This window comes from Roseomonas alba, from assembly GCF_019430885.1.
GTDB classification, from domain to species: domain Bacteria; phylum Pseudomonadota; class Alphaproteobacteria; order Acetobacterales; family Acetobacteraceae; genus Neoroseomonas; species Neoroseomonas alba.
Genome location: NZ_JAHYBZ010000002.1, coordinates 1 through 56866, shown reverse-complemented (window position 1 = coordinate 56866; position 56866 = coordinate 1). Strand labels below are relative to the sequence as shown.

Annotated in this window: 49 protein-coding genes (1 of these 49 cut by a window edge); 17 read left to right on the top strand and 32 right to left on the bottom strand. The window is 70.2% G+C overall.

Annotated elements, in window-relative coordinates; all coding sequences use genetic code 11:
- On the top strand, window positions 1-267 hold the 3' portion of the coding sequence (locus KPL78_RS04685) for a hypothetical protein (protein WP_219761765.1). The gene continues 252 nt to the left of window position 1, outside the view; 267 of the gene's 519 nt are visible here — the last part of the coding sequence; its start codon lies beyond the left edge, outside the window; the stop codon is at window positions 265-267.
- A gap of 326 nt (window positions 268-593) precedes the next feature.
- Here the strand turns inward: KPL78_RS04685 and smpB are convergent, their stop codons facing one another.
- Both smpB and dapA read right to left on the bottom strand, forming a co-directional pair.
- Window positions 594-1085, bottom strand: a complete 492-nt coding sequence (gene smpB / locus KPL78_RS04680) for an SsrA-binding protein SmpB (protein WP_219761764.1) — start codon at window positions 1083-1085, stop codon at window positions 594-596.
- A gap of 164 nt (window positions 1086-1249) precedes the next feature.
- Window positions 1250-2128 carry a 4-hydroxy-tetrahydrodipicolinate synthase gene (gene dapA, locus KPL78_RS04675; RefSeq protein WP_219761763.1) on the bottom strand — a complete coding sequence of 293 codons (879 nt, stop codon included), beginning with the start codon at window positions 2126-2128 and terminating at the stop codon, window positions 1250-1252.
- 111 nt (window positions 2129-2239) lie between these two features.
- Here dapA and KPL78_RS04670 point away from each other — a divergent pair, with 111 nt between their 5' ends.
- The 7 genes from KPL78_RS04670 (at window position 2240) to KPL78_RS04640 (ending at window position 9188) form a co-directional block, all read left to right on the top strand.
- Window positions 2240-4210 carry a lytic transglycosylase domain-containing protein gene (locus KPL78_RS04670; RefSeq protein ID WP_219761762.1) on the top strand — a complete coding sequence of 657 codons (1971 nt, stop codon included), beginning with the start codon at window positions 2240-2242 and terminating at the stop codon, window positions 4208-4210.
- Window positions 4207-5058: an alpha/beta fold hydrolase gene (locus KPL78_RS04665; protein ID WP_219761761.1), complete on the top strand. Its 852-nt coding sequence runs from the start codon at window positions 4207-4209 to the stop codon at window positions 5056-5058. Before KPL78_RS04670 ends, KPL78_RS04665 begins: the two co-directional genes overlap by 4 nt.
- Window positions 5055-5507, top strand: coding sequence for a phosphatidylglycerophosphatase A family protein (locus KPL78_RS04660; protein ID WP_219761760.1), 453 nt, complete (start codon window positions 5055-5057; stop codon window positions 5505-5507). Before KPL78_RS04665 ends, KPL78_RS04660 begins: the two co-directional genes overlap by 4 nt.
- Before the next feature lie 2 nt (window positions 5508-5509).
- On the top strand, window positions 5510-5992 hold the full coding sequence (locus KPL78_RS04655) for a CinA family protein (RefSeq protein WP_219762512.1): 483 nt from the start codon (window positions 5510-5512) through the stop codon (window positions 5990-5992).
- Between the two features lie 93 nt (window positions 5993-6085).
- Window positions 6086-7066 (top strand): Bug family tripartite tricarboxylate transporter substrate binding protein, encoded by a 981-nt coding sequence (locus KPL78_RS04650; RefSeq protein ID WP_219761759.1) that lies wholly within the window; start codon window positions 6086-6088, stop codon window positions 7064-7066.
- 186 nt (window positions 7067-7252) lie between these two features.
- Window positions 7253-7846 carry a YcbK family protein gene (locus KPL78_RS04645; protein WP_219761758.1) on the top strand — a complete coding sequence of 198 codons (594 nt, stop codon included), beginning with the start codon at window positions 7253-7255 and terminating at the stop codon, window positions 7844-7846.
- A gap of 199 nt (window positions 7847-8045) precedes the next feature.
- Window positions 8046-9188 carry a DUF2252 family protein gene (locus KPL78_RS04640; protein ID WP_219761757.1) on the top strand — a complete coding sequence of 381 codons (1143 nt, stop codon included), beginning with the start codon at window positions 8046-8048 and terminating at the stop codon, window positions 9186-9188.
- Between the two features lie 341 nt (window positions 9189-9529).
- Here the strand turns inward: KPL78_RS04640 and KPL78_RS04635 are convergent, their stop codons facing one another.
- Window positions 9530-10597 (bottom strand): threonine aldolase family protein, encoded by a 1068-nt coding sequence (locus KPL78_RS04635; protein ID WP_219761756.1) that lies wholly within the window; start codon window positions 10595-10597, stop codon window positions 9530-9532.
- Window positions 10598-10675: 78 nt separating this feature from the next.
- Here KPL78_RS04635 and KPL78_RS04630 point away from each other — a divergent pair, with 78 nt between their 5' ends.
- Window positions 10676-11221, top strand: coding sequence for an amino acid synthesis family protein (locus KPL78_RS04630; RefSeq protein ID WP_219761755.1), 546 nt, complete (start codon window positions 10676-10678; stop codon window positions 11219-11221).
- Between the two features lie 217 nt (window positions 11222-11438).
- On the opposite strand, the gene KPL78_RS04625 is transcribed toward KPL78_RS04630, so the two are convergent.
- The 10 genes from KPL78_RS04625 to KPL78_RS04580 all read right to left on the bottom strand — a co-directional run bounded on the left by KPL78_RS04625 (window position 11439) and on the right by KPL78_RS04580 (window position 20471).
- Window positions 11439-12083, bottom strand: a complete 645-nt coding sequence (locus KPL78_RS04625; protein ID WP_219761754.1) for a glutathione S-transferase family protein — start codon at window positions 12081-12083, stop codon at window positions 11439-11441.
- A gap of 379 nt (window positions 12084-12462) precedes the next feature.
- The gene (locus KPL78_RS04620; protein WP_219761753.1) at window positions 12463-12942 is read right to left on the bottom strand and encodes a type II toxin-antitoxin system RatA family toxin; all 480 of its coding nucleotides are present in this window, start codon (window positions 12940-12942) and stop codon (window positions 12463-12465) included.
- Between the two features lie 2 nt (window positions 12943-12944).
- Window positions 12945-13922 (bottom strand): lipoyl synthase, encoded by a 978-nt coding sequence (gene lipA / locus KPL78_RS04615; protein WP_219761752.1) that lies wholly within the window; start codon window positions 13920-13922, stop codon window positions 12945-12947.
- A gap of 45 nt (window positions 13923-13967) precedes the next feature.
- Window positions 13968-14291 carry a nuclear transport factor 2 family protein gene (locus KPL78_RS04610; RefSeq protein WP_219761751.1) on the bottom strand — a complete coding sequence of 108 codons (324 nt, stop codon included), beginning with the start codon at window positions 14289-14291 and terminating at the stop codon, window positions 13968-13970.
- Between the two features lie 25 nt (window positions 14292-14316).
- Window positions 14317-15711: a dihydrolipoyl dehydrogenase gene (gene lpdA, locus KPL78_RS04605; RefSeq protein WP_219761750.1), complete on the bottom strand. Its 1395-nt coding sequence runs from the start codon at window positions 15709-15711 to the stop codon at window positions 14317-14319.
- Window positions 15711-16199, bottom strand: coding sequence for a GNAT family N-acetyltransferase (locus KPL78_RS04600; protein WP_219761749.1), 489 nt, complete (start codon window positions 16197-16199; stop codon window positions 15711-15713). The genes lpdA and KPL78_RS04600 overlap by 1 nt, the downstream gene beginning before the upstream one ends.
- Complete coding sequence (locus KPL78_RS04595; protein WP_219761748.1) at window positions 16196-17494, bottom strand: pyruvate dehydrogenase complex dihydrolipoamide acetyltransferase; 1299 nt, start codon at window positions 17492-17494, stop codon at window positions 16196-16198. Before KPL78_RS04595 ends, KPL78_RS04600 begins: the two co-directional genes overlap by 4 nt.
- A gap of 18 nt (window positions 17495-17512) precedes the next feature.
- On the bottom strand, window positions 17513-18856 hold the full coding sequence (locus KPL78_RS04590; RefSeq protein WP_219761747.1) for a pyruvate dehydrogenase complex E1 component subunit beta: 1344 nt from the start codon (window positions 18854-18856) through the stop codon (window positions 17513-17515).
- Window position 18857: 1 nt separating this feature from the next.
- Entirely contained in the window at window positions 18858-19823 is a 966-nt protein-coding gene (gene pdhA / locus KPL78_RS04585) for a pyruvate dehydrogenase (acetyl-transferring) E1 component subunit alpha (protein WP_219761746.1), read from the bottom strand.
- Window positions 19824-20150: 327 nt separating this feature from the next.
- Window positions 20151-20471: an FtsB family cell division protein gene (locus KPL78_RS04580; RefSeq protein ID WP_219761745.1), complete on the bottom strand. Its 321-nt coding sequence runs from the start codon at window positions 20469-20471 to the stop codon at window positions 20151-20153.
- 183 nt (window positions 20472-20654) lie between these two features.
- Between KPL78_RS04580 and KPL78_RS04575 the strand changes: the two genes are divergently transcribed.
- Both KPL78_RS04575 and KPL78_RS04570 read left to right on the top strand, forming a co-directional pair.
- Window positions 20655-21050 carry a (R)-mandelonitrile lyase gene (locus tag KPL78_RS04575; RefSeq protein ID WP_219761744.1) on the top strand — a complete coding sequence of 132 codons (396 nt, stop codon included), beginning with the start codon at window positions 20655-20657 and terminating at the stop codon, window positions 21048-21050.
- A gap of 36 nt (window positions 21051-21086) precedes the next feature.
- On the top strand, window positions 21087-21635 hold the full coding sequence (locus tag KPL78_RS04570; protein ID WP_219761743.1) for an NADPH-dependent FMN reductase: 549 nt from the start codon (window positions 21087-21089) through the stop codon (window positions 21633-21635).
- A 59-nt stretch (window positions 21636-21694) separates the two neighbouring features.
- Here KPL78_RS04570 and eno read toward each other — a convergent pair whose 3' ends face one another.
- Window positions 21695-22972, bottom strand: coding sequence for a phosphopyruvate hydratase (eno, locus tag KPL78_RS04565; RefSeq protein WP_219761742.1), 1278 nt, complete (start codon window positions 22970-22972; stop codon window positions 21695-21697).
- Between the two features lie 94 nt (window positions 22973-23066).
- Window positions 23067-23948: a hypothetical protein gene (locus KPL78_RS04560; RefSeq protein WP_219761741.1), complete on the bottom strand. Its 882-nt coding sequence runs from the start codon at window positions 23946-23948 to the stop codon at window positions 23067-23069.
- 105 nt (window positions 23949-24053) lie between these two features.
- Here KPL78_RS04560 and KPL78_RS04555 point away from each other — a divergent pair, with 105 nt between their 5' ends.
- Window positions 24054-24500 (top strand): MaoC/PaaZ C-terminal domain-containing protein, encoded by a 447-nt coding sequence (locus KPL78_RS04555; RefSeq protein WP_219761740.1) that lies wholly within the window; start codon window positions 24054-24056, stop codon window positions 24498-24500.
- Window positions 24501-24922: 422 nt separating this feature from the next.
- On the opposite strand, the gene fusA is transcribed toward KPL78_RS04555, so the two are convergent.
- Window positions 24923-27004, bottom strand: a complete 2082-nt coding sequence (gene fusA / locus KPL78_RS04550) for an elongation factor G (RefSeq protein WP_219761739.1) — start codon at window positions 27002-27004, stop codon at window positions 24923-24925.
- 220 nt (window positions 27005-27224) lie between these two features.
- Between fusA and KPL78_RS04545 the strand changes: the two genes are divergently transcribed.
- The 3 genes from KPL78_RS04545 to KPL78_RS04535 all read left to right on the top strand — a co-directional run bounded on the left by KPL78_RS04545 (window position 27225) and on the right by KPL78_RS04535 (window position 30456).
- A complete protein-coding gene (locus KPL78_RS04545) occupies window positions 27225-28523 on the top strand; it encodes a DUF1800 domain-containing protein (protein ID WP_219761738.1) in 1299 nt (432 codons plus the stop codon).
- Window positions 28520-29716, top strand: a complete 1197-nt coding sequence (locus KPL78_RS04540; protein ID WP_219761737.1) for a DUF1501 domain-containing protein — start codon at window positions 28520-28522, stop codon at window positions 29714-29716. The genes KPL78_RS04545 and KPL78_RS04540 overlap by 4 nt, the downstream gene beginning before the upstream one ends.
- A 65-nt stretch (window positions 29717-29781) precedes the next feature.
- A complete protein-coding gene (locus tag KPL78_RS04535) occupies window positions 29782-30456 on the top strand; it encodes a hypothetical protein (protein WP_219761736.1) in 675 nt (224 codons plus the stop codon).
- Window positions 30457-30472: 16 nt separating this feature from the next.
- Here KPL78_RS04535 and uraH read toward each other — a convergent pair whose 3' ends face one another.
- The 5 genes from uraH to KPL78_RS04510 all read right to left on the bottom strand — a co-directional run bounded on the left by uraH (window position 30473) and on the right by KPL78_RS04510 (window position 34492).
- Window positions 30473-30835 carry a hydroxyisourate hydrolase gene (uraH, locus tag KPL78_RS04530; protein WP_219761735.1) on the bottom strand — a complete coding sequence of 121 codons (363 nt, stop codon included), beginning with the start codon at window positions 30833-30835 and terminating at the stop codon, window positions 30473-30475.
- Window positions 30836-30843: 8 nt separating this feature from the next.
- Window positions 30844-31836, bottom strand: coding sequence for a hypothetical protein (locus KPL78_RS04525; RefSeq protein WP_219761734.1), 993 nt, complete (start codon window positions 31834-31836; stop codon window positions 30844-30846).
- Window positions 31833-32492: a hypothetical protein gene (locus KPL78_RS04520; RefSeq protein WP_219761733.1), complete on the bottom strand. Its 660-nt coding sequence runs from the start codon at window positions 32490-32492 to the stop codon at window positions 31833-31835. Before KPL78_RS04520 ends, KPL78_RS04525 begins: the two co-directional genes overlap by 4 nt.
- On the bottom strand, window positions 32489-33199 hold the full coding sequence (locus KPL78_RS04515) for a putative periplasmic lipoprotein (RefSeq protein ID WP_219761732.1): 711 nt from the start codon (window positions 33197-33199) through the stop codon (window positions 32489-32491). The genes KPL78_RS04520 and KPL78_RS04515 overlap by 4 nt, the downstream gene beginning before the upstream one ends.
- A 108-nt stretch (window positions 33200-33307) precedes the next feature.
- On the bottom strand, window positions 33308-34492 hold the full coding sequence (locus KPL78_RS04510; RefSeq protein WP_219761731.1) for a urate hydroxylase PuuD: 1185 nt from the start codon (window positions 34490-34492) through the stop codon (window positions 33308-33310).
- Window positions 34493-34629: 137 nt separating this feature from the next.
- Between KPL78_RS04510 and serA the strand changes: the two genes are divergently transcribed.
- Window positions 34630-35880, top strand: a complete 1251-nt coding sequence (serA, locus tag KPL78_RS04505; protein ID WP_219761730.1) for a phosphoglycerate dehydrogenase — start codon at window positions 34630-34632, stop codon at window positions 35878-35880.
- 34 nt (window positions 35881-35914) lie between these two features.
- Here serA and KPL78_RS04500 read toward each other — a convergent pair whose 3' ends face one another.
- Together KPL78_RS04500 and KPL78_RS04495 are read right to left on the bottom strand one after the other, a co-directional pair.
- On the bottom strand, window positions 35915-38839 hold the full coding sequence (locus KPL78_RS04500; protein WP_219761729.1) for a TRAP transporter fused permease subunit: 2925 nt from the start codon (window positions 38837-38839) through the stop codon (window positions 35915-35917).
- A 36-nt stretch (window positions 38840-38875) separates the two neighbouring features.
- Window positions 38876-39877 (bottom strand): TAXI family TRAP transporter solute-binding subunit, encoded by a 1002-nt coding sequence (locus KPL78_RS04495; RefSeq protein ID WP_219761728.1) that lies wholly within the window; start codon window positions 39875-39877, stop codon window positions 38876-38878.
- A gap of 178 nt (window positions 39878-40055) precedes the next feature.
- On the opposite strand from KPL78_RS04495, the gene KPL78_RS04490 reads away from it, so the two are divergent.
- Window positions 40056-41633: an ABC transporter substrate-binding protein gene (locus tag KPL78_RS04490; protein ID WP_219761727.1), complete on the top strand. Its 1578-nt coding sequence runs from the start codon at window positions 40056-40058 to the stop codon at window positions 41631-41633.
- A 34-nt stretch (window positions 41634-41667) separates the two neighbouring features.
- Here KPL78_RS04490 and KPL78_RS04485 read toward each other — a convergent pair whose 3' ends face one another.
- The 9 genes from KPL78_RS04485 to KPL78_RS04445 all read right to left on the bottom strand — a co-directional run bounded on the left by KPL78_RS04485 (window position 41668) and on the right by KPL78_RS04445 (window position 56753).
- Window positions 41668-43476 carry a formylglycine-generating enzyme family protein gene (locus KPL78_RS04485; protein ID WP_219761726.1) on the bottom strand — a complete coding sequence of 603 codons (1809 nt, stop codon included), beginning with the start codon at window positions 43474-43476 and terminating at the stop codon, window positions 41668-41670.
- Window positions 43473-44660 carry an FtsX-like permease family protein gene (locus tag KPL78_RS04480; RefSeq protein WP_219761725.1) on the bottom strand — a complete coding sequence of 396 codons (1188 nt, stop codon included), beginning with the start codon at window positions 44658-44660 and terminating at the stop codon, window positions 43473-43475. Before KPL78_RS04480 ends, KPL78_RS04485 begins: the two co-directional genes overlap by 4 nt.
- Window positions 44661-44662: 2 nt before the next feature.
- The gene (locus KPL78_RS04475; protein WP_369412632.1) at window positions 44663-45391 is read right to left on the bottom strand and encodes an ABC transporter ATP-binding protein; all 729 of its coding nucleotides are present in this window, start codon (window positions 45389-45391) and stop codon (window positions 44663-44665) included.
- Entirely contained in the window at window positions 45388-47283 is a 1896-nt protein-coding gene (locus tag KPL78_RS04470) for a vWA domain-containing protein (protein ID WP_255568642.1), read from the bottom strand. The genes KPL78_RS04475 and KPL78_RS04470 overlap by 4 nt, the downstream gene beginning before the upstream one ends.
- Window positions 47280-48398, bottom strand: coding sequence for a hypothetical protein (locus tag KPL78_RS04465; protein WP_219761724.1), 1119 nt, complete (start codon window positions 48396-48398; stop codon window positions 47280-47282). Before KPL78_RS04465 ends, KPL78_RS04470 begins: the two co-directional genes overlap by 4 nt.
- On the bottom strand, window positions 48395-50992 hold the full coding sequence (locus tag KPL78_RS04460; protein ID WP_219761723.1) for a virulence factor SrfC family protein: 2598 nt from the start codon (window positions 50990-50992) through the stop codon (window positions 48395-48397). Before KPL78_RS04460 ends, KPL78_RS04465 begins: the two co-directional genes overlap by 4 nt.
- Complete coding sequence (locus tag KPL78_RS04455; protein WP_219761722.1) at window positions 50989-53952, bottom strand: virulence factor SrfB; 2964 nt, start codon at window positions 53950-53952, stop codon at window positions 50989-50991. The genes KPL78_RS04460 and KPL78_RS04455 overlap by 4 nt, the downstream gene beginning before the upstream one ends.
- 79 nt (window positions 53953-54031) lie before the next feature.
- The gene (locus tag KPL78_RS04450; protein ID WP_219761721.1) at window positions 54032-55213 is read right to left on the bottom strand and encodes a hypothetical protein; all 1182 of its coding nucleotides are present in this window, start codon (window positions 55211-55213) and stop codon (window positions 54032-54034) included.
- A 247-nt stretch (window positions 55214-55460) separates the two neighbouring features.
- Window positions 55461-56753, bottom strand: a complete 1293-nt coding sequence (locus KPL78_RS04445; RefSeq protein WP_219761720.1) for a DUF2135 domain-containing protein — start codon at window positions 56751-56753, stop codon at window positions 55461-55463.
- Window positions 56754-56866 lie beyond the last annotated feature (113 nt).

Genomic DNA, 56866 nt, shown 5'->3' with positions numbered 1-56866 from the left:
GGCGCCGTCGCGCTGTCGGATTGCGACATCTGGTGGCTGCCGGCGCGGCTGGCCCCCGCGATGCAGGCAAAGCTCGACGCGACCGACCACCCCTTCGGCCTGGTGGTCGCGCGGCTGCATCCGACCCGGCGCATGCTGTCGGAAACGGTGCTGCCACCCGGCGGGCCGCATGCCCTCGAACATCGCGCGCTGCTGCTGACGGGGGATGTGGCGCCGCGGCCCTTCGCGCTGGTGCGGGAGTCCTATCGCCGGGTTCTGGTGGACTGATACCAGCGGGGCTCTTTTCCCAGTCTGTGGAACCGAGAGGGGCTTTACCCCTCTCGGGCTCTCCCCACCAAAGGCCACAGGGCCTTTGGAAACCGATACCTGGCGCTGGCGCCACTGTCAGAATGAGGGCCGAAATTCGCCCCCGAGCACCGAACGCGCCGGGAGGGGCACGGACCGCCTGCACCGCACAGAACCAAGTGGCGGTTTCCAAAGGCCCTGTGGCCTTTGGCGGGGTGGTTTGGAGGGGCAGAGCCCCTCCAATCTTCTGCCCGGCCATGAAACAGGGCCGAGGCCGGGCTTCCAACCGCGACGTCCTGGACCGGCGCCTATTCCTGCCCCTTGTTACGCATCATCCGTGCCTTGTCGCGCTGCCAGTCGCGCTCGGCGATGGCAGCGCGCTTGTCGTGCTGCTTCTTGCCCTCGGCGAGGCCGAGCAGCACCTTCGCCCGCCCGCGATCGCTGAAATGGATGTCGAGGGGGACGAGCGTCGCCCCTTCCCGCGTGATCGCACCCGTCAGCGTCTGCACCTGGCGGCGGTGCAGCAGCAGCTTGCGGGGGCGGCGCGGCTCGAACTTCGCCATGAAGCTGCCGGCCTGCCATTCGGGGATGTAGCAGTTGAACAGCCACATCTCCCCGTCGCGCTCGCCGGCCCAGGCTTCGGACAGGGTCGCGCGGCCGGCGCGGAGGGATTTCACCTCCGGCCCCACCAGCGCAAGGCCGGCCTCGATCGTCTCGCCGATCTTGTAGTCGTAGCGGGCCTTGCGGTTCTGCGCGGCAATGCCGTGCGAGATCAGCCCCGCCTTCTTTTTCTCAGCCATGATGAGTCTTTTTTCATGCCCTCAAACGGCGGGCGGCCGGCATCCGCCGGCCTTGCCTTCGCGCCCTGCGCTGTCGCGCGTGGGGCAGGTGTTGGTCTGAGCGCGGTCGCGCTGTGCGCTCCCGGCCCAAGGCGGTGCCTTGGGCCGATCATAGCACGACGACGTCAGTTCAGCAGCCCGACCGAGACCATCGCCTCGCGGACCTTCGCCTTGCTGGCCTCGCCCAGCGGGGCCATCGGCAGGCGGCAATGCTCCGAGCTCTTCGCCAGCAGGCTCGCCGCATACTTCACGGGGCCCGGCGAGGTCTCGCAGAACATCGCGTCATGCAGCGGCGTCAGGCGGTCCTGGATCGCCATTGCCTCGCCGACCTTCCCGTCGCGCCAGGCCTTGTGCATCTCGGCGCAGAGCCGCGGCGCGACATTGGCGGTCACGCTGATGCAGCCATGCCCGCCCGCCGCGTTGAAGGCGAGCGCGGTGTGGTCCTCGCCCGAGAGCTGGATGAAATCCGCCCCGCAGGTCCGCTTCTGGTGCAGCGGGCGGGTCAGGTTGGCCGTCGCATCCTTCACGCCGACGATGTTCGGGTGCTTCGCGAGCCGCCCCATCGTCTCCGGCGTCATGTCGATCACGCTGCGCGGGGGGATGTTGTAGATGAACAGCGGGATGTCCACCGCATCGGCAATCGCCGTGAAGTGGAGGAACATCCCCTCCTGCGTCGGCTTGTTGTAGTAGGGCGTGACCACGAGGATCCCGTCCGCGCCGGCCTTCTTCGCATGCTGGGCGAAGTCGATCGCCTCGGCGGTGGAATTGCTGCCCGCCCCGGCCATGACCGGCACGCGGCCCTTCGCGGCCTCGACGCACATCTCCACGACGCGCTTGTGCTCGGCATGGGACAGGGTCGGGCTCTCGCCGGTCGTACCGACGGGGATCAGCCCCTCGGTGCCCTCGGCGATCTGCCATTCGACCAGGTCCTGGAAGGCTTTCTCGTCCACGGATCCGTCGGCACGCATCGGCGTGATCAGCGCGACCATCGAACCCCTGAACATAACGGCGCCCTCCTTTGTGTTTCTGGCCGTGAAGCGCGCAACCTAGGCGTCACACCAGCCCGGGACAAGGCCGCGGGACAAGCGGCGGTCCAATCGGGTAGAGAGTCAGCCATGCGCCGCCTGCTCCTCCTCGCCGCCCTCGCCCTGCCGCTCCCCGCCGCCGCGCAGTCCTGGGCGCCGGAAGGCGCCCGCGTCGCCGGCCGCCAGGCCCTTGCCGCGGCCTCGGCGGGCCGCTGGGGCGAGGCCGACACCTATGCCGCCGCTGCCGATCCGCTCGCCGCCAAGCTCGCCCTGTGGATACGGCTGACCAACCGTGCGGCGCCGGCCACGGCGGGCGAACTCGTCGCCTTCATCGCCGAGAATCCGGACTGGCCGTATCCCGACACGCTGAATCGGCGGGCCGAGGCGGCACTGGCGGTCGAAGCCGACGATGCGCTCGTGCTGCGGCATTTCGGACGTAATCCGCCGCGCTCGCTGCAAGGCGCCTTCCGCTACGCCGATGCGCTGGACCGAGCCGGTCAGGCGCCCCGGGCGACCGCGGTCATGCGCGAAGCCTGGGTCGAGACCCCCGGGGACGTCATCACTGAGGAAGCCGTGCTCCTCCGCTTCGGTAGCCGCCTGTCCGAGGAGGACCATTGGCGCCGCTTCGACCGCCTTGCCTTCGCGCGTGACTTGGCCGGCGCCTCGCGCGCCGCGGCGCGGCTGACCGGTGCGCGCGCCTCCGCCGCCGCGACGCGGCTGGCCCTGGCGCGCGACGACGACACGGTGCTGGGCACGCGCCCGACCGATATCGGCTGGGCCTATGAACAGGCTCGGCTGCTGCGCCGCCGCGACCGCGACAATGAGGCCGCCGCCGTCTGGATCGCCGCCGAGCCTCTGCAATCGGGCCTCGCCGGCGATACCGCCCGCGCGGTCTGGGTGGAACGCCAGGTGCTGACCCGCAAGCTGCTGCGCCTCGGCCAGGACCGCGAGGCCTATCGGATCGCTGCCGCCCATGGCCAGGCCGAACCCGGCGAGCCGCGCGGCGAGGGCGAGTTCCTTGCCGGCTTCATCGCCCTGCGGCGACTGAACGACCCCGCCACGGCGCAACGCCACTTCGCGATGGTCGGGCAGGACAGCCGATCGGTCATCACGCGGGCGCGCTCCGCCTATTGGCAGGGCCGTGCCCTGGCCGCGCGGGGCGACACGGCTGCAGCGCGCACGCAATACGCCCTCGGCGCCGAACTGCCGGTTGCCTTCTATGGCCAGCTCTCCGCCCTGGCGCTGGGCGAGGATCCGACGGCGCTGTCGGCCCGCATCACCCGCGCGCAGGTCCCGGCCGTCACCCAGCCCCGCGCCGCGGATTTCGCCGGCCGCGAGCTGGCGCGCGCGGTGCTGACGCTCGCCGATCTCGGCGACACGCGGCGGGCGCGCATCTTCCTGCTGCGCATCGAGGACCTCGCCGCCGACGGCACCGACCGGATGCTGACCGCGCGGCTGGCCAATCATATCGGTCGGCCGGACCATGCGGTCTGGGTGGCGCGCCGCGCCGGCGCCGATGGCGACATGCTGCTGCCCGAGGGCTGGCCCCGCCCCTTCCAGCCGCCCGTCACCAGCCCCGAACCCGCCTTCATCAACGCCATCACCAGGCAGGAATCCAATTTCGACACCGAGGCCGTGTCGGGCGCCAATGCGCGCGGGCTGATGCAGTTGCTGCCCTCGACCGCGGCGCTGGTTGCGCGGCGGCTCGGCGTGCCCTACCAGGTCGGGCAGCTCACCGGCGATCCGCAGGCGAACATGCGGCTCGGCGCGGGGTATCTGGACCAGATGCTGACCCGCTTCGGGGGCGCGCTGCCGCTCGCAGCGGCGGCCTACAATGCCGGGCCGGGGCGCGTGGACCAGTGGCTCGGCACCTATGGGGACCCGCGCGGCGGCGATGTCGACATGATCGACTGGATGGAACAGATCCCCTTCAGCGAGACCCGCAATTACGTTCAGCGCGTGATCGAGAACGTCATGGTCTATCGCGCCTCCGATCCCTCGGCGGCGGGCCTTGCCCATCCCCTCGCCCCCTGGCTGCAGCAGCTCCAGGCCGCACGGTGAGCGGCCGCCGGATCGAGCTCTCCGCGCGCGACGGGCTGCGCCTGGCCGCGACCGAATGGCCGGGTGCGGCCGATCGCACGCCGCTGCTGTGCCTGTCGGGCATCTGCCGCACGGCGCTCGACTACGCGGCGATCGGCGCGCGGCATGGCGGGACTCGGCGGGTCGTGGCGCTGGACTATGCGGGCCATGGCGAGAGCGCCCGCGCCGCCGATCCGCGCCGCTACGCGCCCGAAAAGCTGATCGCCGATGTGATCGACGCCATGGCGGCGCTCGGGCTGCATCGCGTGGCAGTGGTCGGCACCTCCTTCGGTGGGCTGGTCGCCTTCGCCCTCGGGGTGATGCGGCCGGCGAGCCTCGCCGCCGTGGTGCTGAACGACATCGGCCCCGAGATCGAGCGCGACGGCCGCGAGGCGGTGGTCGAGCTGGTCGGCACCGACCCCTGCTGCGCGACGCTGGAGGACGCCACGGCTTGGCTGCGCCGCCGCCATCCGCCCATGGAATTGCTGGACGAGGAAGGCTGGCGCGCCCTCGCCTGGCGCACCTATGCCGAGGGCGAGGACCGGCTGTGGCACCCGCGCTGGGACATTCGCGTCGGACAGCAGGCGGTGGGACCGGATGCCGGGCCGCCGCCGGATCTCTGGCCCTATTTCGGAGCGCTGGCGAAGCTGCCGCTGATGCTGGTCTGGGGGCAGCAGAGCCATCTGCTCTCGGTCGATACCGTCGCGCTGATGCGCAAGGCGCGGCCCGACATGCGCCTGGTCACCCTGCCCGGTACCGGCCATGCGCCGACGCTCGAGGAGCCGGCGGCTGTCGCCGGGCTCGACCGCTTCCTCGCGGCCCTTCCGTGACGCCGGCGCTGGCGGTCGCGACCGTCTGCGGCGTCGGGCGACTCAGGCCGGCGCCGGGGACCTGGGGGTCGCTGGTGGTGCTGCCGCTCGCGCTGCTCGGGCCGGGCTGGGCGTTGGTGCTCGGCCTGCTCGTCTGGGGCGTCGGCTGGGTCGCGGTGCGGGAAGTCCTGGCCGATCGCCCCACGGACGATCCCGGCTGGATCGTGGTGGACGAGGCCGCCGGCATGCTGCTGACGCTGGCCGGCCTGCCGGCGGGGGCGGGCTGGGTCGGCGTCGGCCTCGCCTTCCTGCTGTTCCGCGCCTTCGACATCCTCAAGCCCTGGCCGGTGTCCTGGGCCGACGGGCTGCACGGCGCGACCGGCGTCATGCTGGACGACATCCTGGCCGGCGCGATCGCCGCCGCCCTGCTGCTGATCTTGGGCGCCCTCGCGCCGGGAGTGCTGTTGTGACCCTGCTGCCTGACGCGACGATCGAGGAGGCGCGCGCGCTGCTCGCCGCGCTGGAAGCCCGGGGCGAGACCCTCGCGACGGCCGAATCCTGCACCGGCGGGCTGATCGCCGCGGCGCTGACCGCCATCGCCGGGTCCTCGAGCGTGGTGATGGCGGGCTTCGTCACCTATTCCAACGAAGCGAAGATGCGGATGGTGGGGGTGCAGGAGGCGACGCTCGCCGCCCATGGCGCCGTCAGCGACCCAGTCGCGCGGCAGATGGCCGAAGGCGCGTTGCGCGAGGCCCAGGTGGACATCGCCCTGTCCTGCACCGGCATCGCCGGGCCGGGCGGCGCGACGCCGGGCAAGCCGGTCGGCCTGGTCTTCATCGGTTGCGCGCGGCGCGGCGTGGAGACGCTGGTGGAGCGCCACATCTTCCCCGGCGACCGCACAGCCGTGCGCGCCGCGACGGTCGCCGCCGCGCTGCGCCTGGCAATGCCGGAATAGTCCGCGACGATTTGACAGCGCGCCGTCGCTGCGGCTCCCTGGGCACATTACCGCCGTGTCATGCGGCGCAATAAGCCTATGAGGAAGCCTTCCATGAATCGTCGCAAGGTGCTCAGCGCACTCAGCGCCGCACCCCTGTTCCCCGTCCTGCCCGCTCTTGCGCAAAGCGCGGCGCCATGGCGCCCCGACCGCCCGGTGCGCTTCGTCGTCGGCTTCGCCGCAGGCGGCAGCACCGATACCTCGGGGCGGCTCGTCGCCAATGCCATCAGCGGGCCGCTCGGCCAGCCTGTGGTGGTGGAGAATCGCGTCGGCGGTGCCGGGAACATCGGGTCCGAATTCGTCGCCCGCAGTGCGCCGGACGGGCTGACCTATGTCGTCGCCTCGGTCGGTACCCACGCGACCAACCAGTTCCTCTACAAATCCCTGCCCTTCAATGTGACGAACGACTTCACGCCCGTTTCGCTGGTGCTGGTGAGCGCCGCGGTGGCGGTGGTGAACCCCGCCCTGCCGGTGCGCAGCATCGCCGACCTCGTCGCCCATGCGAAGGCCAATCCCGGCAAGCTCAACATCGGCACCAGCGGCGTCGGTGGCACCCAGCACTTCGCCGCAGCGCTGTTCGAGCAGAAGGCCGGGGTCACCTTCACCCACATCCCCTATCGCGGCGGCGCGCCGGCCATGGCGGACCTGGTCGCCGGCCGGCTCGACCTGATCTTCTCGCCTCTGGCCGAGACCATGTCCTTCATCGAGAGCGGCCAGGTGCGGCCGCTCGGCGTGACGCGGACCCAGCGCATGCCCGCCCTGCCCGACGTCCCGCCCATCGCCGACACCGTGCCGGGCTACGAGTTCAATTCCTGGATCGGTATCTTCGGCCCTGCCCGGCTGCCGCCGCACATCGTGTCGGCCATGTCCGACGTCATCGCCGCCGGCGTCCGCATCCCGGAGGTGAACCAGCGCATGACGAGCCTCGGCTACCTGCCTGTGGGCGGCGGACCGGAGCAGATGGCGGACATGCAGCGGCGTGACCTCGCGACCATGGAGGCGCTGGTGCGGCTGACAGGGGCGAGCGCGGATTGACGCGGCGCGGGGGGATCAGAGAGCGGCGCCGCCCCTCTCCGGTCTCGCCGTCGTGCATGCGGCCCGGCGCCGTCCGATAGACAAGCGCGCCCACGCCGCGGCGCGAATGCCACACTCCCCTCTCCATTCGCGTGCGAATCGCGGGCGCGGTTGCTCGCGCTCGCACGGTGAGAGCAGAGTAAAAAAATGCTTCACGCCCCCTTCCGTGCGACGCCGCGCCGTCGCGCATTGCTCGCGGGCCTCGGCGCCGCTGCGATGGGCGGCAGCAACTCCGCGCGCGCCGATTATCTCGGCTTCGGCGAGGTTCCAGCCGAGCCCGCGCCTCTGCCGCCCCGCGAGCGCTACCTCTGGATGGTGAACAATGCGCGGGAGGAAGTGGTCGTCGCCTATCGCTCCGGGCAGGACTACAGCATCGATGCGCTGGCCCGGCTGCAGCACGCCTTCCGCGACCTGCGCGAGGACGCGCCAGGGCCGATCCCCGGCCTGCTGCTCGACATGCTGTCGCTGATCCAGGAACGGCTGGGCTACACGCGACCGCTCCGCGTGATCTCGGGCTACCGCACGCCGCAGACCAACGCGACGCTGCCCTTCGCCGCCCCGAACAGCCTGCATATGCGCGGCATGGCGGCCGACATCGTGGTGCCGGGCATGGCGCAGGCCGATGTGCACGCCCATGCGGCGGCGCTGTCGAACCATCTCGGCTTCATGGGCATCGGCTGGTACGGGTCCTTCACCCATGTCGATATCGGACCTAAGGCGTCCTGGACGCGCATCCTGTAGCGGCAGGCAGATCGTAACGATTTCGAACCTACTTGGGCGTCGCAACGCGCGGCGCTAGGGCATTTCCGGCGAACCTCCGTTCACCCGCAATGCTCTAGGTATTTATCGTTGCGGGCATCTTCACCTGTCCAGATCAGTTCATCCGGACAGGATCTGCTCTAGGGTGGCGCCCTCATCGTGAACGCCGGGCCGCGCCGCCATGGATGACATCCGCGCCTCCACCCACGCCAATGAGCAATGGCTCCGCGCCACCCTGGGCGCCGAGGTGGTGGAGGCGGACCTTGCCGCCCGCCGCGCCAAGCTGGCCGACACGCCCTTCACCTATCTCCGCGCCGCCTATTGGCGCTGGGTCGAGTTGCTGCCCGAGAGCTGGACGCCGAAGCGGCCGGGCGCAGCGGTCCTCGCCGTGGGCGACATCCATCTCGAGAATTTCGGCACCTGGCGCGATGGTGAGGGCCGCCTCGTCTGGGGCGTGAACGATTTCGACGAGGCCGCGGTGATGCCCTGGCCGCTCGATCTGTTGCGGCTCGCGACCAGCGCGCACATGGCCCATGACGATCCCGAGGCCGGCGACGCCGCCATCGATGCGGCCGCAAGCGCGATCATGGGCGGCTACGGCAAGGGGTTGGAGCGCCCACGGCCAATCATCCTCGACCACGACTTCGCTTGGCTTCGCCAGACCGTGCTGGTCGCGCGCAGCGCTGAGGATCAGGCGGCGCAGGAGAAGGCGCGGAAGACGTTCTGGAAGAAAATGGCCTCGCCGAAGGAGCCGCCCGCGACGGCGCCGCCGGCCCGCTTGCTGAACGCCTTGCGCGCGGCCCTGCCCCTCGGTGCCACGGAAGCCGGGCTCTGGCCGCGCCGTGCCGGGGCGGGCAGCCTCGGCCGGCCGCGCTGGGTGATGCGCGCGGAATGGCAGGGCGGGCCGATCCTGCGCGAGGCGAAGGCCATGTTGCCCTCGGCCTGGGTGCGGCTGCACGGGGATGGTCCCATTGCCTGCCGCGCCGCCGAGGCGGCGACCGGCGCGTATCGCGCACCCGATCCCTGCCAGAGCTTCCTCGACGGCATCGCGGTGCGCCGGCTGTCGCCCAACAACCAGAAATTCGAGGCCGGGAAGCATCCCGAAATCCTGTTCGATCCGCGAATGCTGAAGGCGATGGGCCGAGATCTCGCCGCGGTTCACGCCGCGACGATGGGTGCCGCCCGGGCGATCACCGGTGAGATCGCCGCCGGCGCGCCGCTCGATGCCGAGGGAAAGCGCCTCGCCAAGGCGGCGCGGCAACTCGCGCAGCGGCTGCGGCAGGATCAGGCGGAGGTGCCGCGGTCCTGGCGTGGCGAGGCCTAGGGTTGCGACCGAAAGATCGGAGCGGCTCTGCCCCATGCGCGCGAAGACGACGGTAATGGCGGAACGGGGAAGGGCTCTGCCCTCCCCCGAACCCCCACCCGCCAAAGGCCACAAGGCCTTTGGAAACCCTGATCTGGCGCCCTGCGCAATGGTCCGGCCATCCCGAAACGCGCGCTCCGTGCTCAGCGCCAGGAGGTATCAGCGGGAGCAATGCGGTGCGCTCGCCTCGACATCTCGAGACTGGCTTCCCGCCCGCCGCCAAGTATCGGTTTCCAAAGGCCCTGTGGCCTTTGGTGGGGTGGGTCCGGGAGGGGCAAAGCCTCTCCCGGTTCCCCAGCGCCTTACGCCGCCGCCAGCGCCGTGCGGATTTCGCCCACCGCTTCCTCGATCATCGGCGCCGTCACGTCGAGATGCGTACAGGCCCGCACCCGCCCGCCCAGACCGGACACGGCGATGCCGCGCATCTGCAGCTTCTCCTGCAGCTTCGCGACATCCATCCCTGTGCCCTTGATGTCGAAGAAGACGAGGTTGGTGTCCGGCTCCTCGACCTCCACGCCCGGGATCTGGCGCAGGCCACGGGCGAGCGCCTTGGCGTTGGCATGGTCCTCGGCGAGGCGGTCGATATTGTGGTCCAGCGCGTAGAGACATGCCGCCGCGCAGATGCCGGCCTGGCGCATCGACCCGCCGAGCCGCTGCTTCCAGCGCCAGGCACGGCCGATGAATTCCTCGGACCCACACAGCACGGCGCCGAGCGGCGCGCCGAGGCCCTTGGTGAAGTCGAGCCACACCGAATCATAGCCCGCCACCATGTCCTTCGGCGCGATGCCCGCCCCGACGCAGGCATTCATCAGCCGCGCGCCATCCATATGGGTGGACCAGCCCTGCTCATGCGCCACATCGGCGACCTCGTTGAGCTGCGCCAGCGGCCATATCGCGCCGCCGCCGATGTTGGCGGTCTGCTCGACCTCCAGCAGGCGCTGCGGCGGGGCGTAGCGGGTCTTGGGGCGGATCACGCCGCGCACGTCGTCGGCAGTGAACATGCCGCGCGGGGTCTTGAGGCCCAGGATCTGCACGCCGGTCAGCGCGGCATGGGTGCCGCCCTCGCTGTGCAGGATGTGGCTGCTCTCATGCGCGACGACCTCGTCGCCCTTCGTGCAATGCGTCAGGATCGCGATGACGTTGCACATGGTGCCGGACGGCAGGTAGACGGCGGCCTCCTTGCCCATCAGCGCGGCCATGCGGTCGCACAGTTCATGCACCGTCGGGTCGTCGCCATGCTGCTCGTCGCCGACCTCGGCACGCATCATCGCTTCCTTCATCGCCGGCGTCGGACGCGTCTGCGTGTCGGAATAGAGGTTGATGCGCACGGGGGGCGCGCCGGCAGGCGGGCGGTTCGGAGCATGGACCATGGAGGGAACCTGTCTGGTGAGTGGTTGCCCGAGCATGCCTCCGGCGCCACGATCCGGCCAGAGGTGGAGACCGATTGAATGGTGCAGATCCGCAAGCTCGCGCTTCTCAGCGAGCAATCCTTTTCCGAGGCCGGGCACAGGGCCGAACATCCGGTGACGCGCGCCGTCGCGCTGATCGCGATCGTCAATCCCTTCGCCCGCTATTTCGTCCGTGAACTCGAGGACCTGGTGGATGCCGGCGCCGCCCTGGCCGAACGGGTCGGCCCCGAATTGCTGAAGCTGCTGCGCGGGCCGCCGGTCGCCTATGGCAAGGGGGCCATCGTGGGGTCGGCGGGGGAACTCGAGCACGGCCATGCGGTGCTGCATCCGCGCCTCGGCAAGCCGCTGCGCGCGGCGATCGGCGGCGGGGCGGCGCTGATGCCCTCCGCGGTGAAGCTCGGGCCGCCGGGGGCGAGCCTCGACCTGCCGCTGGGGCACAAGGACGATGCGTGGTCGCGGCCGCATTTCGATACGATCACCGTCAGCCTGGGGGATGCGCCCCGGCCGGATGAGATCCTGGTGGCCATCGCGCTGTCGGATGGTGGAAGACTGCTGCAACGGATCGGGGAAGGTCCGCCGCGGTGATGCGCGCCGGCGGAGAGGGGCTTTGCCCCTCTCCGAACCTCACCCCACCAAAGGCCACAGGGCCTTTGGAAACCTTGAGTAGCGCTGGTGCGCCGAGGGATAGGGTCGGCTGTTTCGGGCATGCTGCCTGTCGATGGTGGGGTCCTGTCCCGGACAGGCTTGGATTGCGGCCGCCAGGCCCGGCTGAGGCTTCACTGGTCGCGACGGGGCTAGCCGCTCACCGCCCGTAGTGCCGCGTCCAGACCGGCGCAATGCGCGGGCGCGCCGCGACGGCCCGGCCAAGCGCCGCCAGCTTGGGGCAGGCCTCGGGCAACCAGCCGCGGCCATCCGCCCAGCGCGGCAGCACCGTCAGATAGGCGTCCGCGATGGTGAAGCGCGCGCCGAGCAGATAGGGCGCGGCCGGCTCCCCGGTCAGCCCCGCCTCCGCTTCGATCAGCCGCCACAAATCGCGATACATCTCCTGAGCCCGGGCACGGATGGCCTCGGCGTGGGCTGGATCAGCGCTGAAGCGGGCCGGATAGTCCCAGCGCGTGACATGCGGGTAGCCCTCAGCCCCGGCCAGGACCATCCAGCGCAAGACCCGGGCGCGCTCCGAGGACCCGGGCGGCGGCAGCAGATCGGCCTCCGGGTGCCGGTCGGCCAGGGTCGGCAGGATGGCGAGGGTTTCGGTCAGCACCGTGCCATCCGGAAGAATCAGCGTCGGGATACGGCCCATCGGGTTGATGCGGCGGTACTCGGCCGCAAGTTGCGCGTCCGTCGCCAGCGGCACGTCGCGCAATTCGACCGGCGCGCCGATCTCGGCGAGTGCCATCTCGACGATCACGGAACCGGAGCCGGTGTCGCCATACAGGACGTAGGTCATATCCGCAGCCTGCCGCATCCGCGCGCGGCGCGGCCAACGCAAAGCCGTGATGGACGGCATCAACGCGGCTGAAGGGTGTTGCTGCCGCTTCTGCTTCCGGGGCTATGGAACTGAGAGGTGCCTCGCCCCTCTCAGCCTCTCCCCACGAAAAGCCTTTGGAAACCTCGACTTGGCGCTCGACCGAGCTGGATTTCACAGCATCCGCACGCGCAATGCGCCCGGCGCCATTTCCGGCACCACAGCCATCGGGCCCATTCACCATCTTCGGCGGCCCGCCGCGCCCGGTACCAGCTCAAGGTGTCCAGAGGCTTTTCGGCCTTTGGCGGGGTGAGGGTTGGAGAGGGGCAGCGCCCCTCTCCAAATCCCAGCGCCGGCAATCTCATCCCATCGCAGACGGCGCCGGCCGGCCCGGCGGCACCGGCACCGTGCTGCGGCCATAGAGCACCATGGCGCGGCGCTCGAAGGCGCGGACCATCAGGCGCACCGCCTCGTTGAACACCACGCCGATCGCCATTTGCAGGAGGCGGGAGCGGAACTCGAAATCGACGAAGAAATCGACCTCGGTGCCCTGCGGGACCGGGTGAAAGCGCCAGTGGTTGTTCAGGTAGCGGAAGGGGCCGTTCTCGTAGGTGACGTGGATATGGCCCGGTCGGTCGAGGCCGACGCGCGAGCGGAAGGTCTCGCGGAACATCTTGAAGCCGATGGTCAGGTCCGCGAGCAGGACCTCATCCGTCTGCGACAGCACCCGCGCACCGACGCACCAGGGCAGGAATTCCGGGTAGCGGCGGACATCCGCGACCAGGTCGAACATCTGCTCCGGCGAATAGCGCAGGATCTTCTTTTCGGCGTGGGTCGGCATGGTCAGCCGCGCGCCGCCAGACGCTCCTCGCGCGCCGCCCGCAGCGCGGCGAAGTCACGATCGGCGTGATAGGACGACCGCGTCAGCGGCGTCGCCGATACCAGCAGGAAGCCCTTGCCGCGCGCGGTCTTGGCGTAGTCGTCGAATTCGTCGGGCGTGACGAAACGGTCCACCGCCGCATGCTTCACCGTCGGCTGGAGATACTGGCCGATGGTGAGGAAATCGACATCGGCGCTGCGCAGATCGTCCATCACCTGCAGCACCTCGATGCGCTTCTCGCCGAGGCCGACCATCATGCCGGACTTGGTGAAGATGGACGGGTCGAGCTGCTTCACGCGATCGAGCAGACGCAGCGAGTGGAAGTAGCGCGCGCCGGGCCGGATGGTCGGGTAGAGCGCCGGCACGGTCTCCAGATTGTGGTTGAACACGTCGGGGCGTGCCGCGACGACGACTTCCAGCGCACCGTCCTTGCGCAGGAAGTCGGGCGTCAGGATCTCGATGGTCGTCTCCGGCGCTGCGGCGCGGATGGCGTGGATGGTCCGGGCGAAATGCTCGGCGCCGCCATCCTTCAGATCATCGCGGTCTACACTGGTGATGACGACGTGACGCAGGCCGAGGGTCGCGACCGCCTCCCCCACCCGGCGAGGCTCGTCGGCGTCCAGGGCGTTCGGCAGCCCGGTGGTGATGTTGCAGAAGGCGCAGGCCCGCGTGCAGATCTCGCCCATGATCATCATGGTCGCGTGACGCTGGGACCAGCATTCCCCGATATTCGGGCAGGCGGCTTCCTCGCACACGGTCACGAGCTTCTGGTCGCGCATCAGGTTGCGCGTCTCGTGATAGATCGGGTGCGTCGGCGCCTTCACCCGAATCCAGGCCGGCTTGCGCTGGATGGGGTTGTCCGGGCGATGGGCCTTCTCCGGGTGCCGTTCGGCGCCCGTGCGGGGCTTGCGGTGGTCGATTTCGATGCGGGTGGTGGTCATGGCGGTCCGCTCCGATATAGGCCCCCCGGCTTCATCCTGCGAGGCTCAAGCCGCGATGCCCGTGCATTGGGCGGCCTGGCCCTGCCAAGCGCCGTCCCGCGGCGCCCCGACCGGGCTGTAGCGGAAGGCGCCGGCGAAGGCATTTCCGGCGTACCGGCCGGCGATGTCTGCCCGCACGCCAATGCAGGCATCGCCGCCCGGCAGGGGCAGGATCTGCCGCTCCGTCAGGTCGATCCGGTCCAGGGCCAACTGGCCGGAGGCATGCAGGGCCAGGTCAGCGCCCTTGCCGTGCACCGCGCCGGCCTGGTCCACGAAGACCGGGACATCCGCGACCAGCGCCTCGAGCCGCGCCACGTCGGGGGCCAGCATGGCCTCCCGCAGCGCGGCCTCGGCGTCAGATATGGAGGACCTTGCCGTAGGCATCGAGGACGGATTCATGCATCGCCTCGGACAGGGTCGGGTGCGGGAAGACGGTGGCCATGAGCTCGGCTTCGGTCGTCTCCAGGGTGCGGGCGATGCCGTAGCCCTGGATCATTTCCGTCACTTCGGGGCCAACCATGTGGGCGCCGAGCATGGCACCCGTCTTGGCGTCGAAGACCGTCTTGATGAAGCCCTCGGGCTCGCCCAGGGCGATCGCCTTGCCGTTGCCGATGAAGGGGAAGCGGCCGACCTTGAGCTCGTAGCCCTTGGCCTTGGCCGCGGCCTCCGTCAGGCCCACCGACGCCACCTGCGGGCGGCAGTAGGTGCAGCCCGGGATGTTGGTCACGTCCATCTCATGCGGGTGCAGCCCGGCGATGGCCTCGACCACGATGACGCCCTCATGCATCGCCTTGTGGGCGAGCCAAGGCGGGCCGGCCAGGTCGCCGATGGCATAGACGCCCGGTTCGCCGGTGCGGCCATAGCCGTCGATGGTCACGTGGGTGCGGTCGACCTGCACCTTGGTGCCTTCGAGGCCGATATTCTCGACATTGCCGACGATGCCGACCGCGCTGATCAGACGGTCGGCCTTGATTTCGGTGACCTTGCCACCGGCCTCGACGATGGCGGCGACGCCGTCGCCTTCCTTGCGCACGCCCTGCACCTTGGCGCCGGTGATGACCTTCATCCCCTGCTTGGTGAAGGCCTTCTGCACGAAGGCGGAGACCTCGGCATCCTCGACCGGGAGGATGCGGTCCATCACCTCGATGAGCGTCACCTCGGCGCCCATGTTCAGGTAGAAGGACGCGAATTCGGACCCGATCGCACCGGAGCCGATGACGATCAGCTTCTTCGGCATGATGTCGGGCACCAGCGCCTCGCGATAGGACCAGATCAGCTTGCCGTCCGGCTCCATCCCCGGCAGCACGCGGGCGCGGGCGCCAGTCGCGAGGATGATGTGCTTCGCGGCGAGCTCCGCGACCGGCTTGCCATCCTTGGTCACCGCCACCTTGCCCGGGCCGGCGAGCGCGCCATGCCCGTCATAGACGGTGATCTTGTGCTTCTTCATCAGCCCCTTCACGCCGGAAGAGAGCTGGTTCGCCACGTTACGCGACCGCTTGATCACCTTGGCGAAGTCGAAGCGGATGTTGTCCGCCGCGAAGCCATAGTGATCGAGGCTGTGCAGCAGGTGGTTGATCTCGGAGGCGCGGAGCAGCGCCTTGGTCGGGATGCAGCCCCAGTTGAGGCAGATGCCGCCGAGATTCTCGCGCTCCACCAGCGCGACCTTCATCTTGAGCTGCGCCGCGCGGATCGCCGCGACATAGCCACCTGGGCCGCCGCCGATCAGCACCAGATCGAATTGTTCGGCCATCACGTCGCCTCCACTGCCAGGGATTTCAGCGCATCGCCCGACAGGCGGCGCGTGATCCATTCCTTGAGAGCCTGCGCGCCCATCGCGTCATAGGTCGCGATGGCAGGCGCGTTCCAATCGAGCACGTTCCAGGCGAGCCGCCCGCCGCCCTCGGCCAGCGTGTCCTGCGCGAGGCGCGCGAAGAGCGCCTTCGCGATGCCGCGCCGGCGGAATTGCGGTTCAACCCAGAGATCCTCCAGCCACCGCCCCGGCTTGGCGAGGAAGGTGGAGAAGGTCCAGTGATACAGCGCGATGGCCGCCGGTTCGCCGTCCCATTCCGCGATCAGGCAGCCCGCGCGCTGCGGCGTGCCGAAGATCGCGGCGTGGAAATCGGGTTCGGTGCCCACCGCTTCATGCGCCAGCTTCTCGAACTCGGCCAAGGCGCGCACGAAGCGCGCGATGACCGGCACGTCGGCAGGCGTCGCCTCTCGGATAACGAGAGACGTCACAGCATCAGGCTCAGCGGATCCTCGATGGTGCGCTTCAGCGCCTGAATGAATTCGGCGGCGAGCGCGCCATCGATGACGCGATGATCGACCGACAGCGTGCAGGTCATCACCGTCGCGATGGCGAGCGCCCCATCCTTCACCACGGGCTTCTGCAAGCCAGCGGAGACGGCCAGGATGCCGGCCTGCGGCGGGTTGATGATCGCGCTGAAATCGCTGACCCCATACATCCCCATGTTGGAGATGGAGAAGCCGCCGCCCTGGAATTCCTCGGGCTTCAGCTTGCCGGCCTTGGCGCGCGCGGCGAGGTCCTTCATCTCGTTGCTGATCGCGGCGAGGCCCTTCTTGTCGGCCTGCCTCACGATCGGGGTGATCAGCCCATCGGGGATGGACACCGCCACCGAGATGTCGACGTCGTGGTACTGGATGATCGCGTCATCGGTCCACGACGCGTTGCAGTTCGGGAAGCGCCGCAGCGTCGCCGCCGTCGCCTTGATCACCAGGTCGTTGACCGAGAGCTTGTAGGCGCCCGGCCCGTCCTTCGGCGACCGCGCATTGAGGTCGGCGCGCAGCTTCAGCAGCGCGTCGATCTCGATATCCATCGTCACGTAGAAATGCGGGATGGTCGCCTTCGATTCCGACAGGCGGCGCGCGATCACCTTGCGCATCGTGCTGTTCGGCACGGCGGTATGCGGCGCGGTGGTCGAGAACGGCGTCGCGGCGGGCTTCGGCGCGGGGGCCGCGGCAGGCGCCGGCGCGGCAGCGGCGGCCGTGGGTGCGGCGGCCGGGCCGCGCGACAGCGCCGCCTCGATATCCGCCTTCACGATGCGGCCGTTCGGGCCGGAGCCCTTCACGCCGGCGAGGTTCAGCCCCGCCTGCTGCGCCATGCGCTTCGCCAGTGGCGAGGCGAAGACGCGATCCCCACCCGCGGGCGGCAACGGCTGCGGGTTCAGCGCGACCGGCGCGGCGGCGGCCGGGGCCGGGGCAGCCACGGGGGCCGGGGCGGCAGCCGCCGGTGCCGGGGCCGCGGCCGGCGCGCCCGAGGGGACCGCCTCCCCTTCCTCGACCAGCACGGCGATCGGGTCGTTCACCTTCACGCCCTGGGTGCCGTCGGGGACCAGGATCTTGCCGAGGATGCCCTCATCCACGGCCTCGACTTCCATCGTCGCCTTGTCGGTCTCGATCTCGGCGATGACGTCGCCGGCCTTGATGCGCTCGCCTTCCTTCTTGAGCCAGCGCGCCAGGTTGCCCTCGGTCATGGTGGGCGAGAGCGCCGGCATCAGGATATTCGTGGCCATGGATCGTTCCCCCGCCGCTTACTTGTAGGTCACGCGCTTCGCCGCCTCGACCACATGGTCGAGCGTCGGCAGAGCGAGCTTCTCAAGGTTCGCAGCATAGGGCATCGGGATGTCGAGGCCATGCACGCGCACCGGCGGCGCATCGAGGTAGTCGAAGCAGGTCTCCATGATCTGCATCGCGACCTCGGCGCCGATGCCGGCATAGGGCCAGCCTTCTTCCACTGTCACCAGGCGGTTGGTCTTGCGCACCGACGCCGCGATGGTCTCGGTGTCGAGCGGGCGCAGCGAGCGCAGGTTGATCACCTCCGCGCTGATGCCCTGCTCGGCGAGCTTCTCGGCCGCCTGCATCGCGAGGCCGACCTCGATCGAGAAGGCGACGATGGTGACGTCCGTGCCGGGCCGCTCGATCTTCGCCTTGCCGATCGGCAGGATGAAGTCGGGATCGGTCGGGCATTCGAAGGAATGCCCGTACATGATCTCGTTCTCGAGCACGATGACCGGGTTCGGGTCGCGGATCGCGGCGCGCAGCAGGCCCTTGGCATCCGCCGCCGACCAGGGCGCGAGCACCTTCAACCCCGGGCAGTGCGCGTACCAGGACGCGTAGCACTGCGAGTGCTGCGCCGCGACGCGGGAGGCCGCCCCGTTCGGCCCGCGGAAGACGATCTGGCAGCCGAGCTGGCCGCCCGACATGTAGAGCGTCTTGGCCGCCGAATTGATGATCTGGTCGATCGCCTGCATCGAGAAGTTGAAGGTCATGAACTCGACGATCGGCTTCAGGCCGGTGAAGGCCGCGCCGACGGCCATGCCAGTGAAGCCGTGCTCGGTGATCGGGGTGTCGATCACGCGCTTCGGGCCGAATTCGTCCAGCAGCCCCTGGCTGATCTTGTAGGCGCCCTGGTACTGCGCGACTTCCTCGCCCATCAGGAAGACGGCGGAGTCGGCGCGCATCTCAGCGGCCATGGCGTCGCGCAGGGCCTCGCGCACCGTGATGGTCTGGGTCGGGCCCCAATCCTTCTCGACCGCGGCGGCCGGTTCGGGGGCCTTGGGCGCGGCAGGGATGGATGCGGGCGCCGGCACGGGTTCCGGGGCAGCGGCCGGCGCGGGGGCTGCCGCACTGCCGGTGCCGCCGTCCAACTCGGCGATCGGCGCATTGACCTGCACGCCCTCGGTGCCCTCGGGAACGACGATCTTCGTCAGCGTGCCCTCGTCGACCGCCTCGACCTCCATCGTCGCCTTGTCGGTCTCGATCTCGGCGATCACGTCGCCGGATTTCACCGCGTCGCCTTCCTTCTTGAGCCAGCGGGCGAGCTTGCCCTCGGTCATGGTCGGCGAGAGCGCCGGCATCAGAATCACGGCACCCATGTCACTTCGCCTCCACGAGAACGTCGGTCCAGAGCTCGGATTCCGGCGGTTCCGGGCTCTGCTGCGCGAAGTCGGCGCTGTCCTGCACGATGGCCTTCACCTCGTCGTCGATCACCTTGAGGTCCGCCTCGCTCACGCCGAGCTGCTCCAGCAGCATCTTGCGCGCCGTCTCGATGCAGTCCGAGGTCTCGCGCATCTTCTGCACTTCCTCGCGCGTGCGGTACTTGGCCGGGTCGGACATGGAATGGCCGCGGTAGCGGTAGGTCTTCATCTCCAGCAGGTACGGCCCCTTGCCGGCGCGGCAATGGGCGACGGCGCGCTCGCCGGCCTCGCGCACGGCGGTCACGTCCATGCCATTCACCTGCTCGCCCGGGATGCCCCAGGCGGCGCCGTTCTGCGACAGGTCACGGGAGGCGGAGGCACGTTCGACGCTGGTGCCCATGCCGTACTTGTTGTTCTCGATGACGTAGATGCAGGGCAGCTTGAACAGGGCGGCGAGGTTCAGGCTCTCGAACACCTGGCCCTGGTTCGACGCGCCCTCGCCGAAATAGGTCACGGCGACCGCGCCATCCTCGCGATACCAGTTGGAGAAGGCGAGGCCGGTGCCGAGCGAGACCTGCGCGCCCACGATGCCATGGCCGCCGAAGAAGCCCTTCTCACGCGAGAACATGTGCATGCTCCCGCCCTTGCCCTTCGAGTAGCCGCCGATGCGGCCGGTGAGTTCAGCCATCACGCCGCGCGCCTCCATGCCCGTGGCGAGCATGTGGCCGTGGTCGCGGTAGGAGGTGATGACCTGGTCGCCGTCCTTGAGGCACATCTGCATCCCCACCACGACCGCTTCCTGGCCGATGTAGAGGTGGCAGAAACCGCCGATCAGACCCATGCCGTAGAGCTGGCCGGCCTTTTCCTCGAAGCGGCGGATCAGCAGCATGTCGCGATACGCCTTGAGCAGGTCGTCGCGCGCCATGGGTGGTTCCTTCGCCTTCCCGCGACGCTTGGTGGGGGTGTCCGCGGCCTGGGCCATAGGGCGTCTCCTCAGGGAAGGCTGATCACGCCTAATTAGGCGCCCCTTTGCGGGGCGCGCAAGCGGCCGGTCTGGCGAAAATCCTTCTATTGCAATGCAATAAGACGGTTAACCGAATTGTGGTTAAGTGCCTCAAACCCCGCGAAGTCCGATCGGTCCGAGACAAAGCATTGCGCCACAGGGATATATCCCCGCAATTTCACGCAGCACGACAGGCATCCGCCCGCAAGGAAGAAACTGAAGTTTTTGCGTGCCGGCGGCGCCGGAAGGTCAGTAGAGCCGGCGCTCCGGGGCATAGGGAATCACGATCTCATCCCGCCCGACCATGTTCAGCAGGGCCCGCGCGCGCTCATCCAACTGGTCGCGATCCACGCGGTCCCCGCGCAGCCCGGCGACGCGCCGTTCCATGGCATCCCGGTCGAGCTCAGCGCGATGCAGTTCCGCCTGCGCCGCGGCGATGTCGGCGATACGCTGCTCGCGCGCGATCAGCCCACGTTCCCCGTGCATCGCGTGCCAGGCGAAATAGCCGGACAACGACAGGAAGAGGCATGGCAGCGCGATGGCGTTCAGGAAGCGGCGGATGAGACGCAAAGCAGAATTCCGAAACCGGAGCAGCGAACCTGATTCTAAACGCGTCAGCGAATCCGTGTCATCCGCTTCGTGCCTGTTTTCAGCCAGTGACGACGCTTTTTTGTGCGCCGCGCGGGAGGACTGGTCGCCAGCCAGCCGCACCACCACCTTCGCGCAAGGTCAGCGACAGAAGGAGCAGCCGCGATGCACATCAAGCGTGCCGGGACGGAGCCCTCAGGGAAGGCACCCGCGTCCTGGTTCACCGGCGCTGTCCGCATCGACCCGCTCTTCAGCCCGCCCGATCCGGCGCGGGTGACCGGCGCGCTCGTCACCTTCGAACCCGGTGCGCGCACCAACTGGCACACCCATCCGCTGGGCCAGACGCTGATCGTCATGTCCGGCTGCGGCTGGGTCCAGCGTGAAGGCGGTCCGGTCGAGGAAATCCGTCCCGGCGACGTTGTCTGGTTCCCGCCCGGCGAGAAGCACTGGCACGGCGCAACCCCCACCACGGCGATGAGCCACATCGCCGTACAGGAAAAGCTGGACGGCAGCGCGGTTGCCTGGATGGAACCGGTGACGGACACGCAATACCGACGGTAGAAGCCCTATCCCATCCACTGGAGCCAAGGAACACCGATGGCCATCACCGTCGCCGTCATCGTCGGCAGCCTGCGCAAAGGGTCCTTCAACGGTCGGCTGGCGAGCGCGCTCAAGAAGCTCGGGCCCGCCGATTTCACCTTCACCGATGTCCGCATCGACGACCTGCCGCTCTACAATCAGGATGACGAGGCGACGCCCGCCGCCGCGGTCACGCGCTTTCGCGACCAGGTGCGGGCGGCCCAGGGCGTGATCTTCGTGACGCCGGAATACAATCGCGGCATGCCGGGCGGTCTGAAGAATGCTCTCGACCAAGGCTCGCGCCCCTACGGCAAGAGCGTCTGGGCCGGCCGCCCGGCGGGTGTCGTCGGTACCTCGCCCGGCGCGATCGGCAGCGCCCTCGCCCAGCATGACCTGCGCGGTGCGCTCGACTACCTCGACATGCCCACGCTCGGCCAGCCGGAGGTCTATCTCCAGTACAAGGACGGGCTGATCGCCGAAGATGGAACGGTCACGAATGAGGGCACGGCGCAGTTCCTCCAGGGCTGGATGGACCGTTACGCCGCCTGGATCCGCCGCTTCGCCTGATCCGCGCCAGGCGAAGGCCGCAGGATCACCCTGCGGCCCTCGCTGCGGTCAGGGGGCGATCAGCGACGCAACGCCGCGCGCCCCGCGTAGCGCGCCGCCTGGCCCAGCCCCTGCTCGATGCGGATGAGCTGGTTGTACTTGGCCAGTCGATCCGAGCGCGACAGCGAGCCCGTCTTGATCTGACCGCAGTTCGTCGCGACGGCGAGATCGGCGATGGTCGCGTCCTCGGTCTCGCCAGACCGGTGCGACATCACCGCGCGATAGGCGGCGCGATGGGCGGTCTCGACCGCCTCCAGCGTCTCGGTCAGGGTGCCGATCTGATTGACCTTCACCAGGATGGCATTGGCCGTGCCGCGCTCGATGCCCAGGCGCAGTCGCTCGGGGTTGGTGACGAACAGGTCGTCGCCGACGAGTTGGACGGTGCCGCCCAGCTTGTCGGTCAGCGCCTTCCAGCCGGCCCAGTCATCCTCGGACATGCCGTCCTCGATGGACACGATCGGCCACTTGGCGCAGAGCGCGGCGAGGTAGTCCACCATGCCGCCGGCATCGAGGGTCTTGCCCTCGCCCTCCAGCTTGTAGGCGCCGTCGTGGAAAAACTCGGTCGCCGCGCAGTCGAGGGCGAAGACGACATCCTCGCCGACGCGGTGGCCGGCGGCCTCGCAGGCCTTGGCGATGAAGCCGAGCGCCTCGTCGGCCGACCCGATATTCGGGGCAAAGCCGCCTTCGTCGCCGACATTGGTCGAATGGCCAGCGTCGTGCAGCGCCTTCTTCAGCGCCATAAAGACCTCGGAGCCAATGCGCACGGCGTCCGCGACCGTGCCGGCGCCAACCGGCATGATCATGAATTCCTGGATGTCGATCGGGTTGTCCGCATGCTTGCCGCCATTGATGATGTTCATCATCGGCACCGGCAGGGTGCGCGCGAAGACGCCGCCGACGTAGCGATAGAGCGGGATGTCGAGATCCACCGCCGCCGCCTTGGCGACCGCGAGCGAGACGGCCAGCATCGCGTTGGCGCCGAGCCGCGCCTTGTTCGGCGTGCCGTCCAGCTCGATGAGCGTCTCGTCGATCTTGACCTGGTCGAGCGCGTCCATGCCGGAGATGGCGTCGAAGATCTCGCCCTCGACATTGGCGACGGCCTTGAGCACGCCCTTGCCGCCATAGCGCTTCTTGTCGCCGTCGCGCAGCTCCACCGCCTCATGCGCGCCGGTCGAGGCGCCGGAGGGAACGATCGCCGAAGCGCGCGCGCCGGTCTCCAGCATCACCTCCGCCTCGACGGTCGGGTTGCCGCGGGAATCGAGCACCTCGCGGGCGATGATGTCGGCGATGGCGGACATGGGATGGGCTCTCCGGATCGGTCAGGGGACTGCGTGGGTGGCTACACTGCGGGACAGGTCGCGCCAAGTCCCCCGGAGGGCGCCTCGCTCCCCATTACCGTGCCTGGACAAGCAGCGACTGCAGGCGGCCCACCGCCGCCCCGAAGGCCTCGACCCCGGCGGCATCCCCTGCCCCCGCAGCAGCATGGCCCGCCGGGATCGCGCCCAGCCTCCGGTGCAGTTCCGCCCCCGCCACCTCCGGCGGGTCGGCAGCGATGCGTGCCTGGGTCGTCTGCCAGATCTGCATGCGCTGATCCGGTCCGATCGAGCGGTCGTTGCGCACGCTGTTGAGCATCGCGGTCTGGGCCTGCCGCCAGGCCTCGTGCCGCTGGGCGAGCGCGCCGCGCAAACCCGACCGAGCATCGTCCCCTATCACGGCGCGCAGCAGTGCGACCGCCTCGCTCACGGCCCTCTGCCGCTGCAAGGCGAGGCCGGCGGCGTCGAGGCCCGGTGGCGCGGGCGCCGCCAGCACCGCGAAGGCATCGAGGCCACGGCGGCGGACAGTCTCCGCAGGCCATCGGCCGGGCACGGCGCGCAGGGCAGCCAGGCTGTCCTGCACACGGGCCAGCAGCGCCGCGCCCTGCGGTCCTTCCGCAGGCACCTGCCCCACGGACAGCGCGGCGAGGCGTTGCGCCTGCATCAGGATCAGCTTCACCCCGGGATCAAGCACCGCCCCCGCGGCCGGTGTGGCGGGCGGCGGCGGCGTGGGCGGCATGGCCCCGGCGGCGAAGCGCAGCGACCCGGCCTCCTGCACCTCCGCCCTTTCGCGTGCGGCAAGATGATCGACCACCTGCCCCGCAGTCTGGTCCGCAGCGATCACCAGGGCGGCATACCGCCCGGCCGGGGTCGGCGGCGTCGGCGGCGGCGAGGCGACGCAGGCGCCGAGGAGCAGACCCAGACCCAGGATGGCACGGCGCGGATGGAACGGCAGATTCATGGCCTTCGGGCTCCGACGAGGGGCGGGGCCGCGCTTCGGGCACCTTCGCGCCGCCAGCACCCCGCCGGCAGGACATGCCCGATCGTCGCGGCTAGAATGGGGCGGATGATCCCACCCATCCGATCCCTCGACGACCTCGCCCCCGGCCAGAGCTGGGACCTCGGCACCCTCACCCTCTCGCTGGAGGAGGTGGTGGAGTTCGCTTCGCGCTACGATCCGCAGTACTTCCATCTCGATGCCGAGGAAGCGAAGCGCAGCATCTTCGGCGAATTGGTGGTCAGCGGGCTGCACACGCTGTCCGCCGTCTTCGGACACATCATGCGCAGTGGGCTGATTTCGGAGATTTCGATCGGCGGCAACCAGATCGACACGCGCTGGCCCGCCCCGCTACGCCCGGGCGAGGAGATTGCCATCCGCGTCACGGTGGACGAGATCCGTCCCTCACGCTCCGGCCGGCCGCTCGGCATCGCGAAGCTGCGGCACACCGCGCGGCGGGTGAAGGATGGCGTGGTGGTGCTCGACGCCGTCGGGACGCATTTCCTCAGGCGCTGAGCAGCGCTCAGCAAGGGTGAAGCCCTCGGGAATGACCGATGGGAGCGGAATTGGAGGGGCGCCGCCCCTCCAAACCACCCCGCCAGGTGCTTGGAGCACTTGCAACGCAGTCTTCTGGTGCTCGGCAGGCCGGATGGACCGCAGCCTCCGAACGCCCGCCCCGCGCAAATGCGGGGCTCGGCACCATGACCGGGTCCCCGTTCCAGGGTGAGTCCGGGTGGGGCAAAGTCCCTCCCGGCTTCCCGGGGGCCCCGGCATCAGCGGTAGAAACAGGACCGCCCGGCGCCGCCGAAATTGCGCCGGGCGCAGTTCTGGGCATCGGACAGGCACCGGTACGCGCCCACAAGTGACGGCGGATACGGAAGCGGCGCGGCAGGTTGCCCCGCCGCGCCGCTGCGCAAACCCGGTTCAGGCGGCCTGGATCAGGCCGACTTCGCCATGATCTCGTCCGCGACGTTGCGCGGCACCGGATCGTAGTGGTGGAACTGCATGGAGAAGGACGCACGGCCCTTCGTCATGCCACGCAGGTTGGAGATGTAGCCGAACATCTCCTTCAGCGGGACGTGGGCGCGGACGATGACCGAGGTGCCGGCCATGTCCTGCGACTGGATCACGCCGCGGCGGCGGTTCAGGTCGCCGACGACGTCGCCGACGTGGTCCTGCGGCGTGGTCACCTCAACGTCCATGATCGGCTCGAGGATGACCGGGCCGGCCTTCTTCATGCCTTCGCGGAAGCAGGCCTTGGCGGCGATTTCGAACGCCAGGGCCGACGAGTCGACGTCGTGGTACTTGCCGTCCGTCAGGGTGTACTTGAAGTCCACCGTCGGGAAGCCGGCGAGCACGCCGGTGTCGGCCTGGACCTTGATGCCCTTTTCGACCGCCGGGATGTACTCCTTCGGGATCGCGCCGCCGACCACGGCGTTGACGAACTCGATGCCGTCATTCCGCTCCTTCGGCTCGAAGGTGATCTTCACTTCCGCGTACTGGCCCGAACCACCCGACTGCTTCTTGTGGGTGTAGGTCTCGGTATGCGGCTTGGTGATCGTCTCGCGGTACGCGACCTGCGGGGCGCCGATGTTGGCGTCCACGCCGTATTCGCGCTTCAGGCGGTCCACGATGATCTCGAGGTGCAGCTCGCCCATGCCCGACAGGATGGTCTGGCCGGTCTCCTGATCGGTGCGCAGGCGCAGCGAGGGATCCTCACCGGCCAGCTTCTGCAGGCCGATCGTCATCTTCTCCACGCCTTCCTTGGTCTTCGGCTCGACGGAGATGTCGATGACCGGGACCGGGAAGGCCATGCGCTCCAGCACCACCGGATCGTCCTGCGAGGCGAGGGTGTCACCGGTGCCGGTGTCCTTCAGGCCCACGAAGGCGGCGATGTCGCCGGCGATCACTTCCTTCACTTCCTCGCGCTTGTCGGCGTGCATCTGGAACATGCGGCCAATGCGCTCGCGGTTCCCCTTGGTCGTGTTCATCACCATGTCGCCCTGCTTGAGGACGCCGCGGTAGACGCGCACGAAGGTCAGGTTGCCGTACTTGTCGTTGATGATCTTGAAGGCGAGACCGGCGAAGGGCGCGTTCTCGTCGGCCGGGATCACGCGGCGATCCGCGGTCTCGTCCTGGCCTTCCTCCGGCGCCACCTTGATGCCCGGGATGTCGACCGGGGACGGCAGGTAGTCGATCACGGCGTCAAGCAGCGGCTGCACGCCCTTGTTCTTGAAGGCGGTGCCACACAGCACCGGGCGGAATTCGCCCGAGATGGTGCCCTTCTTGATGGCGCGCTTCAGCAGCTCGACCGAGACGTCCCCGTCCTCGAGGTACTTCTCCATCGCCTCGTCATCGGCGGCGACCACGGTGTCGAGCAGCTTCTCGCGATACTCGGCGGCCTTTTCCTTCAGGTCGTCCGGGATCTCCTGGTATTCGAACTTCGCGCCGAGCTCGTCGCCCTTCCAGACGATCGCGCGCATCTCGACCAGGTCGACGACGCCCACGAAGGTGTCCTCGGCGCCGATCGGCAGCTGCAGGGTCACCCAGTTGATGCCGAGCTTCTCGGTCAGCGTGTCGGCGGCACGGTAGAAATCGGCGCCGGTGCGGTCGAGCTTGTTGACGAAGATGATGCGCGGGACGTTGTAGCGGTCAGCGAGACGCCAGTTGGTCTCGGACTGCGGCTGCACGCCGGCCACGCCCTCGATGATGAACACCGCGCCGTCGAGCACGCGGAGCGAGCGGTTCACCTCGATGTTGAAGTCGATGTGGCCCGGGGTGTCGATGACGTTGATGCGGTGGTCGTTCCACTCGGCAGTCACGGCGGCCGAGGTGATCGTGATGCCGCGCTCACGCTCCTGGTCCATGTAGTCCGTGGTGGTGTTGCCCTCGTGGACCTCACCGATCTTGTGGGACTTGCCGGTGTAATAGAGGATGCGCTCGGTCGTCGTCGTCTTGCCCGCGTCGATATGCGCGGTGATGCCGATATTGCGAATACGCTCGAGCGGGGTGCGCGCCACGGTGGGCCTCCATAAGCAGAAACGGGCGCCCACGCCGAAGCTTCCGCTCCGCGCCGCCCGCAGGGGTCTCGCCGATCAGTCGGTGGCCCGCTATCTGCGACGTCCGGGCCTGCATTGCAAGCGCGAGATGTCGGCGGCATCCATGAATCGGCCATGCGCCCGGCGCGGCGGTCACGCTTCGTTGCATGAAACCACGCGGCCGGACGCCTAGAATATAGGTATGGATAGCCAGCCCGTCATCGCCGCCATCCGCTTCGGCCTCGGCCGCCGGCCCGGCGACCCGGTGCCGTCCGACCCCGCTGCGTGGCTCGACTCGCAACTCCTCCCCGATCTCCCGGCCCCTGCCCTGCCCGAGGGCCTGCCGCTGACCATGGCCGACATCCTGGCCGCCCAGGTCGCCGACCGGCAGTCCCTGCGCGCCAACGAGGGCCGGCCCAACCTCGCCCGCATCCGGCAGGGCGAAGCGGCGGCGCTGCTCGCGGATTCCATCGGCACTCCTTATGGCTATCGGGAAAGGCTGGTCGGCTTCTGGGCCAACCACTTCACGGTCTCCATCGGCAAGGTGCCCTACGTCGTCGGCCATCTGGTGCGGGCCGCGATCCGCCCCCATGTCGCCGGCCGGTTCGCCGACATGCTGGCGGCCGTCACGCGGCATCCGGCGATGCTCGCCTACCTCGACAACGCGACCTCGACAGGGCCGGACAGCCGAATGGGCCGCCGCCTGTCCCGCGGGCTGAACGAGAACCTCGCCCGCGAAATCCTGGAACTTCACACCGTCAGCCCGGCCGCGGGCTACAGCCAGGCGGACGTGACCTCCTTCGCCAAGGTGCTGACCGGCTGGTCGTTCGGCCCGCGCGGCGACGCCGGCGGCTTCATCTTCCGCGAGGGCGCCCATGAGCCGGGCGCCAAGACCGTCATGGGCCGCAGCTTCCCCGAGGGGCTCGAAGGCGGGATGCAGGCCCTCGCCTGGTTGGGACGGCATCCGGCGACCTATCGGCACCTGGCGACCAAGCTGGTGCGGCATTTCGTCGCCGACGACCCGCCGCCGGCCGCGGTCGCGCGCATCCAGGCGGTATTGCAGGACACCGGCGGGGATCTCGGCGCGGCCTCGCGCGCGCTGGTGCGGCTGCCCGAGGCCTGGTCGCCACCCCTGACCAAGCTGCGCACGCCGAACGACTACGTGATCGCCGTGCTGCGCGCCGTCGAGGCCCCGCCGGATGCCGGAGAGCGCGCCCAGGGCGCGCTGCGCTATCTCGGTCAGCCCCTGTGGGCGCCGCCCGCGCCGAATGGCTGGCCCGATGTCGGGACCGACTGGGCCGCGCCCGAGGGCATGCTCCGCCGCATCGAATGGGCCAACGGCATTTCAGCGCGAGGGTCCGGCCGCGACGCCGCGGACCTGGCCGAGGCGGTGCTTGGCCCGCTCTGCCGGCGGGAGACGCTGCAGGCCGCCGCCCGTGCCGGATCCGCCCGCGAAGCCCTGACCCTGGTCCTGACCAGCCCGGAGTTCCATCGCCGATGAGCCACCTGCCCGCCTTCGGCCGGCGCGCCGCGCTGCTCGGCCTCACTGCCGCCCTGACCCTGCCCCGCGCCCGCGTCGCCTTCGCCGATGCGCCGGGCGAGGCACGGCTTGTCGTCGTGCTGCTGCGCGGGGGCATGGACGGTCTTTTCGTCGTGCAGCCCTATGGCGACGCGGCCTATGGCGAGCTGCGCGGCCCCCTCGCCCTGCCGCAGCCGGGGCAGGAGGGCGGGCTGCTCGATCTCGGCGGGCATTTCGGCCTGCATCCGCGCATGACCAACCTGCATGCGATGTATGCCGCGAACCAGGCGACGGTGGTCCATGCCGTGGCCGGCAACTGGCGCACGCGCAGCCATTTCGACGCCCAAGACATGCTGGAATCCGGGGCGGAGCAGCGGCTGGCGAGCGGCTGGCTGAACCGAGCCCTCGGCGCCCTGCCGGCGCGGCCGGGGGCGCAGCACAACGGGCTCGCGGTCGGGGTGGATGTGCCGCTGCTGATGCGCGGGCCGACGGCGATCTCCAACTTCGCCCCACGCGGTTCGGCGACGCCGCCGCCGGACCTCTTCGCCCGTGTCGCCGAGCTGAACGCCGCCGATCCCCTCACCGGCCCGGCTCTGGCTGAGGGCCTGCGGGTCCGCGGCTATGCCGTCTCCAGCCTCGGCATGGGCGCGGCGGTGCCGCCGCAGCGCGGCGGGGCCTTCCGGGCCCTGGCCCTCGCCGCCGGGCGGCTGATGGCGCGGCAGGACGGCCCGCGCGTCGCGGCCTTCGAACTGTCCGGCTGGGACACCCATGCCCAGCAGGTGAACCGGCTGAACGCGCCGCTGTTCCAGCTCGACGAAGGCTTCGGCGCCCTGCAGGAGGCGCTCGGCGAGGCCTGGAAGCAGACTGCCGTGCTGGTGATGACGGAATTCGGCCGCACCGTGCGGGTGAACGGCACGGCGGGGACCGACCACGGCACCGGCAGCGTCGCCTTCATCCTGGGCGGAGCGGTGTCCGGCGGACGCGTCCTGGGCAACTGGCCGGGCCTGTCGGAAGGTGCGCTGTTCCAGGGGCGCGACCTGGCGCCGACCACGGACCTGCGCAGCCTGGCCAAGGGGCTGCTGCGCGATCACCTGAAACTGCCGCCGCAGGCCGTGGCCCGTGCCTTCCCGGGCAGCGACGCGGCCGCCCCGACGGGCGGCCTGGTCAGGGTGTGAGGCGCTTCACTGCGGCGCCCGGCCGCATGGGCGACCATCGCGGCTGAACGACGGAAAGGTTGCGCATGCGCCCGCTTTGGGTCGATCGCCAGATCGCGAATCTGCTGGCGCAGTGGCTCCATCCGACGGGCAATGAGGCTTGGATCGGCGTGCGCGACAACCTGCCCTTCGCCGGTGCCCGGCGCGCCCCGATGCGCCTGGACGGAAGACTGGAGATCGCCCCCGACCTCGCCCTGGCCGACGGCTTCATCTGGCGTCCCAACGACGCGCGGAGCCAGGCGGAGCTCTGGCTCGATCCCGGATATGGCAGCTACCGGCGGGCCTTCGAACGCTTCGCGGTTCGCGAGCTCGGCGCTGTCGGGCTCGACGACGCGGACGTCCAGATCGACCACCTCTTTCCGAAGAGCTCCGCGCTCCGGAACAACTTCGGCTATGTGCGGATGCTCGCGGTCCCGCCGGCGGGCAACATGGCTGCGGGCCGCACGATCGAGAAGGCCATGGCGCGGCGGAACGACGCCTACGGTCCGAGTGACAGAAGCACGCGGATGGCGACCTATTTCGCGATCGGCAAGGCGAGCGGATTTGCAGGGTACGAGGCCCTGCCGGACGGCGAGGAGGCAGGCAATGCCGCGATGGTCGCCGCGCTCTTCGCACATCTGCGCCAGTTCGGACTGCCGCCCGAGGTCCTGACCGCGCTCGATGCCCGGCTGACCGCCTTCACAGCAACGCGCATCCGCTGAGAACGGGTCCGCGCCCCTACGACCCCCGGTAGGTGGAATAGGACCAGGGCGTGCAGGCCAGCGGCACATGATAGTGTCCCACACCGTCCGCCACGCCGAAATTGATCGCCACCACATCGAGAAAGCGCGGCGTCGGCCCAATCCCCCGAGCGGCGAAGTAGTCGCCGACATGGAAGCGCAGTTCATAGCGCCCGGCACGGAAGGTCCCGGGCGGCATCAGCGGGTCCACGCAGCGGCCATCCGCATTCGTCACCGTGCTGGTCAGCGGCGCGGGTTCGGGGTCGAGCCGCCACAGCTCCACCCGCACGCCCTCGGCCGGAATGCCTTCGGCGGTGTTGAGCACATGGGTCGAAAGCGTGCCTGGGCCATTGCCTGCCATGGGGATCCTCAGAAGCTCATGCCGATGCCGATCGAGGTACCGGTGATGTTGTTGTCGGCGAAGAAATAGCGGGCGACCAGTCTGACGCGACCAAAGGTCAGGCCCATCGCCCCGGCCTCGTAGCGACCGAAATCGACCTCGACGCCGCCGCCCACCTTGGCGGCCCAGCTGAAGCCGAGCACATCCTCCTGGTCGCCGAGATAGCCGGTGAAGGACCCGTCGATCACCCAGCGCACCGGCCTGCCGAAGGCCTCGATCCCCATCGGCCAGCGATACCGCGCCCAGAGACCGACCGTCTGTGCATTGGACCGCCCCCGTGCCGCCGCGATGGTGTCGCCGAAGGTCTGCAACTGGATCTGGGTGTAGCGCAGCTCGACATCGATATCGCGCTCGGGGCGGTAGTCGTAATAGGCCAGCATCAGCGACCCGCCGATGCCCCAGACATTGACGTGCTTGTCGGTCAGCGCCGGGATGTCCCGCCCGAGGCGCCAGTTGATGAAGCCGCCGAACAGCGCCGCGTCGGAGGCCGCGTAGCCGCCCGAAAGATTGAAGATCGGCCGCAGCCACAGGTATTCGGCCAGGCGGATGTCGTAGCCGATGCCGATGGTCGCCGCGACGTTGTTCCAGCGCAGCGGCGTCTGTCGCGCCCCGAGATTGGTGAAGACCGCCCGCGGATCATAGCGCGCGGTGCCGAGATAGCCTTCGAGCCAGAGCGGGAAGCTCTCGCTGACGGTGAAGCCCGCGCCCATCTGGCTCAGGGTCATCACCGGCGATCCCTCATCGGCGCTGGCCGTCGTCCGGTTGACCTGCAATGCATTGGCCGAGCCATCCGGCGTCATGTTGTAGCCCATCAGCGCCAGCACGCCCGCGCCGCGCGACCCGAGCTGCTGCTGGATGGCGTCGAGGCGGTCGAGAATGGCGTCGATCCGCTCGCCGCTCGGCTGCGCGATCGCGAGCGACGGCAGCAGCAGCAGAAGCGCGAGCAGCCGCGCGAGGGTCACGGCGCCGTCTCGGCGGCAGGCAGGGTCGGGCGCGGCAGGGCGAGCAGCGATCGCGTCATCCGGTCCTGCGCCGCATGGATCAGCTCGACGACATCCTCATCCGTGATGTCGTCGGCGCGCGCCCTGAGCAGGGCGTGGTCCTCGCCGATGCGCAGGATGAGGGTGGCGTATTGCGCGCGGGCCCGGGCGATGTCGGGGGGTTCGTTCGGTTCCGCGTTGCGCGCGATGGCGGCGGCCATGGCCCGGACCAGCGCCTGCACCGACGGGTCGGCGGCGGTGATCGCCTCCCGCATCCGCGGTGCCTGCCAGTTCTGCCGCGTGGCGCGCCGCAGCAAGGCACCGAGTTCGGCGACAGGCTGCTCGCCGCCGGTGCCCGCCCGGCCCGCCTGGGGGGCGAGATCCACGAAGGGATTCTCGGGATAGGGCAGCACGCCGTCATCGGCGAGGCGGCCCAGCGCGGCGAGGTAGGTGGCGAGCGCCTCCCGCATCGCCATCGCCCCTTCCCGCACATCGACCGAGCGCGGCGGCGGCAGGCGGCCGGCGGGGAAATCGGCGGCGAGACTCGCCGTGCGGGCCCAGTCGCGCACCGGCGTGTAGTCGGGCGCGCTGCAGGCGGCCGGCAGCAGCAGCACGACCAGGGCCAGGCAGCGCCTCATGGCTGCACCACCGCGCCGACCAGGCCGGCGGGATCGGGGCGCAGCCCGACCGCGGCATCCGGTTGCAGGATGAGCGTCAGGCGGCGCAGGCGATCCTCCTGGTCGAGGATTGCGCGGGACACCTCGCGCTGGCGAATGACGTCGATGCGCGCCTTCAGCAGGGCATGGCCCTCCCCGATCGCTGTGAGCACCTGGCGGTAGGTTTCCTGTTCCGGCCCGGCGAGGCCCGCCGTGCCGCGCGACAGCGTGCCGACCAGCACCTGCACCGGCGCATCCGCCGCGCCGATCAGCGGACGCAGGCGCAGATCCTCCAGCACGGTCGCGGACCCCGCGCTGCGCGCCCGCGCCCCGGGCGGGAAATTGCCGGCCCGCGCCGTGGCGAGCGCCTGGCCGAGCGCCGCGACCGCGGCCCCCGCCGCCGGATCGGCCGCCGCGGCGCGCGGGATGAGGGGCGCATAGGCGTCGTCGCGGAAGGTCAGCAGGCTCTCCTCCCTGGCGAGGACCGAGAGCGCGTAGAGGTAGATCGCCAGGGCTTCCTGCTGCGCGACCAGCCCGTCGCGCGCGGAGGAGGCGGCCGGCGCGACGGCGTCGGGGTGGTCGGCGAGGACGCTGGCAAGCCGCGCCCAGTCGCGCAGCGCCGTATTGGGCGGCAGGGCGCAGCCCGTCAGCAGCAGCACTGCCGCGATGGCGATGAACGGTCGCGGCACCCTGCCCCCTCCGGCTGCGCGATGTCGTCTCTACCGGCGACGGCGGCCGTTTCGCAACCGTGCGGCGCCGTCAGTTTGAACGGCGCCGCACGGGCTTGCAGCAGCCTCTCAATCCGCCGGCGCGCCGGCGGCCACCCAGGCGAGGAGCTTGGCGCGTTCCTCCTCGGTGATGTCGGTCATGTTGCCCGGCGGCATGGCCTCGGTCTGCACCTGCTGGCGCAGGGCGGCGGCCCAGCGACGGATCTGGGACGGCGTCTCGAACATCACGCCCTTGGGCGGGGCTGCGAAGCCGTCCATGGTCGGCCGCGCGGCGTGGCAGGCAACGCAGCGGGTCGCGACGATGGTCTGCACCTCGGCGAAGGCCGGCACATCGGCCAGGTCGCCATGCGTCGCCTTCGGCGCCCCGGTCCAAATGAGCAACGCCACCACCGCCGTCGCGGCGGCCGGCAGCCACACCGCGTTCTTCCCCTTCTGGCGCAGCACGAAATACTGCCGCACCAGGGCGCCGGACAGGCCGATCGCCAGCAGCACCACCCAGTTCCAGCGCGACTGGTAGGTCATCGGGTAGTGCGGCGAGATCATGATGAAGATGACCGGCAGCGTCAGATAGGTGTTGTGCACGCTGCGCTGCTTGGCCCAGCGGCCGTCCTGGGCATCGGGTGGCTCGCCCTTCTGCATCGCGGCGACCATCCGCTTCTGGCCGGGGATGATCACCATGGCGACGTTGGCGGCCATGATCGTGCCCGTCATGGCGCCGACCTGCAGGAAAGCGCCGCGCCCACCGAAGACGTGGCAGGAGATGAAGGCGACCACCGCCAGCGCCGCCGCGCCGATGGCGCCAAGCTTCACCTCGTCATCCCCGAGCTTCGAGCGGCAGACCAGGTCGTAGCCGACCCAGCCGCCCGCCAGCAGCGCCGCGCTGATCAGCACCGCGGCCCAGGCCGGCATGTCGATCACACCCGGATCGACCAGATAGGTCCCTGCCTGCCCCCAATAGATCAGCACGAACAGCGAGAAGCCGCTGATCCAGGTCCAATAGGCTTCCCATTTGAACCAATGCAGCTTCTCCGGCAGTCGTTCCGGCGCCACCAGGTACTTCTGCTTGTGGTAGAAGCCGCCGCCATGGACCGACCATTGCTCGCCGGCGACGCGGGGATTGCCGTCCTTCGCCGGGTCCAACTGGTTGTCGAGGCCGATGAAGTAGAAGGATGTCCCGATCCAGGCGATGCCGGTAATCAGGTGCAGCCACCGCAGCAGCAGGTTGGCCCATTCCGACAGATAGGCTGCGTCCATGAAGTCCCCCGCGCGGCTTTCCCCGGCCGCTGCGGTGCAGCATGCCGAAGCGAATGGCTGCGCTGCAAGGGGCGGGGTTGTCTCGCAGGCGCGAAGGGCGCAGGTAACCCGCCCTCTTCGACAGACCACGGCCTGACATGTCCCCCACGCGCCTTTCGCTCCCCAAGGACAAGATCCGCATCCTGCTGCTCGAGGGCATCTCGGACAGCGCGATCGACCGCCTGGCCGAAGCCGGCTACGCCACCGTGAAGCGGGAAGCGAAGGCGCTCGACGGCGCGGCGCTGATCAAGGCGATGAAGGGGGTGCATATCCTCGGCATCCGGTCCCGCACCCAGGTCACGGCCGAGGTGCTGGCCGCCGCCGACCGCCTTTTCGCCATCGGCTGCTTCTGCATCGGCACCAACCAGGTGGCGCTGGACGCCGCGGCCGATCGCGGGATCCCGGTATTCAACGCGCCCTTCTCCAACACACGCTCGGTCGCGGAGCTGACGCTCGGCGAGATCGTCATGCTGATGCGCGGCATCTTCCCGAAATCCGCGGCCGCGCACCAGGGCGGCTGGGACAAGTCGGCGGCGAATTCCTGGGAGGTACGCGGCAAGACGCTCGGCATCGTCGGCTACGGCAATATCGGCAGCCAGCTCTCCGTGCTCGCCGAGGCCTTCGGCATGCGGGTGATCTACTGGGACCGCACCGGCAAGCTGCCGCACGGCAATGCTCAGCCGGCCGCCTCGCTGCACGCGCTGCTGGCCGAGGCCGATGCCGTCACCCTGCATGTGCCCGAGACGCCGGACACCAAGGACATGATCGGCGCGGCCGAGATCGCCGCCATGAAGAAGGGCGCGGTGCTGATCAACAACGCCCGCGGGACCATCGTCGACCTCGATGCCCTGGCGGCTGCGCTGCGCGCGGGGCACCTGCTCGGCGCGGCGGTCGATGTCTTGCCGGTCGAGCCGTCCGGCAAGGATGAGCGTTTCACCACCCCGCTGCAGGGCCTGCCGAACGTCATCCTGACCCCGCATATCGGCGGATCGACCGGCGAGGCGCAGTGGCGCATCGGCGAGGAAGTCTCCCGCGCGCTGATCGAGTTCTCCGACACCGGCACGACGATGGGCGCGGTGAACTTCCCGCAGGTGCAGCTTCCGGCACGGCCGACCGGCGCGCGCTGGGTGCACATCCACCGCGACGCGCCCGGCATTCTGTCCCGCATCAACGAGAGCTTCGCCAAGCGCGGTCTGAACATCTCCGGGCAGTATTACCAGACGGCCGGGTCGATCGGTTACGTGGTGGTGGACAGCGTCGAGGCCCGCAAGGACGCGGAAGCGATCCTGGAGGAGTTCCGGGAACTGCCGGGGACGATCCGGGCGCGGCTGATCTACGAGCGGACGTGAGGTGATCGGAGGGGCGACACCCCTCCCATCGCCCTTACCGGATCGGCGGACTCCAGAGCAGCCCGCCCGCGTTCCACAGCGCATTCGGCCCGCGCGGCAGCCCGACCTGGCTGTGGGCGCCGAGGTGGCGATCGTAGATCTCGCCGTAATTGCCCACCGCCTTGATGGCGTTCAGCAGCCAGGCGCGGTCGAGCCCGACCGCGGGGCCCAGATCCCCGGTCCGCCCGAGCAGCCGCTGCACCGCCGGCCGGTCGCTGCTCGCCGCGAGCTGCGCCGCGTTCTCCCGCGTCACGCCGAGTTCCTCCGCCTCGATCAGGCCGAAGACGACGAATCGGACGATGTCGAACCACTGGTCGTCGCCCTGGCGCACGGCGACGGCATAGGGTTCCTTGCTGATGCGTTCGGGAAGCAGGCGATGCGCGGCGGGATTGGTGAATGCCGCGCGCACCGCGGCAAGCTGGCTGGAATCCGCCGTATAGGCATCGCAGCGGCCGCTCTCATAGGCGATGCGCGCCTCGTTCTTGTCGGCGAAGACCACGGGTTGGAAGCGGAGGTTAGTCGCGCGCGCCCAATCCTGCATGTTCAGCTCATGCGTGCTGGCCGCAACGATGCAGATGGATGCACCGTCGAGCTGGCTGGCGTGCTCGATGCCGCTGTCCGCCTTCACCAGGAAGCCCTGGCCATCCATGAAATAGGGCGCGGTGAAGTTCAGCCCGTTCACCGCATCGCGCAGGAAGGTCCAGGTGGTGGTACGGGACAGCACGTCGATCTGCCCGCCGGACAGGGCGGCGAAGCGCGTCTGCCCGGTCAGCGGATGCCAGGCGACCTTGCCCGGGTCGCCGAGCACCGCCGCCGCGACGGCCCGGCAGATATCGGCATCCATTCCCTGCCAGACGCCCTGGCTGTCCGGCTGGCTCCAGGCCGGGTCTCCGGTGGAGACGCCGCAATCGAGCACGCCGCGCGCGCGGATGGCAGACAGGGTCGTACCCGGCTGCTGCGGCGCAACGTTCTGCGCAAGCGCGGGTACTGCCAGCACAAGGCCCAGCAGAAGCGCGGTGGTCCTGATCATGGTTTCTTTTCGGGTCAGCAGAAGTTGCACCGCGCCGATGCCTCCAAGCACAACGACCGCAATGCCGAAGCGGGCGATGTCGGGCATGAAATGCCCGAAGGCCGCCAGCAGCCCCGCCGTGCCGAGGACGATGCGCACCATCGGCCCCAGGGGACGCATCAGGTATCCGGCATAGGCCGAGGTAATCAGCAGGAGCGCCATCACCTGGATCAGCACGGCATAGCCGATGGCGAAGGCACCACCACGCAGCATGATCCCCGGATCGTAGAGGAAGGCGAATCCCACCGTGAAGCCGGCGATGCCGAAGCGCGAGGCATGCAGGCTGGCGATGGTCGGGCTCGCCTTGGCGATGGCCGCCGCGGCGAAGGCCGAGGCCGCAACGGGTGGCGTCGCGTCGGCAATGACGGCGAAGTAGAAGATGAACAGGTTCGCCTGCAGCAGGTCGATCCCGAGCGGCCGCCCGAGTTCGAGAAGCTGCGGCACGCCGATCGCCGCGGCGATGATGTAGGATGGCGTGGTCGGGATACCGAGGCCAAGCACCAGCACGGTCAGGCACAGCATGAGCGCGAGCAGGCCGAAATTGCCGCCGGCGAACTCCTTGATGATGCCGCCGAAGGCCACGACCATGCCGGTCGCCGTCAGCACCGAGACGACGACGCCCGACGCGGCGATGGCGACGGCCAGCGGCGCCATGGTCAGGCCGGCATTGGTCAGCGCCTCGAAGACCTGGCGCCAGCCCATGCGCGTACGCTTGCGCAGCAGGGACACGGCGACCATGGCGAGCGTCGCGCAGAAGGCGGCGTAGTTGCCGGACCAGCGCTCCATCATCAGGTAGACGAGCAGCGCGATCGGCAGCACCAGATGGACATCGGCCAGCACTTCGCGCCAGGTCGGGATGTCCTGCAGCGCCATCGGCTGCACGCCGATCCGCTTCGCCTCGAAATGCACGGCGGCGAGGATCGCGAAGTAATACAGCACTGCGCCGATCGCCGCGGCGACCAGGATGTCGCCATAGGGGATGTTGGTGATCTCGGCCATGACGAAGGCCGCGGCCCCCATCACCGGCGGCATCAGCGCCCCGCCGACCGACGCCGCGCTTTCGATCCCGGCGGCGACCGCCGGCTTGTAGCCGATGCGCACCATCAGCGGGATGGTCATCGCGCCGGTGGTGATGACGTTCGACACGGAAGACCCGCTCATCGTGCCAAACAGGCCCGAGGAGACGACTGCGACCTTGGCCGGCCCGCCAGTGTAGCGCCCGGCGACGGCCGCGCCGAAATTCGCGAAAAGCCGACCGGTCCCGCTGCCCTGCATGAAGGCGCCGAACAGGATGAAGACGGCGATGGTGGTCGCGACGATTCCGGTCAGCGGGCCATAGACACCGCCCGCCGTCGGCACGAGCCAGGCTGCCTCCATGATCTCGGCCGTGGTGAAGACGCGGGTGTTGAGCACGCCCGGAAGCCAGTGCCCAATGAACATGTAGAGCAGGCAGCCCGCCGTCATCCAGGCGAGACCCGGTTCCACCGCGCGGCGGATCGCCTCGAGCATCGTCACCATGCAGAGGATGGCGAGACCCATCATCAACGGCGTGAAGGGGTCGACATATTCCATGCGGTCATTGACCGCATCGGCATGGAGGAAGACCCAGAAATGCGGCACCGCTGACGCGATCGCCCAGGCCCAGTCCGCGACGCTCGGCCGGTGCTCCGGCGACCGTCCCGGAAAGGCCGGGTAGAGCAGGAACAGGGGCGGGGTGAAGACCAGCAGGTGCAGGCTGCGGATGGTGATCGGCTCCGGGAACCCGAAGCCGCCCCAGTAGAGATGGACGGCCGCCCAGAAGGCGAGCCATCCGAAGATGCTGGTCCTCAGCCAGAAGGGAAGTTCGCGCACCGCGCTCTCCTCAGCCGCGAAGGCGGTGCGCGGCGGTCATGCCGGCGGGTTCACGCCGGCGGCGCGGAAGGCCGCGATGGCACCGGGATGAAACGGCACGCCGCGGTAGTTCACCGCCTTGGCCGGCGTCCAGCCCGCCATGGACGGGTGGATGGTCGCGAGGCGCTGGCCCTGGTTCTTGATCAGCGTCGCGGTGATCTTCTGGACGATCTCCGCCGGGATGGATTCATTCACCACGATCACGCTGTCCATCAGCGTCACCGGGATCGTGCCGTCCAGCAGGTCCGGATAGTCGGACTTCTGGAGCGTGCCCTCGGCATAGGCAAATTCGTCGATCAGGTGCTTGCGGATGTCGTCAGGGAACGCGGTCAGCCGGCCGCCGCGGCGCCCCTGGGCGATCTCGGTCATCAGCGCCGCCGGCTTCGCGAGCGCGACATAGAGGTAGTCGACCTGGCCGTCATTATAGGCCGAGCCGATGTCGGTATAGGACCCGTTGAGATAGCGCCCGCCTTCCGAACGGATCTTGTCGGGGCTCGACCCGAGGAACTTCAGGATGCGCTGCAGCGTCATCTCGTCGGTCGATGAACGCTGCGGCGCGCCGATCTTGAGGCCGCGCTGCGTCAGGATGCCGCGCATGTCGGTCGGGCCCGCATCCTTCGTGCGCAGCAGCAGGTGCTCGGTCGGCGAATAGCCGGTGCCGAGGCAGCGGATCTTCTCGTGCTTCGCGGAATAGGGCTCGGTGCCCTTCACGGCGGAGGCGGAGAAGGTGTCGATGCCCCAGCCGATCTGCGACTGGCCGTTGTTGATGCGCGTGGGGTTGGCAAGACCGCCGCCCGGCACCACGCGGATCTGGACGTCGGGGTTCTCCTCGCGGATCAGGGAGGAGAGGCCGGCGGCCATGGTGTACCAACCGCCACCCACCGAGCCCGCCACCCATTCGAGGGTGGTCTGCGCCGCAGCGGTGCGGATGAAGGGCGTGGCGAGAGCCACGCCGAGAGAGCCGCGCGCCAGAGCGCGCCGACCGATGAAAAGGGTCATTCCCAGCCTCCTGAGCCTCCAGACCGTGGCATAAGAACAGGCTTGCCCCCCCGCCGCAACGCCACTGCAACGCATGGATCACGGGCGCGGACAGGCAAGCTGTGTGCCAATCACGTACCCATGGCGATGGCCGCGCGGGAATGCGAGGCTGAGGCCTTCACGCAAGGGGAGAACCGTGATGCAACGCAGAACGATCCTGCTTTCCGGCGCGGGGCTCGCTCTCGGCCGCCCTGCTCTCGCGCAGGGCACCGCGGCGCATACGCTGCGCTTCATTCCACAGGCCGACGTCACGGCGGTGGACCCCATGTCCACGACCTCCTACGCCGTTCGCGACCACGGGCACATGTGCTGGGACACGCTCTACGGGCTCGACACGGATTTCGTGCCGAAGCCGCAACTCTGCGAAGGCCATGTGGTGGAGGATGACGGCAAGCGCTGGGTCTTCACCCTGCGCGAGGGGATTCGCTTCCACGACAACGAACCGATCCGCGCAGCCGACGCGATCGCCTCCATCCGCCGATGGGCGCAGCGCGATTCGCTCGGCCAATCGCTGATGGAACGCGTGGTGGAAATGCGCGCACTCGATGATCGCCGCTTCGCCATCCTGCTGCGCACTCCATTCGGGCCGATGCTCGATGCGCTGGCGAAGCCTTCCTCCTACCCCTGCTTCGTCTATCCGCAGCGCTTCGCGGAGGTCGATCCGGCCCGCCCCTTCACCGAGGTCGTCGGTTCCGGCCCCTACCGCTTCGTGGCCGACGAAAGGCTGTCGGGCGCGCGCGTCGTCTATCGGCGCTTCGACGGATACCGGCCCGCCCCGGCCGCGCCCTCGCTGCTGGGCGGCGCGAAGATCGCGCATTTCGAGCGCATGGAATGGCGCATCATGCCCGATTCCGGCACCGCCGCGGCGGCGATGCAGGCGGGCGAGATCGACTGGTGGCAACAGGTCGTCCCCGACCTGCGCCCGGTGTTGCGCCGCTCGCGCGACATGGTGCTGGAGCGCGTGGATTTCGGCGGGCTGATGGCGATGCTGCGCTTCAACCATCTGCATCCGCCCTTCAACGATCCCGCCATCCGCCGCGCGCTGCTGCACAGCGTGAACCAGGCGGATTTCATGACCTCGATCATGGGCGACGACCGGTCGCTGTGGTCCGACGGGATGGGCGTCTTCCCGCGCTCCTCCCCCCTCGTGAACGATGAGGGTCTGAGCGTGATGACCGGACCGCGCAGCACCGACGCCGCGCAGGCCGCGCTGCGCGCGGCGGGCTATGCCAACCAGAAGGTCACGGTCCTGCATCCGACCGACGTACCGAACAACAACGCACTGACCACCGTGCTGACCGACACGATGAAGCGATCGGGGCTGAATGCGGAAAGTGCGACGTCCGACTGGGGCACGGTCCTGCAGCGGCGCGCCAACCGCAATCCACCGGACCAGGGCGGATGGAACGCGCTGGTCGTGCTGTTCGGCGGCATCGACCTCGCCAATCCCGGCCAGCACCCGCTCCTGCGGGCGAATGGGCTGAACGCCTGGTTCGGCTGGCCGACCAGCCCGGAACTGGAAGCCCTCCGCGAGGAATGGCTCGCCACCGGCCCGCTGCCTGGGCAGCAGGCGGTGGCGCGGCGCATCCAGGCGCAATTCTGGCAGGACCTGCCCTTCATTCCGCTCGGCCAGTACTTCATCGACAGTGCCTGGCGGCGCGACATCTCCGGCGTCCAGAAGGGTCTGGCACTGCCGATCAACGTGCGGCGCGGATGAGGTCCGGGGAGGGCCGGGCCCTCTCCGGCCTCCTTCACCACCCGCGTTGGATCGGCGGCTTCACGCTGATGCCAGGCGAATACCCCGGCAGCCGCGGCGGCGTCGCCGGCGGCCGCGGCTGCGGCTGCGAGGCGCGCGACCCGGCCGAGGAGGATTCCGCCTGCGGCGGCGGATCCGGCGGCGCGGGCGGCGGCAGCACAGCCACCGGCGGCGGGCCCGGCGGCTGTTGCGGCTGAGGTGGCGCCTGGGGCGTCACGGCGACGGGCCGCGGCTGCTCCGGCTGCGGCGCCGCGGCGCTGGGCGGGCCGCCGGCAGCCCGCGCGGCGGCGAGAACCTCCTCCCGCAGGCGGTCGCGCGGCGGCAGGCCACGATCGCGGGAATCCGCCGCGTGGCGGGACGCGACGTCCAGGTAGGGCCGCAATTCCGGCACGCCCCGGGTCTCGGCCTCGCGCGCCACGACGCCGGCCTCGGTGGTGAGCGTGGCGCGATCGGCCGAACGCCCGAGATCCGCGACGATGCGCGCATAGCCATCCAGCGCGAGTTCCCGTTCGACCCGGAGCTGTTCCAGCGCCGTCGCCCATTGGCGGCGCATCTCGGGGCTCGACTGCACCACATCGGCGCCCGACAGCAGCGGCTGGATCCCGTCCATCCGCCGCTGCGACTGCCCCGCCGCGCGCGCCAGCACCGCCGCCCCTTCGAGCTGGGCGCGGATGCCGGCGCGTTCCTGTTCCAGGCGCTGGCGCTCGGCCGCCATCATCCCGGCCTCCAGGCGATCGAGGCCCTGGCGCAGCCGCGGATCGGCGCCCTCGCGCAGCGCGGCGATCTGGCGGCGGGCGTTCTCGGCCTCGGTGCCGGTGGCGCGGCTCTCGGCCTCGAAGGCGCGGTTCAGGGCCTCGACGCGGCGCAGGCTGGTGCTGACGGTGGCAGCGAGCACCACGCGGAATCCGACCGTCGGCAGCCGCGTGGGCTGGCCGTCGGCCGTGTCATAGGGTGGGATCTCGATGCGCAGGGAGGAGCGCAGCGCGGCCTCCGGCGTGCGGAAATCGCCGCCCTTGACCACCACGCCGCCGGCTTGGCCATGCATGCGGCCGACGCGCACGGCATGGAAGGGTTCCAGCACGAATTCGCCGACATTGCCCAGGATGTCGTGCAGTCCAAGCGGATTGGGCTCCAGCATGCCGATCGGCTGGGCGCGGCCGGCGGCCGAGCGCGGCCCCTGGAACCAGGCATAACGCGAAGTTCCCTCGGGCATCGGGAAGGCGCGGCCGAGGAAATCCAGCTCGGCGACAGCAGCACCGCCACGCGCGGCGTATTCCCATTCCTCCTCGGTGGGCAGGCGGACGAAGGCGGGGGTGCCGTCCGCCTGGGGCAGGCGCGCTGCGGCGTTGCGCAGCAGCCAGGTGGTGTAGCGCTGGGTGAAGGCGACGGCATCGAACCAGGACAGGGTCGCCGCCGGCAGGCGCCCGGCGGCGGAGGCGGTCGGGCAGCGCGGTTCCATCACCGCGGCATACTGGTCGCGCGTGACCTCGTATTTGCCGATCCAGTAGAGCGCGCCGTCGCGGCCTTCCTGGGTGAAGGCGCCGGCGACCGCCTCGCGTCGGGCGAATTCCGCCACGCCGCCTGCGGGATCCGTCGTGCCGAGCGTGACGGGCCGGTCGTCCAGCGCGCCAGGACCGGCGGGCGTCTCCACGGGACGGAAGGCCATGGCGCCGCCGCAGGGCATGGGCAGGACCAGGTCGCCATCGGCGGCGCGCGGATTGGTGAAATCCGTCGACCAGGGCGCCTGCGCCAGGGTGGGCGTGGCGATCAGGCAGGCCAGCAGCGTCGCGATGCGGCGCATCATCCCTCCGCCAATCCTTCCGCCGGCGCGACAGCGCCCGCGCGCAGTCCCGCCAGCACCGAGGCCACCAGCGCGCCGACCAGGGTCACGGCCGCCGCCGCAAAGCCCATCGCCGGGGTGAGCAGGCAGACCGGCCGATCCCCGGTCACGCTGCCAGCGAAGGCGCGATTCAGCACGCCTGCCACGCCCGCCGCCACGATGAAAGCCAGCGCCGCCCCGGCCAATGCGACGGCCGCCGCCTGGATCAGCGGCAGCCCCAGCAGCGCGCGCCGCTTGAGCCCCAGCAGCGACAGCAGCGCCAGGTCCCTGCGCTTGCGCTCCACCTGGGCCCAGAGGCCGACGCCCAGGCTGACCAGATACCCCACGCCCCCCGCCCCCGCGATGGCGGCGAAGAGCAGCGCGAGATTGTGGTCGAGGCGCAGCAGGCCAGCCACGGCCTCGGCACGCGAAGCGACCTCGATGCCCGCCAGGCGCAAATCCCGATCGAGCGCGGGCACGTCCTCGAGCCGCGCAGCATAGAGGCGGAACCCGGCGAAGGGGCGCTGCCGCGCTTCCGTCTCGCTCATCGGCCGGGCCTCGGGGCCGACGGTGCCGTCGAGGAAATCCTCGGTCAGCAGCAGCACAGGCACGGTGGCGAAGGCGGCATCGCGCGTGGCGGCGGCGATCGGGGCGATGCCGCCGACGCGCATGGACAACGTCAGGATCTCCCTCTGCACGCCGCGGCTGCGCGCGACGGAGGCGAGAACCGGGTCGCCCGCCCGCAGCCCGAGGCGCTGTGCCGCCGTGATGGACAGGATCAGCGCGTCCGGGTCGATGGCGCCGTATCCCGGCAGCAGCGGATCGCCGGGCGCGGTCGGCAGAAGCTCCACGCGCTGGCCGCTGCCCTGGCGCGCGGGGTTCTCCAGCACGATGGTCGCCGACAACGCCCGGGTGCGCGGCACCAGGAACGCGATGCGCGGATCGGCGCCGAGGCGCGCGAACAGCGCCGGTTCCAGCGTCCGGTTGACGACGGAGACGACTTCCCGCGCCCGGGGGTCTTCCAGCAACTCCGCCCGCAGCCCGGCGACGACGCCCTGGCGAAGGCCGAACAGGACGATCAGCGGCGCCAGCACCGCCGCGCAGCCCAGCGCAGAACAGAAGAACAGCACCTTCTCGTGCCAGATATCGGCCAGCGCGAGTCGGAACATGATCAGGCGGCCTCGGCCAGCGGCAGGCGGGCGAAGACCGAACGCGCGATGCCATCCGCGCCCGGCGCGTGGGTGGTGCAGCGCAGGATGGGATAGCCGGCGGCCGCAGCCCGGTCCGGGTCATGCGTCGCGACCAGCAGGGCCGCGCCGGCCGCGGCGCATTCGCGTTTCAGCAGGGCCAGCACCGCATCGGCGAGTTCCGGATGCACCGAGGCCGTGGGCTCGTCGGCCAGCACCAGGGCCGGGCGGTGGGCCAGCGCACGCGCGATGGACACGCGCTGCCGCTGCCCGACCGACAGCGCGGCCGGGTGCTTGGAAAGCTGCGGGGCGATGCCGAGATCCTCCGCCAGGGCGCGGATGCGCGCGGCGTCCTCGCGCCCTGCGATGCGCTGGGTCAGCGCGATGTTCCCCGCCACCGTCAGATAAGGCAGCAGCCCGCCCGTCTGCGGCACCACGCCGATGCGGCGCGCGCGCAGTTCCGCCAGTGCGTCCCGCCGGCCTTTGCGCCACAGCAGCGCGATGTCCGCACCATCGAAGGTGAAAGCGCCCGCATCGGGCGGTGCCGCGAGCGCCAGCATCATCAGCAGCGTGGACTTGCCGCTGCCCGAGGGGCCGGCCAGCGCCAACGCCTCGCCGGCCGCCAGGTCGAATGTCGGCACCTCCAGCGCGAAGGGCGCCGCATCCCCGCGATAGGCCTTGGTCACGCCCCGCAGGGACAGCAGGGATGTCACGGAAGCTGTTCCAGGGGTACCGGGAAGAAGGCCTCGCCACCCGGGCGGCCGTCCAGCGTCACCCACAGATCGGGGCGCGCGGCGAATTCCTGATAGAGGCGCAGCTTGGTCTCGATGCCGTTGATCAGCTCGCGCTGGGCCGCGGCCCCCATGGCGAGCCATTCCTGCTCGGACAGCTCCATCACCTGGGACTGATAGGGCAGTCCGTCGAGATACTCCCCGAGCGCCTGACCGACGCGCGCGAGATTGCCGAGCCGCGCCGGATCGCGCGCCGTCGCCGCGAAGGCCGCGCGCAACTGCCCGAAGAAGGAGCGCGGATCGGATCGCCCCGCCAGCCCCGCATCGAGGATGCGCGTCAGCGCCTGCGACAGGTCCGAGAGCTGGTTGCGCGTCAGCAGCACGCGGACATCGAGTGCCGCGACCGTCGGGTCGCGCAGGTCGCGATCGGTGGTGAAGGACCGCACGACGTCGGGCGCCGTCGTGCCCCCTTCCCGCCCGAGATAGGCGAGCCGCATTGCCGTGCTGACGATCTGCACCTGCTGGGCGATGCGTTCGGCCGCGGGCGTGCGGGCAGGCTCGACGCCGCCGATCGGCCGGCCGACCGTATCCGCCACCGAGCGGAACAGCGCGTTGGTCAGGTTGTTCACCACCTGCCCGAAGGCCGGCGGCGTGCCGCCCTCCACCGGGAAATACAGCGACCCCGCCGCCCCGGCGCGCGTCAGTTCCGTGTATTGCGCGCGCGCATGGGCGTGGTTCGCGCGGCCCTCCGGCGTCAGCAGGTGGATCGCGAACAGCGCGATGCCGCGCGCTTCCGCCAGCGCCTTGATCTCGGCGATGCCGAGCCGCGTCTGGGACTTCGGATCGGTCGCATCCAGCGCGCCCGCATCGGTGATGAGCACGACATAGCGCCCGCCGAAGCCCGACCAGTCCACCTGGTCGATGGCGACGCGAAGCCCGGCGATCGCATCCTCGTCGAAGCGTTCGGTCGGGACGGTCGCGGCGCGAACGGTCGCCAGCGCCGGCAGGATCGCCGCCGGCGGCTGCGACAGGTCCGGCGAGGCCACCAGCCGCGTGACGTATTCGAGCTGCGGGCGCGACGAGATATCCGCGCGATAGGCCACCATGCCGAAGCGGAAATTGTCGCGCACCGCGGTATCGCCGATGCGCGCGATGATGCGGCGGATCGCCTCCCGCGTCGCATCGATATGCGCCTGCATGGAGATGGTGGAATCGATGACGAAGACGACCGCGCCGCGGAAGTCGCGCAGCCGCGCCGGATCGGCCTGCTGTGGCGCCTGGCGCAGTTCCGCGGGGGCCGAGATCACCTCCAGTGCACGCATTTGCGTTCCGTCGCGGCGCTGGATGGTCTCGGCCCCGAGGATCGGCAGCAGGTAGAAGTTGCGCTGGATGTCGACGAAGGTTTCGGGTTCCAGCGCCACCACAGGGCTGCCGGCCTGACCGGCCGAGGCACGCAGCGCCGTCGCCTGCTGTTCCATGTCGGGCGCGGCGAGCAATTCCCGCAGCGCGGGCTCGTCGCGCAGGAACATGGTGCGCTCGCGCCCGGCCGGATTCGTGAAGGCGCCGATCATGGTGTGGCGCCAGTCGATGGCGCGGTCATCGCGCACCCAGCCCTCGGTGCGGCCATCGGCGTCGCGGCCGATCTCGATCCATCCGTCGCGGCGGGCATAGACATGCGCCACGGTGAAACCCGCGATGGGCGTTCCCTGTGGCGCGCCGGGCTGCGCATGCAACGTCGCGCCGGGGCGCAGGATCACGCGCTGGAACAGCGTCGTCTTGCCCGGGATCAACAGGGGCTGGCGTGCGGGGCGCTGCGCCTGCGCCGCGATCGGCAGCGCGACGGTTGCCAGCAGGACGAGGCGGCGCGAGGTCATGGCCAGAAATCCCTGATGGTCAGCGGCGCGTTGAAATCGCCCTCGCGCGCCCGGTCATCGAGCCATTGCCGCAGCCGCGCGCGGGGTTCGGCGGCGGCGGTGTCCCCGCCGGCGACGGCATCCCGGTACAGCCGTGCGGCCTGGCGCGGGTCGGGGTCGCGGAAGGGTCGGCCGGGCGCGAAGCCCACCGGGTCATAGAGCCGCGCGAGGCGCGTCAGCGCGGATGCATTGCCCGCGCGCGCCGCCGCTTCCCACAGCAGCAACGCATCGTCGTAGCGGCCTGTCTCGTAGCGGCGGGAGGCTTCCTCGGCGATGGCGGCAGGGGAAGCCGCGCGTTCGATCACCTCGGCGACCGTCAGGCCGTCGAGGCTCGCCGGAGCCTGGGGTTCGGCCTGCGGGCGGACCGGCGGCAGGGTCGGCGGCGGGTTCGGTTGCGGCAGCGCGGGCGGTGGCGGTTCGCGGCGCAGCGGTTCCGGGGCGATCTCGATCGGGTCGGTCGGTTCCGGTGCCGGCGGCGCGGGCCGTTCGCGGCAATAGAACCACCACCAGGTCCCGCCTCCGGCTGACGCCAGCAGCAGGACGGCCAGGAGAATCCAGGGCCAGACAGCGCGCTTCGTCGCTGACACCGGCTGCGGCACGGACAGCGGCGGCGGCGGTGCGGCGCGCAGTGGCGCCATGGTGATGGTCGCGTCCGGATCGTCGATCGGCAGCGGCGGCGGCGATGCCAAGGGCGGCGGCGCCGGCCGCACCGCCGGCGGCGGCACGGCGATGGTGTGGCCCGACCCGCCATGCAGCGGCGGCACGTCGGGCCAGAAGAGCGGCGCCTCGATGCCCGCGGAAGGCAGGCGGAACTGCACCGGCCCGGCCTCCAGCCAATCCACCACATGCGGGCCGAGATAGAGCCGCACGCCCTGCGGCGAGGGCTCCACGCGATCAGGCGCGATCAGCGCGTCGCTCACCTGCCAGCCCTCGGGGCCGAGCGTGCCCTTGGCCCAGCCCTCCCGCAGGATGCGGAAGCGCGGATCGGGCGGCGGCGCGCTCACACCCTGCAGCAGGATGATGGCATGGCCGCCTTCGGGATGGGCGGGATCGGCGGCGGCGCGGACCGCGATCATGCCGCCTGGCCAAGGGCGCCGAGGATCTTCCCGAGCCGCGCATTCTCCACCACGTCGACCTCATGCCCGCCGGGCGCGGTCACATTCTCCTCGGCGAGGCGGGAGAAGGCGCTGATCCAGTCGACGTGATACTGCTTGTCGTAGGGTTCCGGCTGCGGACCGAGATGCGGCATGCCGTTCACCGGCGGGCGCGGTGCGAAGACGGCGCGGTCCGTACGGCCGGCGCGCGGGCGCTGGTCCACCGGCAGATCGGCGTAGCCCAGCGTATAGACGTAGCGGTTCACGACACCCTCGGCGACCATGACCGGCTTGGACGCGGACTCGCTCAGCTTCTGCCGATAGGACGCGGCCTCGCGCAGGCGCTGCGCGATGCGCGCGGACAATCCGGTGCGCCGCGCGCCGGCGCCGATCTGCGCGACCAGCGCGGCGGCGGCATCGCGCGGCAGCTTCAACTGCTCGACCGTCTCGGGCTCGGCCGCGCAGCGATGCATCTTCTCCATCCACTCGGCGACGGCGAGGTCGGCATAGCGTTCGAAGGCATCGCGGGCGCGGTGTTCGCCCTGCGCCGCCGGCGCGACCAGGTCGCCGAGTTCGGCGAGGTAATCTTCCTCCCCGGCCCGCGCGCCGACGGGCGCTTCCTCCTCCGGTTCCATCTGCATGCGCCACCAGGCGGAAGTCAGTTCCTCCGGCGTCACCTGCAGGCTGCGGATCATGCGCCCGAAGGCCTGGGCCGAGGCGCAGGCGACCAGGGCGCGGCTGACCACGCGCGCTTCCTCCCGCCGCTTCGCCAGTTCCGCGGTCAGGTCGCCCGAATGCCAATAGGGCGACAGCCGCCCCGCCATGTCGCCGCGCAGGGCCTCCAGCCGCGCCGCGATCTGCCCGCGCTTGATGGCCGGATCGCAGACCGGGCGCAGGCTCTCAGCGAGGAAGGAGATGCCGCCATCGTTCAGCGTCATCGCCGCATCCCAGGCGCGTTCGGGATCGGCGAAGTGGCGGCGGGCGTCGTCGTTGGAGACGAATTCCTCGCGCAGCCGCGCGATGCGCGGGGCTTCGGCGGCGCGCGGCGCGGCCTCCCTGCCCTGCTCGTCATAGTCGAGAATGTGCTTCGCCGCGACGTTGGGATTGCGCAGCCAGTAGGTGTTGGCGAAGGGCCGCCCGGCCGCCCAATTGTGCGGCCAATCATATTCCTTGCCGAAGAAGTCGAGCAGCGAGGCGTTGAGCCGGATGGTCCAGCGGCTGCCGGTGCCTTCCGTCGCGCCCTTCTTCTCCTCGAATTCCGTGTCGAACTTGGTCAGCACCAGGAACAGCGCGTTGCGGTGGCGCGCGCGTTCCTCCGGCGTCACGCCCAGCGTGCCATCCACCCAATCCTTGATCATCCGCGGCAGGGTGCGGACTTCCTGGTTGGACGGGCCGATGCAGAGGAGCATGGAGGTGATCTCCTGCTCCGCGCAGTAGCGCTGATACAGATACGCCACCTTGCCGCGCAGGAAGAGGCCCGGCAGCTTCCCCTTCTCCGACAGGAAGCGACCCGGCTGGGTCAGCTTCTCGCGCGACCGCGCGCCGGGGAAGTCGAGCAGGTCGGTGACCTCGAAGAAATCCCAGGGCTTGTCGCGCAGGGCGATGGTCAGTTCCGCGACCAGCGCGGCCAGGGCCGCACGTGGCAGCATTGCCTGGCGCCCCGCGCGCGTGCGCACGGCGAGCTTGCCATCCGCCGGATCGCCAAGACCGGCGAGCGTGCGCACGTCGATGATGGACGTCTCGCGCGGCGACAGCGCATCGAGCGGCGCAAAGGCCTCGGCCGCAAAATCGAGCGCGGCGAGCGCGACGAGCAGTTCCTTCGCTGCATCGGTGAAGGCGTCGTGCCCGTTCCACAGGATGGAGAAGAAGGCGGCGCGCTCGGCGACCGGCAGGCGCGGCGCGATCGACGCCGCCTGGGTCCAGAAGGCCGAGCCAAGTCCAGGGATCAGCGGATGGCCGCGGAACAGGCCCTCGAAATACTCGCGGAGGTCATCGACATCGTCGTCGGTCAGACGGTCGATGGCCTCGGACCCGGCGCGCGCGGCGAATTTCGTGCAATGCGACTGCACCAGTTCCGGCGAGGGGATATCGACTTCCGCCGGGTCGAAATCTTCCAGGAAGGTGTTGCCGAAGATCTTGATGACATCGGTCTGCGACAACAGCCGAAGCGCGACCGGATGCCCCGGTATGGTCGAGGGCGGGCGCAGCGTGAAGCGGGTGACGAGCCCCGTCGCCTCCTGCCCGCCTTCGGGGTTGATGTCGCGCACGAAGTCCAGCGCGGCGCCATCGAACATCGCGGTGACGGGTTCCTGCCCACGGCGGGCCAACGCGCTGATCAGATAGGACTTGCCCGACTGCGACGGCCCGAACACCGCGACGCACATCGGCCGTTCGGCAGCGGCTTCCAGCTTGCGCGCGCGGCGGGCGAATTTGCGGAAGTCGCGGGCGATCGCCTGCGCTTCCTCCCGCACCTTGGCGCGGTTGTCGGCGAGCCACGTGACGGCCTCGGACGCGGCTTCCGCCGTGCCGCGAGCCGCGGCCGCCAGCGCGGCGTCTGAAGACGTATCCAGCCTCATGCCATCCCCACCACGCCGGTATCGCGCCAGTATCCGGCCTCTGACTTCATCGTCTGCAAGCGGATCTCCACATCGGTGCGCCGCAGGCCGGTGCCTTCCGCGTCCTCGATCTCTTCGACCTTGAAATCCTCGCGCTTCTCTTCCTGGCCGGCGGCGTCCGGGTCGATATCGGCGCGGCGTATCTTCACACGCAGCGGCAGACGGTAGCTCGGAACACTTTCAGGGTTCGTGAATTCCACCGCATAGAGCGACGTCGCCGGCCAGCGTTCGATCGGCAATTGCCGGAAGCCAAGGAAGGTCGGCGCGGCGAAGGACATGGTGAAGGTGACCTCGTCCCCCGGGTTCACCCGCTTCTCCAGATCCACTTCGGACAGCAGCACGCCCTGCTCGCGGATCTGGCCGGAAATCTCCATCCGCCCGATGAAGCGCGCGGTCGATTTCATCGACAGTTGCGAGGTGCGCATGAGGAAGGATTCCAGCCGCCCTTCCGCCAAAGCACACAGCATCGCACCCACCGCCGCGCTGGTCTTGGGGTCCTCGATGCGCGCATTGGCGTCGCGGAACGGATACCAGCCGCCGACGGCATAGCGGTGCATGCCGATGATGCGATGCGGCGGCACCGGCGACTTCGCCAGCACGATATCCGTCACTGCGCGCAGCCGCGACGGCCGGCCCGACAGCAGCAGCACGTCGCAATCGTAGTGCCAGACGACCTCGCACAGATCGGCCAGGACCGGTCCGAGCGTCGCCTGCACCACCGCCTCGACACGGCGCGCATCGGCGGCGATCTCGACATCCTGGATCGCGAAGGCCCGCGCGCCGGCCTGGCGCGCCGCCGTCTCGAAGAAGGCGATCGCACGGGGATTGGCGGGCTGCGCCTCGGCGTCGAGAACGGCGCGGATGGTGGCGCGGAAGACCTCACCCATCTCGCGGCCTTCGATGCGTTCATAGGCGTGCAGCACGGCCAGGCCGACCGGTTCCAGCACCTGACTGACGAATTGCCGGCGCAGATGGCGTTCCACCTCGGATTGCCCGCCACGATCGCCACCCAGCGTCTGGCGCAGGAAGGCGTTGGGGTCCGACATGCCGGCGGTCCGCAGCGCATCGGCCACCTGCGGCAGGACGATGTGCGTGATCAGCCCTTCCAGCACCTCGTCGCCGGCGATCTTGAAGCCTTCGCGGAATTCCTGGCGCGGGACGATGGTGTCGCGGTTCTCGACGCTCCACGTCACCACCATCAGGTCGGTCGTGCCGCCGCCGATGTCGATGGACGCCACGCGCAGGCAGGGATTCGGCCCGCGTTCCGGCCGCACGCGGCCGGCGAGTTCGAACATCCCCTGCGCATCGCCCTGCAGGCGCTGGGTGATCTCGGTGTAGAGCCAGACCACCTGGGTCGCCGTCGCCTCATCGAGGTTCAGCAGCACGCGCGGTTCCGGCGGCGCCGCCTGCCCGGCCTCGGTCCAGCCGAGCAGGTCCCAGGCGAGCTTGATGGCACCTTCCGCCCGCTCGCGCAGGATCTTCTGCTCCGCCAGAGGCATCGCCGGCGGCAGGGTCAGGATTACGCGGCGCAGCCTTCGCGGGACATCGGCGAAGCGCCGCGCCGCGCGCGTCGCCGGCGCGTTGATCTGGCTGACCGCCTGCATCAGCAGTTCCGCCAGCAGGAAGGAATACATCGACGACCGCGAGAACCGTGCCCGCACCGCCGGCTGCCCGCGCCCGCGCAGCATGCGCAGCGCCTCGCCGGTCTCGGTCACATGCGCCATGAACGGACCCGACACGGGCGGTTCCGTCGTCACGCCATCGGATGCGCGGCCGTTAAACCGCCAGCCCTGCACATTCGGCCGGCGGTCCCACAGATACCGCTTGGGGCTCGAAATCCCCGTCGCGCCTTCATTGCCCTGCGTCGCCGCCGCCAGCCGCATCGCCTCTGGTCCCACGCGCACAGGGGACGGCCAGCGGAAGGCATTCGCGCGCCCCGACCGCCGCGAAATCGCATCGCGCCCGAACGCACCGACCGCGAATTCCACGCGGCTCTCGAAGGGCCGCGCATAGATCAGTTCCGGCCGCGACAGGTCGCGCAGCGCCAGCACCGAGGAATTGTTCAGCGACGGCGCGTCCTGGCTTTCCTCGACCAGCAGGCCGCAGGTCCGCGCATTGCCGACGTCCAGCACCAGATCGACATTGATCGGCGCATAGCCGCGGTTATCCGACACGACATCCACCAGCCGCACCCGCGGCAGGATGCCGATGCCCTCCAGCAGGCCCAGGAAGGACAGGTACCGCGCCCAGTGTTCGGCGACGTGGGGGAAGTCCTCGGGGCGCAGGGCGCGCCCGCCGCGCTGCGCCTGGCGGAGTTCCCGGAAGCCTTCCTCAAGCCACTGCCCGACCCAGGATTCGTTGAGGAACCAGGCGTTCTCGGCATGGCTGAAGACTGGAGCGAATTCCTGCTGGCGCGCGGAATCCTCCGGCGCCGGCGCGACATAGGGCCGTTCCGGCACGCGCGGCATCAGCGCCGTGTCGAAGGCCAGCACCAGCCGGTGCGACCGCCCTTCCGCGTCGCGCTGCGGGAACTCGGCGATATAGGCCCGCGCCCAGTTGGACGGGCCGCGGTCATAGACCTCCTTCCCATCCGCCCCGCGCGCATGGACGCGGAAATAGGGCAGCGGCACCCATTTGTTCAGGAAGGGTTCCATCGCCTGGGCGCGGGAGATGGAATAGGTCTCCTCCGCCAGCGGCACCTGCCGCGTCACCGGATCGGCGAGCTGTCCGTCCTCATCCGGTTCCAGCACGCGCAGGATGGTGGGGGACTTGCCCTCATGGTCCACTTGCTCGCGCAGCGTCTCCTCCCAATAGGAGCGCGCGCCGCGCGGCAGCCGGTCGATGTCGAAGTCGATGTCGAGGAACTGGATGCCGGAGGACGGCACCAGGCTGATCAGGCCGGCAAAGGTCGTGCTGCTCATGGACATGGGTATCCTCGCCGAGGAGTGTGCCGCAGCGCAGCGCAGCGCGCCAATCCGGCATTGCAGGCCCGGTGCCGCATCAACGCACCGGGCAGTTCAGGCGGTAGCGCCAGCGGGTATTCGCGAAGGGTCCGATCACCACGACCTCGACGACATAGTCATTGCCCTGGGGCTGCCAGTTGAAGCCGATCCGCCCGCGCCCGCTGACCATGCCCGGCGTGCGCGCCAACACGCGGCCGCGATAGCGGACCTCGATGCTGTCCGGCACGGTCTGGGTGTCGTAATCCACCGTCACCGGCCCGGCCTGCGGCCCGAGGAAGTGGCGCGTCCGCGTCTCGCCCGCCCCGCCCGACTGGGTGTCCACGTTGCAGGGCTGGGTGCCCGGCGGCGGCGTGGGCGGCGGTTCCGGGCGCGGCGGCGGCTCGGGCGGCGGCGGGGGCGGTTCCGGCGGAGGCTCGGGCAGCGGGTCCTGCCGCGGCGGCTCGGGCTGCGGTTCGGGCGGGCGCTGCGGCTCGGGCGGCGGTGGCGGTTCCGGCGCGCGCGGGATCGGGCAGGACAGGCGCCGGCGGCCGAGATCCTCCTCCAGCCGCGCGAGCTCGGTGCGCAGATCGCGTTCGCTGCGCTCCGCATCCACCAGCCTGGCCAGGGCTTCGAGGTCGCCCTGCGCGGCGACGCAGGTCGTCTCGGGCGGGGTCAGGAACCGCCAGGCCAGCATCGGCCCGAGCAGCCCCGCCAGCAGCGCGATCAGCGCCAGCGCCGCGAAGGCGGCGAGCCACACGCCCCAGGGCCGGCGCGGCGGCGGCGCCCAGCGCACGCCATCGTCGAAGCGCGCCAGCAACCCGAGCGACCCCGGCGCGGCCGCGCCGACATGGCCCCAGCCGGCCAGCACCGGCCGCCCATCCACGGCGAAGACCAGGTCGAAGGACGGGATCTCCGCGATCGCCGGCCATAGCCGCGCCAGGGCGCCGCCGCCCTGCGCAGCCTGGCGCTCCGCCTCCCGCCGCAGGTCGGACAGGATGCGGCCGGCCTCGGCCATCAGCGCCGCACGGGACGCGGCATCGAGATCGGCGTAGCGCGCCATGCGCCCGCCTTCCGCACCCCAGGCAAGGCCGCCATCCTCGGCGACGGGGATGGCGAACAGCGCGGCATGGGCGGGCGACAGGCGCGATGCCTCGGCCTGCAGGGCGGCGAACGCCTCGGCGGGCGGCGCCGGCAGCAGCGGGCGCAGATCCTGCGCGCGGGTCGCGGTCAGCCGAAGCATGCGCGCGCTCCACGGTCCAGCGGAGGGGCACTGCCCCTTCGAACCACTCCGCCAAGGGCCGAAAGGCCTTTGGAGACCTCAACCTGGCGCTTTGCACCACGGTCGGCATGGATGCCCGAACCCGCACTCGCGCAGGAAGGGCGCACGTCGCGCCCAACACCGGGTGCCGGCGGTCCAGGCCATGCCATGGCCTGGCGGGGTGAGGTCTGGAGAGGGGCGGCGCCCCTCTCCGGCCCACAGTGGCGGTTCATGGCACCGTGAACTCCCCAACCACCTGGTCGCGCACGCCTTCCCGCGCCGTCCCGGTGATGACCCGATCCGGCTGCCCTTCCTGCCGCACCGTCACGCGATAGGGTGTGGTCGGCCGGTCCACCCGGTCGAAATAGTCGACCACGATGCGATAGCGGCCCGGCGCCGGGTTCTGGTCGAACACCACGTTCTCCACCGGCGTCCGCGTCGTCGGCCCGCCCGCGGCGTTGCGGTCGATGTCGAGCGCCCCGCCGCAGGCCGTGCGGTTGCGGAAGTCGATGCGCTGTCCGTTCGGGCAGATCACCGCCAGGTCGAGGTCGTTGCGGTCGTCCCAGGCCAGGATGACCTGCGTCCGCCCGCGCCGCGCGCCCTGCCGGTCGGCGCGGTCGAGGTCCGGGTTGCGCGGCGGCTCAGGCGGCGGCTGTTGCGGTGGGGGCTGCCGGGGCGGCGGCGGCGGTTCCGGCGGCCGGGGCGGCTCGGGCGGGCGCGGCGGCGGGGGTGGCGGTTCGGGCGGGCGGCAGAGCAGGCGGCGCTCGCCCGCCTCGGCCACGATGCGCGCCAGCTCGGCCCGCAGCGCACCCTCGCGCGCCTCTTCCTCGCGCAACACATCGAGGCTCGCGACCTGTTCCTCCGGGGCCACGCATTGCGCCTGCGGTGTCGCGAACCAGCCGAAGGGATCGCGCCACAGCAGCCACAGCGCGAGCAGCAGCACCAGCAGCGCCAGCAGGAAAGCCAGCAGCCAGGGCCAGATGCGCGCCCGCGCCGCCGCCGCCGCCGCGGGCGGTCCGACAATCGCCATCGGCGCGACCGGCTGCGGCATCATCTTCACGAGCAGCTCGCGCACCGCACCGGCCCCGGCGCGGGTGTGGCCCCAAGGGGCGAGCACCGGCACGCCGTCCCGCACGCGGATCGCGGAGGGGTCCGGGATCTCCAGCGCCAGGCGCAGCAATTCGCCAAGGAAGCGGTCGCCATCGCTCTTGGATGCGTGCAGCGTCTCGGCGGCCGCCTGGATCTCGGCGACCATGGGCATGAGCTGGGCCCGCACGGCGTCCTGCGCCGCGGGGTCGAGGTCGGTCAGCGGCACGGCCGGCCCGGTGCCGGGCGCATACCAGTCGATGCTGCCCTTTTCGGGGTCCGGATTCGGCTCGGCGAACAGGGCCGCGTGCCGGGGGGACAGCGCGCGCCGCAGATACTGCGTGAGCTGTTCCCAATGCTGCACCGCAAGCTGCCCGCCGACGCCCTGCGCCAGCAGGTCCCGGTTCAGCGTGGTGGCGATCAGGCTGTCGTCCACGATGGGCTCCCGCCTTGCCGGATCAGCGCGGCGCGGCCGGTGCGGCGGCCGGCGGGGTTGCGGGCGGCTCCGGCGCCGGGGCCGGCGGGGTGGCGGCGGGGGCCGGCGCGGGC

Bases quoted from the DNA above. Each gene is read 5' to 3' on its own strand.
- eno (WP_219761742.1), bottom strand. From the start codon at position 22,972: ATGTCCGCCATCGCCGACATCATCGCCCGCGAGGTGCTCGATTCCCGC.
- KPL78_RS04535 (WP_219761736.1), top strand. From the start codon at position 29,782: ATGCGCCCGCTTTGGGTCGATCGCCAGATCGCGAATCTGCTGGCGCAG.
- lipA (WP_219761752.1), bottom strand. From the start codon at position 13,922: ATGACCACCACCCGCATCGAAATCGACCACCGCAAGCCCCGCACGGGC.
- KPL78_RS04670 (WP_219761762.1), top strand. From the start codon at position 2,240: ATGCGCCGCCTGCTCCTCCTCGCCGCCCTCGCCCTGCCGCTCCCCGCC.
- KPL78_RS04575 (WP_219761744.1), top strand. From the start codon at position 20,655: ATGCACATCAAGCGTGCCGGGACGGAGCCCTCAGGGAAGGCACCCGCG.
- KPL78_RS04470 (WP_255568642.1), bottom strand. From the start codon at position 47,283: ATGACCTCGCGCCGCCTCGTCCTGCTGGCAACCGTCGCGCTGCCGATC.
- KPL78_RS04520 (WP_219761733.1), bottom strand. From the start codon at position 32,492: ATGAGGCGCTGCCTGGCCCTGGTCGTGCTGCTGCTGCCGGCCGCCTGC.
- KPL78_RS04485 (WP_219761726.1), bottom strand. From the start codon at position 43,476: ATGATGCGCCGCATCGCGACGCTGCTGGCCTGCCTGATCGCCACGCCC.
- smpB (WP_219761764.1), bottom strand. From the start codon at position 1,085: ATGGCTGAGAAAAAGAAGGCGGGGCTGATCTCGCACGGCATTGCCGCG.
- KPL78_RS04625 (WP_219761754.1), bottom strand. From the start codon at position 12,083: ATGACCTACGTCCTGTATGGCGACACCGGCTCCGGTTCCGTGATCGTC.
- KPL78_RS04480 (WP_219761725.1), bottom strand. From the start codon at position 44,660: ATGTTCCGACTCGCGCTGGCCGATATCTGGCACGAGAAGGTGCTGTTC.
- KPL78_RS04650 (WP_219761759.1), top strand. From the start codon at position 6,086: ATGAATCGTCGCAAGGTGCTCAGCGCACTCAGCGCCGCACCCCTGTTC.
- KPL78_RS04590 (WP_219761747.1), bottom strand. From the start codon at position 18,856: ATGGGTGCCGTGATTCTGATGCCGGCGCTCTCGCCGACCATGACCGAG.
- KPL78_RS04630 (WP_219761755.1), top strand. From the start codon at position 10,676: ATGGTGCAGATCCGCAAGCTCGCGCTTCTCAGCGAGCAATCCTTTTCC.
- KPL78_RS04620 (WP_219761753.1), bottom strand. From the start codon at position 12,942: ATGCCGACCCACGCCGAAAAGAAGATCCTGCGCTATTCGCCGGAGCAG.
- KPL78_RS04640 (WP_219761757.1), top strand. From the start codon at position 8,046: ATGGATGACATCCGCGCCTCCACCCACGCCAATGAGCAATGGCTCCGC.
- KPL78_RS04460 (WP_219761723.1), bottom strand. From the start codon at position 50,992: ATGAGGCTGGATACGTCTTCAGACGCCGCGCTGGCGGCCGCGGCTCGC.
- KPL78_RS04560 (WP_219761741.1), bottom strand. From the start codon at position 23,948: ATGAATCTGCCGTTCCATCCGCGCCGTGCCATCCTGGGTCTGGGTCTG.
- KPL78_RS04490 (WP_219761727.1), top strand. From the start codon at position 40,056: ATGCAACGCAGAACGATCCTGCTTTCCGGCGCGGGGCTCGCTCTCGGC.
- KPL78_RS04570 (WP_219761743.1), top strand. From the start codon at position 21,087: ATGGCCATCACCGTCGCCGTCATCGTCGGCAGCCTGCGCAAAGGGTCC.
- KPL78_RS04545 (WP_219761738.1), top strand. From the start codon at position 27,225: ATGGATAGCCAGCCCGTCATCGCCGCCATCCGCTTCGGCCTCGGCCGC.
- KPL78_RS04465 (WP_219761724.1), bottom strand. From the start codon at position 48,398: ATGATCGCGGTCCGCGCCGCCGCCGATCCCGCCCATCCCGAAGGCGGC.
- serA (WP_219761730.1), top strand. From the start codon at position 34,630: ATGTCCCCCACGCGCCTTTCGCTCCCCAAGGACAAGATCCGCATCCTG.
- pdhA (WP_219761746.1), bottom strand. From the start codon at position 19,823: ATGGCGCGCGACGACCTGCTCAAGGCGTATCGCGACATGCTGCTGATC.
- KPL78_RS04595 (WP_219761748.1), bottom strand. From the start codon at position 17,494: ATGGCCACGAATATCCTGATGCCGGCGCTCTCGCCCACCATGACCGAG.
- KPL78_RS04450 (WP_219761721.1), bottom strand. From the start codon at position 55,213: ATGCTTCGGCTGACCGCGACCCGCGCGCAGGATCTGCGCCCGCTGCTG.
- KPL78_RS04645 (WP_219761758.1), top strand. From the start codon at position 7,253: ATGCTTCACGCCCCCTTCCGTGCGACGCCGCGCCGTCGCGCATTGCTC.
- KPL78_RS04540 (WP_219761737.1), top strand. From the start codon at position 28,520: ATGAGCCACCTGCCCGCCTTCGGCCGGCGCGCCGCGCTGCTCGGCCTC.
- KPL78_RS04610 (WP_219761751.1), bottom strand. From the start codon at position 14,291: ATGCTGGCCCCCGACGTGGCGCGGCTCGAGGCGCTGGTCGCGGATGTC.
- lpdA (WP_219761750.1), bottom strand. From the start codon at position 15,711: ATGGCCGAACAATTCGATCTGGTGCTGATCGGCGGCGGCCCAGGTGGC.
- KPL78_RS04635 (WP_219761756.1), bottom strand. From the start codon at position 10,597: ATGGTCCATGCTCCGAACCGCCCGCCTGCCGGCGCGCCCCCCGTGCGC.
- uraH (WP_219761735.1), bottom strand. From the start codon at position 30,835: ATGGCAGGCAATGGCCCAGGCACGCTTTCGACCCATGTGCTCAACACC.
- KPL78_RS04510 (WP_219761731.1), bottom strand. From the start codon at position 34,492: ATGGACGCAGCCTATCTGTCGGAATGGGCCAACCTGCTGCTGCGGTGG.
- KPL78_RS04455 (WP_219761722.1), bottom strand. From the start codon at position 53,952: ATGAGCAGCACGACCTTTGCCGGCCTGATCAGCCTGGTGCCGTCCTCC.
- KPL78_RS04555 (WP_219761740.1), top strand. From the start codon at position 24,054: ATGATCCCACCCATCCGATCCCTCGACGACCTCGCCCCCGGCCAGAGC.
- KPL78_RS04495 (WP_219761728.1), bottom strand. From the start codon at position 39,877: ATGACCCTTTTCATCGGTCGGCGCGCTCTGGCGCGCGGCTCTCTCGGC.
- dapA (WP_219761763.1), bottom strand. From the start codon at position 2,128: ATGTTCAGGGGTTCGATGGTCGCGCTGATCACGCCGATGCGTGCCGAC.